General features: G+C 35.5%; 62 protein-coding genes (2 of these 62 only partly in view). 20 read left to right on the plus strand and 42 right to left on the minus strand.

The genetic code is table 11. The annotated features are described in order from the left end of the window. Positions 1–305, minus strand: the 5' portion of a protein-coding gene (locus K345_RS0101210; protein ID WP_028972622.1) for an STAS domain-containing protein. The gene continues 22 nt to the left of window position 1, outside the view; 305 of the gene's 327 nt are visible here — the first part of the coding sequence; its start codon is at positions 303–305; its stop codon lies beyond the left edge, outside the window. Then, positions 289–816 carry a chemotaxis protein CheW gene (locus K345_RS0101215; protein ID WP_028972623.1) on the minus strand — a complete coding sequence of 176 codons (528 nt, stop codon included), beginning with the start codon at positions 814–816 and terminating at the stop codon, positions 289–291. Before K345_RS0101215 ends, K345_RS0101210 begins: the two co-directional genes overlap by 17 nt. 146 nt (positions 817–962) lie before the next feature. On the opposite strand from K345_RS0101215, the gene K345_RS0101220 reads away from it, so the two are divergent. The 5 genes from K345_RS0101220 to proB all read left to right on the plus strand — a co-directional run bounded on the left by K345_RS0101220 (position 963) and on the right by proB (position 5,607). After that, positions 963–1,304: an FHA domain-containing protein gene (locus K345_RS0101220; RefSeq protein WP_037570729.1), complete on the plus strand. Its 342-nt coding sequence runs from the start codon at positions 963–965 to the stop codon at positions 1,302–1,304. A 53-nt stretch (positions 1,305–1,357) separates the two neighbouring features. After that, entirely contained in the window at positions 1,358–2,353 is a 996-nt protein-coding gene (locus K345_RS0101225) for an alpha/beta fold hydrolase (protein WP_083963568.1), read from the plus strand. 2 nt (positions 2,354–2,355) lie between these two features. Next, positions 2,356–3,162, plus strand: a complete 807-nt coding sequence (locus tag K345_RS0101230) for a Cof-type HAD-IIB family hydrolase (RefSeq protein ID WP_028972626.1) — start codon at positions 2,356–2,358, stop codon at positions 3,160–3,162. A 61-nt stretch (positions 3,163–3,223) separates the two neighbouring features. Then, entirely contained in the window at positions 3,224–4,501 is a 1,278-nt protein-coding gene (locus K345_RS0101235; protein WP_028972627.1) for a glutamate-5-semialdehyde dehydrogenase, read from the plus strand. Next, positions 4,498–5,607 carry a glutamate 5-kinase gene (gene proB, locus K345_RS0101240; protein ID WP_028972628.1) on the plus strand — a complete coding sequence of 370 codons (1,110 nt, stop codon included), beginning with the start codon at positions 4,498–4,500 and terminating at the stop codon, positions 5,605–5,607. Before K345_RS0101235 ends, proB begins: the two co-directional genes overlap by 4 nt. 30 nt (positions 5,608–5,637) lie before the next feature. Here the strand turns inward: proB and K345_RS0101245 are convergent, their stop codons facing one another. Both K345_RS0101245 and K345_RS0101250 read right to left on the minus strand, forming a co-directional pair. Further along, on the minus strand, positions 5,638–6,291 hold the full coding sequence (locus K345_RS0101245; RefSeq protein ID WP_028972629.1) for an NUDIX hydrolase: 654 nt from the start codon (positions 6,289–6,291) through the stop codon (positions 5,638–5,640). 92 nt (positions 6,292–6,383) lie between these two features. After that, positions 6,384–7,055 carry an HAD family hydrolase gene (locus tag K345_RS0101250; protein ID WP_028972630.1) on the minus strand — a complete coding sequence of 224 codons (672 nt, stop codon included), beginning with the start codon at positions 7,053–7,055 and terminating at the stop codon, positions 6,384–6,386. Positions 7,056–7,168: 113 nt separating this feature from the next. Here K345_RS0101250 and fbaA point away from each other — a divergent pair, with 113 nt between their 5' ends. Continuing rightward, positions 7,169–8,245: a class II fructose-bisphosphate aldolase gene (gene fbaA / locus K345_RS0101255; RefSeq protein WP_028972631.1), complete on the plus strand. Its 1,077-nt coding sequence runs from the start codon at positions 7,169–7,171 to the stop codon at positions 8,243–8,245. A gap of 103 nt (positions 8,246–8,348) precedes the next feature. Here the strand turns inward: fbaA and K345_RS0101260 are convergent, their stop codons facing one another. The 11 genes from K345_RS0101260 to K345_RS0101320 form a co-directional block, all read right to left on the minus strand. Next, positions 8,349–8,699 (minus strand): DUF4180 domain-containing protein, encoded by a 351-nt coding sequence (locus K345_RS0101260; RefSeq protein ID WP_028972632.1) that lies wholly within the window; start codon positions 8,697–8,699, stop codon positions 8,349–8,351. A gap of 2 nt (positions 8,700–8,701) precedes the next feature. Then, positions 8,702–9,172 carry a MarR family winged helix-turn-helix transcriptional regulator gene (locus K345_RS0101265; RefSeq protein WP_083963571.1) on the minus strand — a complete coding sequence of 157 codons (471 nt, stop codon included), beginning with the start codon at positions 9,170–9,172 and terminating at the stop codon, positions 8,702–8,704. A 40-nt stretch (positions 9,173–9,212) separates the two neighbouring features. After that, positions 9,213–9,974: a hypothetical protein gene (locus tag K345_RS0101270; RefSeq protein ID WP_028972634.1), complete on the minus strand. Its 762-nt coding sequence runs from the start codon at positions 9,972–9,974 to the stop codon at positions 9,213–9,215. Between the two features lie 825 nt (positions 9,975–10,799). Beyond that, positions 10,800–11,633: an NADase-type glycan-binding domain-containing protein gene (locus K345_RS0101280; protein ID WP_028972635.1), complete on the minus strand. Its 834-nt coding sequence runs from the start codon at positions 11,631–11,633 to the stop codon at positions 10,800–10,802. Positions 11,634–11,661: 28 nt separating this feature from the next. Further along, positions 11,662–11,880 (minus strand): hypothetical protein, encoded by a 219-nt coding sequence (locus tag K345_RS0101285; protein ID WP_028972636.1) that lies wholly within the window; start codon positions 11,878–11,880, stop codon positions 11,662–11,664. Between the two features lie 333 nt (positions 11,881–12,213). Then, positions 12,214–12,411: a hypothetical protein gene (locus K345_RS0101290; protein ID WP_028972637.1), complete on the minus strand. Its 198-nt coding sequence runs from the start codon at positions 12,409–12,411 to the stop codon at positions 12,214–12,216. A 128-nt stretch (positions 12,412–12,539) separates the two neighbouring features. Further along, entirely contained in the window at positions 12,540–13,382 is an 843-nt protein-coding gene (locus K345_RS22000; protein WP_053227960.1) for an NADase-type glycan-binding domain-containing protein, read from the minus strand. A 15-nt stretch (positions 13,383–13,397) separates the two neighbouring features. After that, positions 13,398–13,730, minus strand: coding sequence for a hypothetical protein (locus K345_RS0101300; protein WP_028972638.1), 333 nt, complete (start codon positions 13,728–13,730; stop codon positions 13,398–13,400). A gap of 155 nt (positions 13,731–13,885) precedes the next feature. Beyond that, positions 13,886–14,332: an RHS repeat domain-containing protein gene (locus K345_RS0101310; RefSeq protein WP_028972639.1), complete on the minus strand. Its 447-nt coding sequence runs from the start codon at positions 14,330–14,332 to the stop codon at positions 13,886–13,888. 299 nt (positions 14,333–14,631) lie between these two features. Beyond that, positions 14,632–15,468, minus strand: a complete 837-nt coding sequence (locus K345_RS0101315) for an NADase-type glycan-binding domain-containing protein (RefSeq protein ID WP_028972640.1) — start codon at positions 15,466–15,468, stop codon at positions 14,632–14,634. Continuing rightward, positions 15,469–15,834 carry a hypothetical protein gene (locus K345_RS0101320; protein WP_028972641.1) on the minus strand — a complete coding sequence of 122 codons (366 nt, stop codon included), beginning with the start codon at positions 15,832–15,834 and terminating at the stop codon, positions 15,469–15,471. It lies immediately after the preceding gene. Between the two features lie 935 nt (positions 15,835–16,769). On the opposite strand from K345_RS0101320, the gene K345_RS23015 reads away from it, so the two are divergent. Further along, on the plus strand, positions 16,770–16,910 hold the full coding sequence (locus K345_RS23015) for a hypothetical protein (RefSeq protein ID WP_156888260.1): 141 nt from the start codon (positions 16,770–16,772) through the stop codon (positions 16,908–16,910). A 31-nt stretch (positions 16,911–16,941) separates the two neighbouring features. Here K345_RS23015 and K345_RS0101330 read toward each other — a convergent pair whose 3' ends face one another. The 7 genes from K345_RS0101330 to K345_RS0101355 form a co-directional block, all read right to left on the minus strand. Beyond that, positions 16,942–17,586, minus strand: coding sequence for a hypothetical protein (locus K345_RS0101330; protein WP_028972642.1), 645 nt, complete (start codon positions 17,584–17,586; stop codon positions 16,942–16,944). Continuing rightward, positions 17,583–18,635 (minus strand): RHS repeat domain-containing protein, encoded by a 1,053-nt coding sequence (locus tag K345_RS0101335; protein ID WP_028972643.1) that lies wholly within the window; start codon positions 18,633–18,635, stop codon positions 17,583–17,585. The genes K345_RS0101330 and K345_RS0101335 overlap by 4 nt, the downstream gene beginning before the upstream one ends. 194 nt (positions 18,636–18,829) lie before the next feature. Beyond that, on the minus strand, positions 18,830–19,660 hold the full coding sequence (locus K345_RS22005) for an NADase-type glycan-binding domain-containing protein (RefSeq protein WP_053227961.1): 831 nt from the start codon (positions 19,658–19,660) through the stop codon (positions 18,830–18,832). Next, positions 19,661–20,206 (minus strand): hypothetical protein, encoded by a 546-nt coding sequence (locus tag K345_RS0101345; protein ID WP_028972644.1) that lies wholly within the window; start codon positions 20,204–20,206, stop codon positions 19,661–19,663. Between the two features lie 134 nt (positions 20,207–20,340). Further along, positions 20,341–20,643: an RHS repeat domain-containing protein gene (locus tag K345_RS23745; protein ID WP_083963581.1), complete on the minus strand. Its 303-nt coding sequence runs from the start codon at positions 20,641–20,643 to the stop codon at positions 20,341–20,343. A 72-nt stretch (positions 20,644–20,715) separates the two neighbouring features. Beyond that, complete coding sequence (locus tag K345_RS0101350; RefSeq protein ID WP_028972645.1) at positions 20,716–21,081, minus strand: hypothetical protein; 366 nt, start codon at positions 21,079–21,081, stop codon at positions 20,716–20,718. Between the two features lie 141 nt (positions 21,082–21,222). Continuing rightward, positions 21,223–22,935 carry a hypothetical protein gene (locus K345_RS0101355; protein WP_037570735.1) on the minus strand — a complete coding sequence of 571 codons (1,713 nt, stop codon included), beginning with the start codon at positions 22,933–22,935 and terminating at the stop codon, positions 21,223–21,225. A 57-nt stretch (positions 22,936–22,992) separates the two neighbouring features. On the opposite strand from K345_RS0101355, the gene radA reads away from it, so the two are divergent. Further along, positions 22,993–24,309 carry a DNA repair protein RadA gene (gene radA, locus K345_RS19210; RefSeq protein WP_037570738.1) on the plus strand — a complete coding sequence of 439 codons (1,317 nt, stop codon included), beginning with the start codon at positions 22,993–22,995 and terminating at the stop codon, positions 24,307–24,309. On the opposite strand, the gene K345_RS0101365 is transcribed toward radA, so the two are convergent. The 3 genes from K345_RS0101365 to K345_RS0101375 are packed head-to-tail and all read right to left on the minus strand — an operon-like array spanning position 24,295 to position 27,776. Continuing rightward, complete coding sequence (locus tag K345_RS0101365) at positions 24,295–25,473, minus strand: TraB/GumN family protein (RefSeq protein ID WP_028972647.1); 1,179 nt, start codon at positions 25,471–25,473, stop codon at positions 24,295–24,297. The genes radA and K345_RS0101365 overlap by 15 nt on opposite strands. A gap of 13 nt (positions 25,474–25,486) precedes the next feature. Further along, the gene (locus tag K345_RS0101370; RefSeq protein ID WP_028972648.1) at positions 25,487–26,455 is read right to left on the minus strand and encodes a DHH family phosphoesterase; all 969 of its coding nucleotides are present in this window, start codon (positions 26,453–26,455) and stop codon (positions 25,487–25,489) included. Further along, entirely contained in the window at positions 26,436–27,776 is a 1,341-nt protein-coding gene (locus tag K345_RS0101375) for a tetratricopeptide repeat protein (RefSeq protein WP_028972649.1), read from the minus strand. The genes K345_RS0101370 and K345_RS0101375 overlap by 20 nt, the downstream gene beginning before the upstream one ends. Positions 27,777–27,867: 91 nt before the next feature. On the opposite strand from K345_RS0101375, the gene K345_RS0101380 reads away from it, so the two are divergent. After that, the gene (locus K345_RS0101380) at positions 27,868–29,703 is read left to right on the plus strand and encodes a hypothetical protein (RefSeq protein ID WP_028972650.1); all 1,836 of its coding nucleotides are present in this window, start codon (positions 27,868–27,870) and stop codon (positions 29,701–29,703) included. On the opposite strand, the gene ppk1 is transcribed toward K345_RS0101380, so the two are convergent. From ppk1 to K345_RS0101410, 6 genes are all read right to left on the minus strand, one after another. Next, a complete protein-coding gene (ppk1, locus tag K345_RS0101385) occupies positions 29,678–31,768 on the minus strand; it encodes a polyphosphate kinase 1 (protein WP_028972651.1) in 2,091 nt (696 codons plus the stop codon). The two genes, K345_RS0101380 and ppk1, sit on opposite strands and share 26 nt — an antisense overlap. Before the next feature lie 9 nt (positions 31,769–31,777). Continuing rightward, positions 31,778–33,274: a Ppx/GppA phosphatase family protein gene (locus tag K345_RS0101390; RefSeq protein WP_028972652.1), complete on the minus strand. Its 1,497-nt coding sequence runs from the start codon at positions 33,272–33,274 to the stop codon at positions 31,778–31,780. Positions 33,275–33,383: 109 nt separating this feature from the next. Beyond that, positions 33,384–34,199, minus strand: coding sequence for a hypothetical protein (locus tag K345_RS0101395; protein ID WP_028972653.1), 816 nt, complete (start codon positions 34,197–34,199; stop codon positions 33,384–33,386). Continuing rightward, positions 34,180–34,956: a hypothetical protein gene (locus tag K345_RS0101400; protein WP_028972654.1), complete on the minus strand. Its 777-nt coding sequence runs from the start codon at positions 34,954–34,956 to the stop codon at positions 34,180–34,182. Before K345_RS0101400 ends, K345_RS0101395 begins: the two co-directional genes overlap by 20 nt. Then, a complete protein-coding gene (yidD, locus tag K345_RS23625; RefSeq protein WP_037570743.1) occupies positions 34,953–35,288 on the minus strand; it encodes a membrane protein insertion efficiency factor YidD in 336 nt (111 codons plus the stop codon). The genes K345_RS0101400 and yidD overlap by 4 nt, the downstream gene beginning before the upstream one ends. Continuing rightward, entirely contained in the window at positions 35,257–35,967 is a 711-nt protein-coding gene (locus tag K345_RS0101410) for a LolA family protein (RefSeq protein ID WP_028972655.1), read from the minus strand. Before K345_RS0101410 ends, yidD begins: the two co-directional genes overlap by 32 nt. Positions 35,968–36,074: 107 nt before the next feature. Between K345_RS0101410 and K345_RS0101415 the strand changes: the two genes are divergently transcribed. Together K345_RS0101415 and leuB are read left to right on the plus strand one after the other, a co-directional pair. Next, positions 36,075–38,840 carry a TolB family protein gene (locus tag K345_RS0101415; RefSeq protein ID WP_028972656.1) on the plus strand — a complete coding sequence of 922 codons (2,766 nt, stop codon included), beginning with the start codon at positions 36,075–36,077 and terminating at the stop codon, positions 38,838–38,840. Between the two features lie 62 nt (positions 38,841–38,902). Next, positions 38,903–39,967, plus strand: coding sequence for a 3-isopropylmalate dehydrogenase (gene leuB, locus K345_RS0101420; protein ID WP_028972657.1), 1,065 nt, complete (start codon positions 38,903–38,905; stop codon positions 39,965–39,967). A 1-nt stretch (position 39,968) separates the two neighbouring features. Here the strand turns inward: leuB and K345_RS0101425 are convergent, their stop codons facing one another. Next, positions 39,969–40,907, minus strand: coding sequence for a ketopantoate reductase family protein (locus tag K345_RS0101425; RefSeq protein WP_028972658.1), 939 nt, complete (start codon positions 40,905–40,907; stop codon positions 39,969–39,971). 97 nt (positions 40,908–41,004) lie between these two features. On the opposite strand from K345_RS0101425, the gene K345_RS0101430 reads away from it, so the two are divergent. Next, positions 41,005–41,418: a hypothetical protein gene (locus K345_RS0101430; RefSeq protein ID WP_028972659.1), complete on the plus strand. Its 414-nt coding sequence runs from the start codon at positions 41,005–41,007 to the stop codon at positions 41,416–41,418. Positions 41,419–41,457: 39 nt separating this feature from the next. On the opposite strand, the gene K345_RS0101435 is transcribed toward K345_RS0101430, so the two are convergent. From K345_RS0101435 to K345_RS19225, 6 genes are read right to left on the minus strand one after another with little or no spacing between them, the layout of a single operon-like run. Continuing rightward, the gene (locus K345_RS0101435) at positions 41,458–43,302 is read right to left on the minus strand and encodes a bifunctional homocysteine S-methyltransferase/methylenetetrahydrofolate reductase (RefSeq protein ID WP_028972660.1); all 1,845 of its coding nucleotides are present in this window, start codon (positions 43,300–43,302) and stop codon (positions 41,458–41,460) included. A 10-nt stretch (positions 43,303–43,312) separates the two neighbouring features. Next, on the minus strand, positions 43,313–43,846 hold the full coding sequence (hisE, locus tag K345_RS22010) for a phosphoribosyl-ATP diphosphatase (RefSeq protein ID WP_053227963.1): 534 nt from the start codon (positions 43,844–43,846) through the stop codon (positions 43,313–43,315). A gap of 23 nt (positions 43,847–43,869) precedes the next feature. Next, positions 43,870–44,874: a dihydroorotase gene (gene pyrC / locus K345_RS0101445; protein ID WP_037570744.1), complete on the minus strand. Its 1,005-nt coding sequence runs from the start codon at positions 44,872–44,874 to the stop codon at positions 43,870–43,872. Continuing rightward, positions 44,865–45,398, minus strand: a complete 534-nt coding sequence (locus K345_RS0101450; RefSeq protein ID WP_028972662.1) for a WG repeat-containing protein — start codon at positions 45,396–45,398, stop codon at positions 44,865–44,867. Before K345_RS0101450 ends, pyrC begins: the two co-directional genes overlap by 10 nt. After that, positions 45,395–45,661 (minus strand): DUF1883 domain-containing protein, encoded by a 267-nt coding sequence (locus K345_RS0101455; protein ID WP_028972663.1) that lies wholly within the window; start codon positions 45,659–45,661, stop codon positions 45,395–45,397. Before K345_RS0101455 ends, K345_RS0101450 begins: the two co-directional genes overlap by 4 nt. 42 nt (positions 45,662–45,703) lie before the next feature. Continuing rightward, positions 45,704–46,531, minus strand: coding sequence for an MBL fold metallo-hydrolase (locus tag K345_RS19225; RefSeq protein ID WP_053227964.1), 828 nt, complete (start codon positions 46,529–46,531; stop codon positions 45,704–45,706). 45 nt (positions 46,532–46,576) lie between these two features. Between K345_RS19225 and K345_RS0101465 the strand changes: the two genes are divergently transcribed. Both K345_RS0101465 and K345_RS0101470 read left to right on the plus strand, forming a co-directional pair. Then, on the plus strand, positions 46,577–47,323 hold the full coding sequence (locus K345_RS0101465; protein WP_037570745.1) for a tRNA 2-thiocytidine biosynthesis TtcA family protein: 747 nt from the start codon (positions 46,577–46,579) through the stop codon (positions 47,321–47,323). Beyond that, positions 47,316–47,627, plus strand: coding sequence for a hypothetical protein (locus tag K345_RS0101470; RefSeq protein ID WP_028972665.1), 312 nt, complete (start codon positions 47,316–47,318; stop codon positions 47,625–47,627). The genes K345_RS0101465 and K345_RS0101470 overlap by 8 nt, the downstream gene beginning before the upstream one ends. Before the next feature lie 5 nt (positions 47,628–47,632). On the opposite strand, the gene K345_RS0101475 is transcribed toward K345_RS0101470, so the two are convergent. The 3 genes from K345_RS0101475 to K345_RS0101485 are packed head-to-tail and all read right to left on the minus strand — an operon-like array spanning position 47,633 to position 49,918. Next, positions 47,633–48,364 carry an amino acid ABC transporter ATP-binding protein gene (locus K345_RS0101475; protein ID WP_028972666.1) on the minus strand — a complete coding sequence of 244 codons (732 nt, stop codon included), beginning with the start codon at positions 48,362–48,364 and terminating at the stop codon, positions 47,633–47,635. Beyond that, complete coding sequence (locus tag K345_RS0101480) at positions 48,357–49,181, minus strand: amino acid ABC transporter permease (RefSeq protein ID WP_037570746.1); 825 nt, start codon at positions 49,179–49,181, stop codon at positions 48,357–48,359. The genes K345_RS0101475 and K345_RS0101480 overlap by 8 nt, the downstream gene beginning before the upstream one ends. After that, positions 49,169–49,918, minus strand: a complete 750-nt coding sequence (locus tag K345_RS0101485; protein WP_156888262.1) for a basic amino acid ABC transporter substrate-binding protein — start codon at positions 49,916–49,918, stop codon at positions 49,169–49,171. Before K345_RS0101485 ends, K345_RS0101480 begins: the two co-directional genes overlap by 13 nt. 93 nt (positions 49,919–50,011) lie before the next feature. On the opposite strand from K345_RS0101485, the gene K345_RS19230 reads away from it, so the two are divergent. Continuing rightward, positions 50,012–50,947, plus strand: a complete 936-nt coding sequence (locus K345_RS19230) for a LysO family transporter (protein WP_053227965.1) — start codon at positions 50,012–50,014, stop codon at positions 50,945–50,947. Between the two features lie 149 nt (positions 50,948–51,096). Here the strand turns inward: K345_RS19230 and K345_RS22015 are convergent, their stop codons facing one another. After that, positions 51,097–51,789 (minus strand): metal-dependent transcriptional regulator, encoded by a 693-nt coding sequence (locus K345_RS22015; protein WP_053227966.1) that lies wholly within the window; start codon positions 51,787–51,789, stop codon positions 51,097–51,099. Between the two features lie 197 nt (positions 51,790–51,986). Here K345_RS22015 and K345_RS0101500 point away from each other — a divergent pair, with 197 nt between their 5' ends. The 5 genes in view from K345_RS0101500 to dgcA are tightly spaced (at most 56 nt apart) and all read left to right on the plus strand, a layout consistent with a single transcriptional unit that may run on beyond the window. Further along, entirely contained in the window at positions 51,987–52,331 is a 345-nt protein-coding gene (locus K345_RS0101500; RefSeq protein ID WP_028972669.1) for a TerB family tellurite resistance protein, read from the plus strand. Continuing rightward, on the plus strand, positions 52,316–53,014 hold the full coding sequence (locus tag K345_RS19240) for a PrsW family intramembrane metalloprotease (protein ID WP_053227967.1): 699 nt from the start codon (positions 52,316–52,318) through the stop codon (positions 53,012–53,014). Before K345_RS0101500 ends, K345_RS19240 begins: the two co-directional genes overlap by 16 nt. Positions 53,015–53,050: 36 nt before the next feature. Continuing rightward, a complete protein-coding gene (locus K345_RS19245; RefSeq protein ID WP_037570748.1) occupies positions 53,051–56,014 on the plus strand; it encodes a phosphoribosylformylglycinamidine synthase subunit PurL in 2,964 nt (987 codons plus the stop codon). A gap of 10 nt (positions 56,015–56,024) precedes the next feature. Further along, positions 56,025–56,783: a phosphoribosylformylglycinamidine synthase subunit PurQ gene (locus tag K345_RS0101515; RefSeq protein WP_028972670.1), complete on the plus strand. Its 759-nt coding sequence runs from the start codon at positions 56,025–56,027 to the stop codon at positions 56,781–56,783. Between the two features lie 56 nt (positions 56,784–56,839). Further along, positions 56,840–57,671, plus strand: the 5' portion of a protein-coding gene (gene dgcA / locus K345_RS0101520; RefSeq protein WP_053227968.1) for a diguanylate cyclase DgcA. Its footprint extends 197 nt past the window's final position; 832 of the gene's 1,029 nt are visible here — the first part of the coding sequence; it begins with the start codon at positions 56,840–56,842; its stop codon lies beyond the right edge, outside the window.

Genomic DNA, 57,671 nt, shown 5'->3' on the forward strand with positions numbered 1-57,671 from the left:
AGAGGAAACCTTTCCATTTCCCCTGGCAAATCAACACCTAAACCTAATACAGTAATAGCGTCCCTAATGTCTTCTGAAAGAGTTCCACTAATAAGGACTTTATTATCATGTTCTTCCAATGTCTTATTTAATGATATCAACAGCTGAAAAAAAGTGGTATCAAACCTATTTACAGAGGTTAAATCAATAACAAAATCTTCTTCCTTAATATCTAAAGCGGTTATTTCTTCATAAAGATCTACTATGTTTTCTACAGTAAAATCGCCTTCAAAGGTATAAGTGTTCTCTTCATTCTTGGTTATCATCACCCTCTTCCTCTTCCTTTTCTTCAACTTGATCTGTAACACCCATCGCGGCTATATCTTCAGAAGTCATGATTCGGTCTATGTTTAGAATGACAATAAATTCCTCTCCCTGCCGACCCATACCATAAATAAATTGTGTATCTAATTTTGTTCCGATTTTAGGTGCCGGCTCAATGGAAGAAGAAGGGATTTCGATTACTTCTTGAACAGAATCTGTAATGGCCCCAACAGTTAAAAGTTCATCATCATATTCAATCTCTAGTATGATAATACTGGAATCAACAGTTTTATCGACTTCCTCTAAACCAAATTTCAACCTAAGATCAATGATAGGTACGACACTTCCTCTTAAGTTAATCACACCCTTCATGAAATCAGGCATACGCGGAACTCGAGTAAACTCAGAAAACTCCAACACTTCCCGAACTTTTATAACATCAATAGCGTAGCTTTCCACATCGAGGGTGAATGTCAAATAGTGGCTAGTTTTTGTTGATAGGCCGTTCTCCATTATATCAAGACTCCCTATTTGATTCTGAATACACTAAAGTCTAGTTCTAAAGATTTTTATTTGCCAGAAATAAGTAAACTTTTTGATGAAACTGTTTGGGAGGACATAGAAATAAACGATATAATGAGATCGAGAGGTTACATGTAATGAAAGATGAAACTATTATTTCAAATAGTAATATTGGTAAGCACTTAAATAAAGTTATTAGGAAAGAACAAAGAACTATCCAATTTAAAGGAAGAAAATTCCCCTTAATTGGAATCATTACTTTAGGAAGAGACAGCACCAATACCTTTGTTATAGAAGACAAACTAGCCTCAAGGAATCACGCCTTAATACAGAAAATAAAAGAAGTTTTTTATCTTAAGGATCTCAACAGTACAAATGGAACCTTTCTTAATAATCAAAGCATACCTGAAAATAAATACGTCAAATTAAATAAAGGGGATGTCATAGGGATAGGCAAAACAGAATTAACTATATTTTAGATAATGACTCTAGCCTTCTTTACTCATACTTCTATAATTGGCACAATAGACCAATGAAAAAAAGAATATACATATTGTTGTTTATCTATTTAGGATGTGTATTTCATCTCTATGCCTTTGATAACAATGATAAGATGGCAATACTAGAGAATATGCCCTCCTATCTACAGACGGGAAATTCTGCCATAAGTAAAGAATTAAGAACGTATCTGGATAATTTTTATTTACCCTACGAAAAGACAACCTATCGATATGGATTTATATCAACTGATTATGGTCACCTATTTGTTCAATCTTTCCAACCTAAAAAGCCGAAAGCAGTCGTTGCTGTTAGTCATGGATACTTAGAACATTCTGCCTGGACTTTTCAGCTAACAAACTTTCTCATTAATGAAAATTATATTGTTGTTTTGTATGACCATTATGGACATGGCTTTTCTGATGGGACACCTGGTCACATCGATGAATTCACCCAATATGGTTATGGGTTTTCAAAAGTTATCGACACTGTTTATCCTCTTTGGAAAGACTTACCCTTTGTTGCCATAGGACATAGTTTGGGCGGTGCTACCATTATACAATACACATTATCCCAGAAACATAGCCCATTGAAGGGAATTGTCTTGGCTGCTCCTCTTGTAAGAAGCTACCTTTGGGGACCCAGTGCTGCTGCCGTTAATATATTTGATTCGGTAGTTAATCGAATTCCCAGACGCTTTTCCTATAGAAAAGAGTTAATAGATAAAGGGAAGAATGACCCCCTGCAAACCAAAACAATGCCCTTAACATGGATGGAAGCTTTAGTAGAATGGGATAGTTGGAATGATACCTATCCGACAACAGATATACCTACCTTGTTACTTCAGGGAGCGAAGGACACTGTTGTAGATAGTGAATACAATTATTCCTGGATAAAAAAGCACTACACAGACCTTAAATACCAAAGATACGAAGATGCTGATCATTTACTATTTTTAGAAAGTGATGAATTACAAGAGCAGATTTTTATTGACATTAAACATTTTCTAAACGATTTACTTGAGGAATGATCATGAATGACTTTAATAATATTTTTATAATTACAGACCTGGATGGTACATTATTGAATGACCAGCATAAGATTAGTCAGGAAAACCTGGAGGCCATAGATTTTTTTGTGAAGAATGGCGGGGATTTCACTATCGCAACAGGTAGAACCAGATACTCTGCTAAACCCTATATAAAACAACTTCCTATTACTCAACCAGTTATCCTGGGTAATGGTTGTCGAGTGTATGATCCCACAAAAGATACAGATTTATTTCAGGTGGATTTACCTGTGGATATTCTTCCCATGGTAAAAGATATTGCCAATAAATATCCCAAGATGGGCATACAGACTTACAAAGATGAGATGGCAGTAATATTAAATTCAAGTGATTATACAACAGATCAATTTGATATCGAAAACATACCATTAAAGCATAGTAGAATAGACTCTCTTCCCCTACCCTGGATGAAGATCATCTTTGCCAGTACCAATGATAAACTAACAGAACTCAGGGATTATATCCTGCGTAAGTATACCAATTATAATCCAATTTTCAGTCATCAGTATTATCTTGAAATTCTTCCGGTAGAAGCCACAAAGGGGAAAGCCCTTGAATTTCTCATAAACAATTCTCCTAACCTGGATGGGAAAAAAGTATACACTATTGGAGATCAACCGAATGATATTTCCCTTCTCGAAGTAGGACAAATTAAGGCTGCTGTGGCTAATGCCCATCCTGATTTAAAGCTAAAAGCCCACATAGAAGTGAATCATCACAATGATCACGCCCTTGCTGATCTCATTAATCGAATAAGCTTAGGACTCTAGGATTATTTATCCAAAACTGTTATCTTTTGATCAATATTACTATCAATAGATAGGGGGAATTATGACTGTAATAGAACTTGCGGTTAGAACAAAAGCAGCATCCAATGAATTGACAGCGATAGACTCTGTTAAAAAAAATGAAGTATTGAATAATATAAACACATTACTTACAGAAAGAAAAAGTTCTATTATGGAAGCTAACGAATGCGACCTTAAGACAGCAACTGCTGATCATCTCGCCGCACCCCTTATTAAAAGACTCAAATTCGATCAAAGCAAGATTGAACAAGTACAAGAGGGCATTCTTAGCCTTATTAAACTACCAGACCCTTCCAATAAAACCCTTGAGAAAAAGGAATTGGATAAAGACCTTATTCTTGAGAGGGTCAGTTGTCCTATAGGCGTTATTGGCATGATATTCGAATCACGGCCTGATGCTTTAGTACAGATATCAACACTTTGTCTAAAAAGCGGCAATGGGGTTATCCTAAAAGGCGGCTCAGAAGCGATAAATACCAATAAAATCCTAACAGAAATTATAAAAGAAGCCTCAAAGAAAGCAGGTATTACTTCAGACTGGATCAATCTCATAGAGACCAGAGATGATGTCAAACAAATGCTTGCTTTGGATAAACAAATAGATTTAATTATCCCAAGAGGATCCAATGAATTTGTTCAATATATAATGAACAACTCCAATATTCCCGTATTGGGCCATGCAGATGGTATTACACATGCCTATATAGATGTGGAAGCTAATGAAGATATGGTGATTAGTCTTATTGTAGACTCGAAGACACAATACGTCGCTGTTTGTAATGCTTTAGAAACTTTGCTCATACATAAATCTATTGCGCCCCGAGTATTACCCAAGTTGAAGAAGGCACTAGAGGCCAGGAATGTTGAGATTCGCGGATGTGAACAAACCAGGAATATTATTGATTGCCAGCAAGCAACAGAAGAGGACTGGAAAACAGAGTATTTAGACTTAATCCTGTCAATAAAGCTCGTAGAAGATATGGACGAAGCTATATCTCATATCCATAAGTACACCTCTGGTCATACAGAACTAATTATTACAGACAATGTAGAAAAAGCAGAGTTTTTCTTAAATGCCGTTGATTCTGCAGATGTCTTCTGGAATTGCTCTACAAGATTCAGTGATGGATTTAGATATGGATTAGGTGCAGAAGTGGGAATTAGCACCAATAAAATTCATGCAAGAGGTCCAGTAGGAATGGAAGGTCTTCTTATTTACAAATGGAAACTGAGAGGTCACGGACACATTGTAGAAGATTACACATCAGGAAAAAGGACCTTTACACATAAATCCCTATGATTACAAACTTGGATGATATTAAAACTGTCGTTATTAAGATTGGCACAAATACGCTCAACAAAAATGGAAAGATCGATGATTCCTACCTAAAGCAGATAGCTGCACAGATATCCATTTTAAAAGAAAAAAGAATTACCCCTTTGATAGTAACCTCAGGGGCTATTGGCTTTGGAGCCTTAGAGCTAGGCATTACAAATAAAGTAACTCGTATTGATTTACGTCAAGCCTGTGCAGCAATCGGGCAACCCATATTGATGAATCATTATAAGGAAGCCTTTAAATCTTATAATATCTCAATTGGGCAAATCCTAATCACGAAGGAAGTCCTTAATCAAAGAAAGTCTTACTTAAACTTAAAAACAGCAGTAGAGGCTTTATTAAAACTGGATGTTGTCCCTATCTTCAATGAAAATGATAATATTTCTACACAAGAAATCGGAAAGGTTTTTGGGGATAATGATCGCTTAAGTGCTCATATTGCCAGTAAAATGGATGCGGATCTGTTGATCATATTGTCAGATATTGATGCCCTGTATGACAAAAACCCCAAAGTATATGACGATGCTACCCCTATCCACTTCGTGACAGAAGTCACAGCTGATATTATGAAAATGGCAAAAGGTAAAGGAAGCACGTTTTCAACTGGTGGTATGTTAACCAAGCTAAAGGCTGTCAAAATCGCAGATAAAGCCGGTTGCCAAGTCATTCTTGCCAATGGGAGAGAAGAGAACATCCTTCCCCGAATCATCAATGGGGAAGAAATCGGTACCCATTTCTTAGCCAAAGAAAGAATCTCAAATAAAAAAAGATGGATCATTAATTCGACACCCAAAGGTAAGCTAACCATTGATGAAGGTGCCATCGAAGCTCTTCGACGTCATAAGAGCCTACTACCATCTGGTGTTATTAATGTAGAAGGAATCTTTGATCATGGAGATGTGATATCAGTAAACGACTGTTTTAAGATCATAACCAATCTTACTTCTGAAGAAATAAAGATTGTTATGGGGATGCATTCCTCAGAAATTAAAAAAGCACTCCCTGCTAAAAGAAGAGATGATATAGCTCGTCCTGAAGACATTGTTGATTTATTAAGTACACCTTGATTCTTTAACGAATCAAGGTGCTATCCATATTTAAGACACGGGCCAGTTTTTTAATACTTCTCTAATGATTCTTGCTGTTATTCCCCATATAGGACCATAATCAGTTTTATACAAATAGATAGGCTGACGTTCTAATTCCCAGTGGCTCCAATAACGATCTGGAACATCCAATTCCTTTGCCGGAAATATTTCATTCCCTTCTTGATCTTTTGCATGGGCTGTTACACGTATTTTATATTCCTCTGGTTCATGGGATATTAGTTCACCTACAGGTATAGTGAAGACAGATTCCACCTCGCTAGGACTTGGATTTATGTCAGACACCCGGGGCACCAACAATCTTCCAATATAGATATCAACCATATATCCCGCTGGAGTAATAAGGCTATCAAATCTACCATCAATCACAATCTTGGAACTGTCCAGATTCAATTCCTCCATTGTTTCCCTTAATGCTGTATCTGCGGTGTTTTCAAACTCACCTTGCTCAACCATACCACCAGGAAAGCTAATTTCTCCGCCTTGTCTAATACTGAACGCTCTTTTTTCAAATAATATTTTTGCCATCCCATCTTCAAACAGAAAAGGAACAAGTACACAAGAGTGTTTTAATTCTTGATGTCCAACAATCCCTGGTCTTCCAGTAAGACGAGAAAGCAGACCTTTATATTGTTCGTTACTCATGGGGAAAGTGTAAACGATTTATAAAAAAAAGAGTAAAACTTTTTTTTACCTTTTCTTTAAAAAAAACGTGCTATAATTAGATGTTTATTTATTTATTCACTAAATACCCCCTTCATCCTCACTAATACTTCATTCAAATCACCAAAAGAGCATCCTATGTAAGTTTTCATATCCTCAGAAGCAGGCAGAACATCAGGAACAAAGATAGTATTGAACCCAGCACTATGAGCCGCTTTTATACCTACACGGGAATCTTCTATGGCATAACTGAACTTTGGATCTATATCAAGAAGTTCAGCAGCTTTTAAATAGATGTCTGGAAAAGGCTTTTTCTTCTCTACTTGATCACCACAGATCCAGGAATTAATCCATTTATTGAGATTCAGATTCTCAATAATTTTATTGGCCAACATACTTTCTGTTGTCGTTGCAATCGCCATGGGGATGCCTTGAGTCCCTGCCCAAGAAATAAGCTCCATTGCACCAGTCTTTAATCTCACCTCTGTTTGCATCAAACTTTGATATCTGGAAACAGCTTCTGACCATAAGTTGTCAACTTCATCAGACTTTAGCGACAGAGCAACACATAAGATATTTTTACAAGATAAGCTGTCTTTACCTATCATTTGGACAAAATCCTTTTCCTGATAAAGATATCCTTTTTCTTTACAAAGATTTATCCATATTCCAAGGGCTAGCCTTTCGCTATCAATTAATGTTCCATCCAGATCAAATACTATTCCACTGTTCTGTTTATGAGCCAATTTGCTATCCTCTAATTTTATTTGGTAAAACATACCTAGGCCTTTACTTATAGGGGTTAAAATTATTATATTCTATAGGTGCAAAAATCTACAATTAGGAAAGGAATTCAAGGATGGGAGTATTAGATCACATTAAACCAGGTGTCGTTTATGGCGATGACCTGAAGACTTTATTTGAAATCTGTAAAAAAGAAGGATTTGCATTACCTGCAGTTAACTGTGTAGGTTCTGACTCAGTAAATGCTGTATTAGAAGCTGCTTCAAAAGTTAACTCACCTGTAATGATTCAATTTTCAAACGGTGGTTCTGCATTCTATGCTGGTAAAGGCATTAAAGCTGAAGGCCAGGAAGCTCAGATCATAGGAGCTATTTCTGGAGCTCAGCATGTTCATTTAGTAGCTGAAAAATATGGTGTACCAGTTGTTCTTCATACTGACCACTGTGCTAAGAAGCTTCTTCCATGGATCGACGGATTACTAGATGCTGGTGAAGAGTTTTACAAGAAAAATGGAAAACCATTATTTAGTTCACATATGATTGACCTTTCTGAAGAAACACTTGAGGACAATCTTGCTATATCTACTAAATATCTTGAAAGAATGTCAAAATTAGAAATGTTCTTGGAAATCGAGTTAGGTATTACTGGAGGAGAAGAAGACGGAGTTGATAACTCTGATAGAGATCCTGCCGAACTTTACTCAAAACCAGAAGAAATTGACTATGCGTATTCTGAATTAAACAAAATCAGCCCTAACTTCACTGTTGCAGCTGCTTTTGGAAATGTTCATGGTGTATATAAACCAGGAAACGTTAAACTTACTCCAAAAATCTTAGATGCTGGTCAGCAATATATCAAAGAAAAATACAACTTATCTGATGTTCACCCTGTAACATATGTATTCCATGGTGGATCTGGTTCTACAACAGAAGAAATCAGAGAAGCAATTGGTTATGGTGTTGTGAAAATGAACATTGATACAGATACTCAGTGGGCAACATGGGAAGGTGTTCTTAAATACTACAAGAAGAATGAAGGATACTTACAGACTCAATTAGGTAACCCTGAAGGTCCTGATTCTCCAAATAAGAAATATTATGATCCAAGAAAATGGTTAAGAGAAGGACAAGCTTCTATGACTGCAAGAGTTGAAAAAGCTTTCAATGACCTTAACTGTATTGGTCGAAACTAATAAACCTTACTCGAGAGTAAGAAGGGGAGCTATTACAAAAGGCTTTGTAATAGCTCTTTTTTTTGCGATTTTAAGGGAATTAGAACTACCAAATTCTTACAAATCATTTCAAATAATGGATCCCTTCAGCTATATCCTTTGTGAATATCACGTTTCCACCTAGATTACTTTCATAGATAAAATCGTTAAAAGATGGACTTTGATATTTCGCAAAGTCTCCTAGTATTATAAGTCTTTTTCTATAATTAGAGACTTTCTGCAAAAACTCTCCGGCCAGTTTAGTTTTTAGATCGAAGAAGTCAGGAGAAAAGCACGCATCATTCAATACAATTGTATTTGTTGGACAACTCATCAAAACACTTAAAAAATCACTAGTAGTAATTATTTTATCTTCTTCAGAAAGATAGGCCCGAGACAGATCGCCTTTTGCTGTATTGATCACTTCAATATTCATCATCATTCTCCTGTATAATTACTAATAAAATCCGTTAACTCATCTAGTAAATTAATAAATTCCACACCCTTCTGTTCCTCTAGAGACTGGTACAACACAGAATTGTATTCGTCAATAAAAGGTTTTGTTACTTCGTACCTATCTAGTGAATAATCTGTAAGATAGACATTCCAGACTCTTTTATCCTGTGTATCTCTCCTTCTTTCAATTAACCCTTTTTTTTGTAGTCCATCTAATAAACGTGTGACACTAGTTTGATCTCTACACATTTTCCCCGATAGATCAGTTTGATTTATACCGGAATGATCTATCAATAAATGTATAGTAGCCCATTGCTCAGGTGTTATATTCCATCCTGCCTGTTTGAGTTTTGATTGTAATAAAACTCGTAAGGTTGTATTGATTCTATGTACTTTTAATCCAATTAATTCAGAGAGCGTCTTCCATTCTTCCATATCACCTCTATAATACATGCATATACATATATTGCATATACAAGTATTAAAAGATATCCTATTTATTATGAATTATTAGTTTCCTTTTATTTTCTATGGGAAAAGCAACCTGTCTACGCTCACCATTGTTAATAAGAACACCTGTAAGCCAATAATAATATTCACCATCTGGTATTCCATTAAAAGTTTTTTTATACAGATACACACTAGATTCTCTTTCAATATCAGAATATGAATCCAATTCTTTTGCACTTTGCATTAGTTTGTAGTTTAGATGATTTATTTCACGTGGTATTAAAAATAAATAATACTCTTTATCTTTATCACCATCTCTTTTGTAAAGCCCCAAAAAATAATAATCAATGTTTTTCTTTTTTGACCATTTGATCTCAATATTTTCAACATTATTGTACTCTTTTACTTCATTTATTCCCTGTTCAGGGATTATCGATGAAATTACATGTAATACAAGTTCAGTACCAATAATATCTTCAATAGAGTGTATTTTATCCTCTATAAGATCTGTAGTAATATTTTCATTCTCGTTTGGTATTGTAACCCTTCGCGTATAAATTTGAAGAAATTTAGTTTTATCAATAATAGATATTTTAAAATAAGATAGTAAATATATATCCACTGGCTCTTGAATTAATATATTCATATCACTGTCATACAAGATATAACTAAATTCATAGTTAAATCTAGAAAGAGATGTATCCTTGAAGTCAAACTTACCTACTATTTCTTTTTCACTACTTTTACAACTGATTATCATAATAAGAATAATTATTAAAAAAAACAGTCGGCAGATTTTAGCCATACATCCTCCTATTGTCATATATAACGGTTTTAATGAGAAACCCTACATCGTTTCTTATATCAATTAAATACTCTTCCATATCGATGTTGTTCTCTTCAAAATAGATTCTCCAATCACCAATTGTAATTAATGTTATTGACATACAAAAGTCACATAAGTAACAGCATAAGCAATTTCCTTAGTCCCCATAATAAATTCTCCACAAAAACAAAGACTAAGTTCCTATCTTCGTAATTATCACAGAAGGCATAGGAATAAGTTTCACATAACAACTGTCACTCCATTAAATTTTTGGCCGACCTCCACCTCCGGGGATTCATACCTGTTAATGCTTCCTTTTAAGCCAGCTCTGAACTCGTCTACTCCTAATCCTTATGGAGCATGATTAAGCCCTGAATTACAGAGAGGTCATACAGGATAAATGAGGAGTTCCCTATTCTTAACGGGGAATTTAGCTAGGCATAGGTGGGATCTTAGGAATTCCCACTTGAGATTGATGTCACCCACACTTGTCAGGTGGTGTCACCCACACTTGTGGGTGTGGGAGGGTGACAGGCTGATTTGGTGACAGTGACAGGCTGATTTGGTGACAGTGACAGGCTAGAATGGTGATACTGTCAATTGACGTTGAGGGATAGGGGCAGTACTGCAAATTGGGAAAGATCAAGACATAGGGAATACATTGGAGGTGTTTCGAGGGTGTAAATAAATTTGTGTAAAGTTCAATATTTTTGATATAATGAGCTTTATTAACAGCCTCTGGAGCGATGCTTTTCAGAGTTATAATTTCATTATTATTTTCAGATATTGTCAAAAAAATTCATTTTAATTATACCCCACACCCACAATTCCAAGTATGTTTATACAAGTATCATCATACTTTATTCCATGATAAACATCTAAAATTTCAATCTTTAATTGGTTACTACCAATTCCTTTTGGTATAATTATTTTCTGGAATTGAGGAGTATCAGATAAATCTATAACTTCACTATAATTAGTATCAATATCTGTAATCTTTATTTTTTTTACTCTACTATTGTCTTTATATAAACGAGGTTTATCAAAGGAAACGAATCCATTAGACAAATAAATATATATTTGTAGATTTGTAAAGGCAATATTATTTATTGTTATAACTTCTCCAACTCCATAGCCATTAACTCCTTCAACCCAAGGTTTATTAAGATCTAAATCATATAGATTATTTGCCCCATAATTAATTTTCTTACCATTTATATTCTCACTGAGAGAAGAACTAACATCATATAGATTCTCATCTCGATAAAATCCCTCTGTACCGATCGCATCTCGAACATCTAATGCACCAAAGAAAAATGGTTCATTGGAGTCTTTATTATATAGAACAAGAAAATCCGAGGATCTTAAAAATAGCCATCTTTCATTTTCAAAACTTATAAATGAAATTCCTTCAATATCAACAATATGGTAGGTAATATTGTTCATTTCTTCAACTTTTATTGGGTTCTCATCATAATTCGTATATTTGTATGAAAATTGACCATTACTAAATGAGATTTCTTTAACAAGAGGTCCTTTGGACCACATAAAGGTCTTATTATTAAACAGTTCTTGTGAGTAAGCTTGATTTAGAATACATATAAATCCTATTAGTATTAATGGAAATTGCTTTTTCATATTTACTCCTTTTAAAAATGTAGAGCTCTCATATCCCTAATGTGTATGTTGATTTTATAAGGTTTTCTTGTTGAACTATAGTGTTGCAGATTTGTTCTTCCATACGTATATGCATTTGGATGATGGGCCCTTGTTTGTCCCCTTCCACTCCATAATGTAACACACCATCATAGCCCTTATCTAAATATTCACCTAACTCTCTTTTGATCTGGCTTTCCAGATATATCTTAGTGAAATAATTTTTCATCTTTTCCACTGCTATTGTTGGTGTTGCGTTTAAAGCAGCCTCATAAACGGCACTTAATTTCTCTAAGCTTTTTTGAGCTTCGGTTTGAGAATCTTTACCGCTATCTTCATCAGAACTAGAAGTACTATGTCCTCCAAAGATATCTTTTACCTTTTGCCATCCTTCTCCACTTCTATCTCCAACTAACTTTTTACCACTACCACTATCATCTGCTTCATCAGTAATGGCACCAGTAGTTCCTAAGTGGTCTGTGGAATAATAGTCATCTTTTTAGTTCAAATAACCGTGATGCGAGCGGAAAGAGAAATCAAGTCCCTTCACAGATAGGATATCTTATATGGGTAGGGGCGCTCCTGGTTTGGTAGAATCAGGATGATTTGCCTGGGAGCAATGCTTTTGGGAAAATAGGTCTGAACAAGTGAAAAGATCTAAAACATTTGTCAGCATTCTGGTCATTGCTGAAATGTCTTTTTCACTTTTTAAGTTTTGTGCCAGCTTGTTGGGCAGTTCGTTGAGTTCTTCTTCATTCAAAATAAAAGCTCCTTATCTTTTATATCAAAGATTTAGAGCTTTACACAGATTTATTTACAACCTCGAATAAAATACAGTCACGCTTTGCACAGAAAATAGTATAAGCTCTATTTTGAAGTTCATATCTACTAATGAGTTCTTCCATCATAACTAATAAAAGCACCGATATAATTAATACAGGTATCATTATAAATGGTTCCAGGATAAACCTCTAATATTGTCATAGTCATACCTTTAAGGCCTATAACATTATTAATATCTATCTTAAATAAATCTGGTGTGTCTGGAATTGTAACATCAATATAATTATCACTTGCATTATCACTGATTCTGATTTTCTTCACTCTATTATTTTTTTTATATAAATCTGGTCGACTATAAGAAACATAACCATTTGAAAAATACAAGTAATAGGTACTGCTCTCTTCCTTTATTAGATCAATATTTATTTCAACACCTATGCCATCTCCTGTTTCTCCCTCAACCCATGGATTAGGTAAAGATGAAATAGATAAATTTTCTGCCCCATATACTTTGATACCGTTTTTTGTTCTTTCTTTTAAACTTGACTGCGTGGAAAAAAAATCAATAAATCCAAATAAGTCAGGCAGCGTATCACCAAATCGCTTATATCCTTTATATATATAATCATTATCAGAGTCATATAAAAGTATAATATACTTATTACCAATGACAATCATCTTTTTATCATATTCTGTTCCATACTCTAGAAAGCGAATACCACTTGTATCATCAATTCTATATTGATATTCATTTACTGTACTAGTATTCATATCAAAATCATTTTCTTCAAATCTTATTTTTCTATCACTAAACGATATTAATGTAGTTATAGGAATATCTCTATCCGAATATGTTTTACCTTGGAAAAAGTTATCACCCCCCCAAGATGAGATTGAAGAGTTATACAAGCAAATAGCACAAAATATGTATTTACCTATTTTTGTCATTTTATTGCCATCCTTTTATATGCTCTGTTGTAATTGAGTAAATAATTTTATCTCTACATGAATTTGCTCTCTAGAATTACCATAACCATAAGAATATCCTAAATTTTTCATTTCATTAGTAAAATTATTAAAATCTCCTATATGCGGTATTATACATCCTTTAGAATATGGTTTACCTATCGTACTATAAGGTTCATCTGAAATCCATTTTTTGGCATCAGGATGCAAATAGAAATCATCTCTCAGTTCTAAATAATCTTTATACCATCCATTTCCTGGTACATTGTGAGCAGATAATTTTGCATCAAAACCTTGGGGGTTTAAAGTACCATAATAACCTCTGGTCACTGTTATATTATTATAGTAGTATTCTCCTTAACCCAATCACTATCGTACTTACTTGTATATCTTTTTAAATTCTCTTTTAGGGCATTCTTCTTAAAAGCTACTTTAATCCTATTAAGAATTCCTTCTTTTTTTTGAAGATCCTTCAAATCTTTCGCTTATTTTTCTAATCGATCTCTAGCACGCTGTTCTGCTTCACTTACATCTTTATCTTTATTTTTATCTTCAGTATCTACACTCTTTTTCTTAGATTCATTGCCACTACGTTTAAAAAACAACCCACTAGGATTAACAAAAACAAGCGGATTATTCGCCGTATACAAATACCAATTAGACCCATCCCTGGCAGGATCTTCCGTAATAAACCGACCAGCCTGAGCATCATACCAACGGGCATTGAAGTAATAGAATCCTAATTCCTGGTCATAATCCTTACCGGTATACTTAAAATCAAAGTCATCACGCCCTGTTGGATTATCAATAACAACCTTGTCCCCAAAGGGTGTGTACTCGGCACTCCAGAGCTTCTCACCAGCCTCATCAGTAATGGCTACAGTAGATCCTAAGTGATCTGTGGAATAATAAAAAGAACACGGCCAGGACAAAAAAAGCCCAGAATGACAGGGAGGTCATACTGGGTTGGATTAACAATAACGATTCATTTTTTAGTTCAAATTGCCTTGGAGCGATGCTTTTGGGAAAATAGGTCTGAACAAGTGAAAAGATCAAAAACATCTTCCACCATTCTACTTAAACTCGTCATTATGAATGATGTTAGAAAGTATCTTAATTTGGCAAACCATTTTCTTTGGTTATCATATTTCTGTCGTTAGAAGAAGGGAATCTTATGATTTAATCTAAGATCGATATAAAATATAATATATGTAAGTGAAAGCTACCTGTTCTATCGTAAATTACTCTTAGAATAAATGAAGATACCGAGAGAATTTAGACAAGTGTCCTTGTATTCAGTTCCCTTCCATACATCCATAATTTTAAGAATTATTCCATCAGTAGTAAATAGATTATCCACATAGATTCTGTAAGGGTCGGGACTATCGGGTATGAAATAATCATTATATCTTTTAGTCCACCTATCCATAACACGTAATACCTTTACTCTACTATTTTTCTTATACAAATCTGGATGATCATATGATACAAAACCATTCGATATTAATAAAGCATATCTTGAGGAAGAATCTCTTTGGATATCTATCTTTATTTCACTACCGATACCATAATCTTTTTCCCCTTCTACCCAGGGAGATGGCAGATCTAATTTTGCAAGATTGTTAATTGGATAAGAAATAGTTTTCCCATTAATTGTCTCAGTTAATTCACTCGTAGCCTCATATCTATCACTATAATAATAAGGTATAGTTGGTTCTGCTTCAATCATACCTATTCCATAGAAAAAGTAGTCTCCTTCAGAATCATAAATTGTAATTTCTTGTATATTTCCTAAAATTAACCATTTCTTACTATAATCTTCTCCGAGTAATAGAAATGTTATGCCACTACTGTCATCTATTTTATAAGGGTATATTTCTTCTTTCTTTTCTTGAGTTTCACCATTTAATATTTGAATAATGATATTATCCTTAGTAAAGCTAATCTTTTTATCAATGAAGACATCATAGTGTTCAAGGTAACTATTACCCACAAAATAAGGATTACTCCAAATAGCTAGATTGCAAAAAAAACTCAATCCTAAAAAAATAAAAATATTCTTTTTCATTTATTTCCATCCTTTTATATGCCTAAGATTATTATTATTGAAACTATTCCTAGTATAATAACTTGGCTGTTGTAATTGAGTAGATAATTTTATCTCTACTCTGATACTATCACGACTACCATCCTTAATATCTCCATATTTAAATCCCAAGTTATTCATTTGTTGTGTGAAATTGTTGAAATCACCAATACGTGGAATTATACAGCCAGCAGAATAAGGTTTTCCAATTGAACTATAAGGTGCATCTGAAATCCAATTCTTAGCATCAGGATGCAGATAATAATCATCTTTCAAAATTAGGAAATCTTTATACCAACCATTTATTCCTTCATCATCATTGTGATCAGTTAATTGAGCATCAAACACCTGTTGCTATAGTATCCTCTAGTCACAGTTATATCAGTATTCTCCAAAACCCAATCACTATCGTACTTAATTGCATATCTTTTTAAATTCTCTCTTAGTGATTGCTACTTAACAGCTTCCTTAATCCTATTTGGAATTCCTTCTTCTCTTTGAATTTCCTCAAACTCTTCGGCGTTACACACCGAACAGATGGGGGTCCCCTGGCAACTCCCCTGGGTCTACGGTTCCATTACAGATCGTCCTGATCTTCCATCGACCAAACATGCAATTATCATCGGCCGGACATCCCTGTCCTCTGTTCGTTACAAGTCATTTCATGACTTTCCACATGATAATTGTATGTTTGGCCGACCTCCGGCCCGGGAGATTCAGATCTGTTAAGGCTTCCTTTTAACTCGTCCCAGAACTCGGCTACTTTCAATCCTCAAGGCTCTAGGGAAAAGGACAAAACCCTCTTGGCAGAAGAAGGTACTAAGCCATAGCATTTTGAAAGGGCTTTTCAAACTTTTTGAATGGGCCTTTCGAGATTTTTTAAAGGGCCTTTCAATTTTCTTTATTAATAGGCAATCGTCAGATTAGTGACTTCCTATCCATAGGCTCTAGGGCCTGCCCCTCAAAAGTTGACCAAATGTATCGTTTGGTCAACAGCACGGCCAGGACAAATAAAGCCCAGAATGACAGGGAGGTCATACTGGGTTTGATTAACAATAATAGTCATCTTTTAGTTCAATTCGCCGTGATGCGAGCGCAGAGGTAAATCAAGTCCCTTCACAGATAAGATATCTTATCTGGGGAGGGGCGCTCCTGGTTCGGTAGAATCAGGATGATTTGTCTTGGAGCGATGCTTTTTGAGGATCTAATACATAGTTCTACTTTATTTTGTAAGTGTTCCTTCCCACAATCTGGTCGCAATCAACCTCACTGGAGAGATGAATATGATTATAAAAATTAGTAAGTACCAGATTCATAGACTATTATTGAAAAATGTTCTTAACCACATCGAATTAAATGTTCGAAAGAACACCCTTACAGTGGATTTTTATTCCAAAGAAATCATAGAAGAAGCCTCAGATTAACCATGGAGCTTTGCACAGGAGATATTACGTCTCAGTCTATTATAACTTTACTTTTTAAATGATTAGGCAAGTGACTTATTAACTCTTGGAGGTCCGGTTCATAAATATTAAACTTTTCAAATATATTCTTATTCTTTAAACCTAATACCCCCAATGGAATATAATTGTCATTCGTAGCGTAATATCCCCATTTCGCACTATTGGAGAATACAAAATATTCTCTTTCCGAAAAATTAATAACAAAAGAAGATATATAATTTCCACTATTAAGTTCTTCCCATGATATATCAGCAGGAAATCTTAAGGTTATTGGTGGGATAGATAAATTATTATAACTTCCGCTCACATTTTCTATAATTACAAACTGATGATCTTTTAATCTCTCCATACCGCTTTGTAATATTAAAAAATCTTCTTTTGTAAAAAGACAACCACCAGCATTGCAATAAATATCATATTCATCTTTATATCCTATTTCAGGGAATTTTCTATTAATATCTGTAAATATATTACATTGTATTTTTTTCCATGTTGCTTCATATTCATCTGCTGTCAACCAATATTTTTTCAAATATTCTTCAGCTTTTTTAACATCTCCCCACTTTTCATCATAATTAAAGTATATTGAGTAATACTCTGATATATACTCCTTTAGTATTTCTTTATACTCTATCAATTGTTTACCCTTATTTTAAAAAGCTTCCCACCATTATTAATATGTATAGTCGCTTCTCCTGTTTTTGCGGATGTATGAAGCCCCATTCTTAAATCATCAGTTTTAAAAAATATTTCATGCCCACTTTCTTGCAAAGTTTGTCCATAGCTTTCAGCTAAATCACTGATTATCTTATTTGCGTCTCCAGTTACATTAGCTTGTTTAGTACCATTTTTCAACTTTTTCCAATCTACTCCCATATCAAGCAAATCATCTAAACTTTTTATTGAGGTACTAACAGCTTCATCGATTTTACTTCCTACTGTCTTCTTTAATAATGCTTTACTTGCCTTTGAACCTAGGTCATATAATGATTTAACAGCATCAATTATAGTAAGTTCGTCCAAATTTGGAGTTAGAGAACCATCTGCTAAATTATCATCTGATAACCAATCTAAATTATCTTTAACATCATCAGGAACTTCATTCTGACCAGGATTTTGGTTATCTGATGGTAATCCAACTTCATCTCCACCTTCTTCCTCATCAATCTGTTGTTCCGAAGAACTTCCCCCTGATGTGTCTCCATTATCTCTACCATTTGGACCACCAGTTGATCCACCACTAGGATTATTATTCTGAATTGCTTTAACTACAGAACTAACAACATCCTTAACTTTTTCCCAAGTGCTTTTTTCCTCAGTAGTTCCTGTTCCACCATCATCTGCTTTTTTTCTAGTTAAACCAGTGGGATCAATATATCTTAGCGGATTATTCGCCGTATACAAATACCAATTAGACCCATCCCTAGCCGGATCTTCCGTAATAAACCGACCAGCCTGAGCATCATACCAACGAGCATTGAAGTAATAGAACCCTAAATCATCATCATAATCCTTACCGGTATACTTAAAGTCAAAGTCATCCCTTCCTGATGGATTATCGATAACAACCTTGTCACCAAAAGGTGTGTACTCGGCACTCCAAAGCTTCTCACCTGCCTCATCAGTAATAGCTACAGAAGATCCTAAGTGGTCTATGGAATAATAAAAATAACACGGGCGGGACAAAAAGCCCAGAATGACAGGGAGGTCATACTGGGTTTGATTAACAAAACAAGTAATCTTTTAGTTCAAATCGCCGTGATGCGAGCGCAGTGATAAATCAAGTCCCTTCACAGATAAGATATCTTCTCTGGGGAGGGGCGCTCCTGGTTTGGTAGAATCAGGATGATTTGCCTTGGAGCGATGCTATTGAGGAGCATTTATCCTTTATATCGATCAATTTCAATTTTTCCAATACCTATAAAATTGATGCAAGTATCATTATATTGAGTCCCAGGATAAACATCTAATATTTCTATTATTACACCATCACTACGTATGATATCATATAATGGGATTATACAAAAATCAGAGGTATCTTTAATATTGATATCTCTGTAATTTCCACTTTCAATGTCCTGAAGTCTAATTTTCTTTATTCTATTGTTCTTTCTAAATAGGTCAGATCTAGAATAGGAGACATAACCATTTGATAGAACGATATATTTCTCAGAATAATCTTCAGTTTTTTTTACATCTATATATATTTTCTCTCCAATACCATTTCCTGGAACTCCCTCGACCCATGGTGACGGCAAAGAATTGATACCCAAATTAGTACTACTGTACTCAATTTTACCTTTTTTTGTTTCTTCACTTAAGTATGATGTTGATCTAAAATATTTTTCCCCAAATGATAAACTATCACTCAAGTAATTCTTTTCAATATTATTACCTAAAAAGAATGGTTTTGAATCACTGTCATACATAATAATGTAGGAGTCTGAAAATAAACAAAGCCATTTTTTAGAGTTCTTTCCAATTAATATATATGTTAAACCACTAGATCTATCAATTCTATATGGCTCTGTCCATTTATCTATTTCACCATCATTGTCGATTTTGTACTCTAACTCTCCATTATTGAATGAAATTGACTTCTGCAAAATAGGTTTAAAAGTATTGTCGACAAATGTTAAACCATCAAAATCTTCAGAATATAAGAAATTTATTATTAAAATAGAGAAAATTAATAATACTCTATTTTTCATTTACTGCCATCCTTCTGTGTGTTTTAACACATTTCGATCTACATTTTGATACTTATTTGGATTCCTTTTATAGTTAACATATGTCTCTGACAAGTTGTTAGATAATTTCAATATTAAACTTATAGTATCTCTATTATTTCCTGATTTATATTCAAAACCCAAATCCTTTAAAACATTGGTAATATCATTAAAATCCCCTAATTTTGGTACTAAGCAACCTTTTGATCTAGGTACTAACCCCTGACGCCACGGTAAACCATTCAAATTGTTAAAAGCATTAGGATGAAGGTAAAAATCTGGACCCTTTACTACTAAGGAATCCTTGTAGGTTCCACTTGGATTAATTGCAGTGAAAGCAGCGTCATAAGTTCCAAGTTTTAATGTCCCATCAATTTTTGTCAAATCTTTATGGTCTGCCCAAGTTTGTATTCTGGTGTCATAAAGTGATGCACCCATAAAGTCAATACTCAGTTTGCCATCCCAATAGACTTTCCCAGGCGTTCCATAGTAACCTCTTTCAATAATTATACTAGTTTTTTCTTTCACCCATTCTGAATCATATTTAGAAGTATATCTCTTTCATTCATCCCTTAAAACATTCGCTTTTAACCCAGCCATTACTTTTTTTAGGATACCTTCTTCTTTTTGTATTTCTTTCAATTCAGCGGATTATTCGCCGTTTACAAATACCAGTTAGCCCCATCCCTTGCAGGATCCTCTGTAATAAAGCGACCAGCCTGAGCATCATACCAACGGGCATTGAAGTAGTAGAATCCTAACTGGGCATCATAATCCTTCCCAGTATACTTAAAGTCAAATTCATCACGTCCTGAAGGATTATCGATAACAACCTTATCACCAAAGGGTGTGTACTCGGCGCTCCAAAGCTTCTGGCCTGCTTCATCAGTGATCGCAACAATAGATCCTAAGTGGTCTGTGGAATTATATAAAACTGCACGGCAAGGACTAAAAAAAACCAGAATGACAGAGTGTCATACTGGGTTTGATTAACTACCCCACTGTACTGTGAGTGTAAAGATGGATGGGACAGAGGCTTATCTAATATTTGGCCCATCAATTCTGTAATAAACCGTATCCGCCCCTGTAGGAATAAAAGGTTTGTCATCACTTTTAGATATCTGCTCTACCCAAAAACTATTTTCGGTTAACATATGCAACCTATATTCAACATCGAACTGACCTCTATCAAAATAAAAACTTAAGTCATAAGAGTTATTTGAAGCCTTAGAAATCTTTCTAATTTCAAAAGGACCTCCCATCATTGGCAAAAAAATTGTTCGAAGTGTTTGGTATCCATCTATTACCAAAGTAAAATTAATCACTTTTTTTGCTGAACCCCGACCATATTTTATATCAACAGTTTTTGCAGGATCTGGGCTCCGATACCAAGTACCAGTCAAAATATTAGCTAAATCTTTTTTCTCATAATTACAATTTCACATATACTGCATGTTACTTAATAGGTAATCTACATTCACTAAATAACAATTAGGATATAGATTTTTTACAAGTCCTTCTACTATCAGAAAAGGCTTAAACCTTTATTTATTTATGTCATCGAAAGCACGGGAATAATCATCAATATACTCAGACATTTCTAAAGAAGATTGTCTTAGCATATCATAGGTTGAAGTATCAATGATCTCAGAAACATTCCGCAATCGAATAAGGTCAATATTCATTTGATTGAGATTATTCACTGCCGATTTAACTCTTAATTCAACTAATTCCCTATGATCACTTAATTGTTCAAGGGACAAGATTTGACGGTCAATCTCAGTAATAGATTTTTCATATTCTTTTTGTAATTGTTTGTTAGTACTATCCTGCAATTTCTTTTCTAGAATAACCTTATCTTTCATTAAGGAACTATTGTCAATTTGGCGTAATATAACATCAATATCACTATAGGCATTAAGTAGTTTTGTGATTTGATCTATATACTTCGTTACGAGGGGTTTAACCTCCCTATCAAGGACCTTATCTTTGTGAGATTTTTTAAGATGTTTTAGTATCTTCTTTTGTAAATCAATAGCTTCAGAACGTAAGTCTTTTATATTTTGGTTGCTAGAAATTCTGGAACCAGTGTGATTTTCCTTTCTTTTTCTCTTATCTATAAAGTCACCCATTCGCCCTAGAAAAGATATACCTAACACGGCAGCAGGGATAATACTCCAGGGAGTACTAGTTGTGATAATATTTATCATCATTAGGAAGGCAGATAAGGAAAGGACATTTATACCATGGCTTAACAGACTCTTTTTTGATTTTGTATATAAGTAATAATGGTAAAAATCCTGGTTTGACATTTGTTTTATAGAGCTTAATTCTTTGAGTTCTTTTTTCCGACTTCTCCCATCAACCCATTTTCGGAGGAGATCAATAGAAAAGACACTAACAGGAATTAAAGACCAAGGAAAGCCACTACTGAATTGAACATTCAAGAAAACTAGCAAAGCACTAATGCCCACATAAGGACCTAGACGATGAGTCAAACCATGTCTTTTTACAAATTTATTTTCCTGACTTTTCTTATACTCAACAAATAATTCATGTCCCTCAGGATAAGAAAACTCAGAACCTTTTTGTTTCTTACGAATCTCTGATCTGACATAACGAATTCCTCCAAAAGATTGGGACACAAAATCCATTAAGGGATTAATCTTTGTTTGAGATAAACTACTGAGAATATCATTTAAACTCTGTCCGTTACTTACATAATGACCAAATTTATCAGTAGCATCTTTGATAGTATCTTTTACGAAAGCAGAGACCTCTTCCTCTGGTGATTTGTCTTTTCTATGCCTACGGAGGGCTTCTTCTTGGGATTCGCGCGTCATTTTTTTACTTGGGGTCAAAGAAAAACGATAGTAACCTTCGGGCAGCTTAATGGCTCTTTTTTTAATAGTTTCATCATCAACTTGTTCAAACAATTCACTATCAATATATATACAATCCACATGGGTTTTATGACTTTCTTCTATATCAGTATCATTATTAGTAGTTAGGAATAAGGGCAATCCTGTGTTTTTCAACATTTTCAAGGAATGGAAGAAGGTTTGTATTTGAAAATAATCTATAGAACATAGATATGTTTTTAAATCCCTACTTTTTTCCTTAACTTCTCCACCAAAATGAATTATCAGTTCTGTTATTCGGGATATAGTCTCATTAACATTGTGACTATCTTCAAAACTTTTGTTGTATAATTTTACATATATCTTATACATTAGGGGTGGCTCTTTTTGTGTCATATTAACAATATGAGACTCACATCCTATTTTGTCAATTAACTAAGGAGTTCTTATCCTATGGCAACTAAGAAAAAAATACATTATCTATGTCAAGAATGTGGACATACAGAACCAAAGTGGCTTGGCAAATGCCCTAACTGTGGATCTTGGAATAGTTTCACCGAATTTAAAGAAGATATTGTTAGTACAAAATATCAGCCACCAAAGGTTACTGAACAAGTTTCCCTATCAGAATTAAAACAAGAGTCTGTAGAACGTATATCCACTGGACTTAGTGAGTTCGACCAAGTCATAGGAGGAGGACTAATGAGAGGCTCCTGTTTGATGATCGGGGGAGAACCAGGAATTGGGAAATCTACATTAATGCTTCAGCTAGCCGGAAAGAAGAACTCAACAACCCTTTACATAAGCGGTGAGGAATCTGCTCTTCAAATCAAGAACAGAGCATCCCGTATAAATATTTCTCAAGAAAGCATTGATCTACTTTGTACAAACCACTTAGAAGATGTTCTCTCTCTTATCAACAAAAAGACCTATGACTTTGTTATGATCGATTCGATTCAAACCTTATATTCATCAGAAGTAGGTCCAAATCCGGGAACAGTACAGCAATTAAAGTATTGTGCCTTTGAATTGATACAACGATGTAAGGCAAAGGGCATTACTTTATTCTTGATTGCCCACATTACAAAAGGGGGAGCCATAGCCGGCCCCAAAACACTGGAACATATGGTAGACACTGTTTTGTATTTTGAGACCTCCGGTTCAGAATTACGAATATTGCGATCCACTAAGAATCGTTTTGGCTCTGTTGATGAACTAGGTATATTTTCTATGGAACAATCAGGACTAAAAGAAATAGGTAATCCGGAATCGCTCTTCCTTCCCCAAAGGGAGGATATAATGCCTACTGGAGTTTCCATATCGGCCGTATATGAAGGAAGTCGGGTGTTCTTAGTGGAAATACAAGCGTTAACAGTGAGTGCCAAAGGTGGTTTAGGGCGAGTTTATTCGGATAAGATTGAGCAGGCCAGAATAAACAGAATTGCTGCTGTATTAGAAAAACAACTCGGGATAAACCTCAACGATCAAGACATCTATGTGAACGTTGCTGGTGGTATCAAATTAGGAGAAACAGGTATCGATTTAGCCTTAGCCATAGCCATTTATTCAGCAAAGACAAATATCACTCCACCTGTTAATTCTGTATTTGCTGGTGAAATCAGTTTATCAGGAGAAGTTCGGCCAGTATCCCACATGGATAGAAGGAAGAAAGCGGCCGAAAATCTTGGATTCAATAACTTTGTGGGACCTGATCAGAATACAAAATCCCTTACACTAGTTGATGTCTTTAAAAAATTATTTACCAAGTAATGTAGGCAGTACAACCAAAGAGGTAAACGTACCAATGGCACTGCCAATACTACTTGCTAAAAAGACGATAAGGATATGTGTTACTCTGTTCTTAAAAAAACCTTTCACAGTCGTTATATCATCTTGAAGAGATTCAAAATCCTCAACTTTTGGTTTCTTAATAAATGCCTCTGTTAATCCAGCAAACATACCTGCCCCAACAAAGACATTCAAACTAGTGAACGGAGCCAATACAAAGCTAACCAGTATACTTAAAGGATGCCCTAAAACGGCCAAAGTAAGAAGAGCACTAAAGCCACCATTGAAGATAACCCATCGTTTAATCATCTCTATTCCGACTTCTTTTCCACTAAAGAAAAATCCAGCCCCAATGACACCTACAACAATAAGGGGAATGAACCAGGGAAGAATTTTGGATAGGACACTTTTCTTAGGTAAATGAGAAATCTCTTCCAAATCAGAGCTACGTTTCTTTTCGTGTAAATCATTGAGCCATGTAATGATTCCCGGAGCATGACCAGCACCAATGACTGCAACAACTTTATTACCCTTTGAATTAAATATCTTTGTCGCTAAGTATTGATCCCTTTCATCGATCAGAACCTTTTTTACAGAGGGTAAATAACCGGATAATTCTTCCATCATGTTTCCAAGAGCTGAAGACTCTTTTAACTTCTCGATCTCTTCTTTATCAATTTCTTCATTAGTAAAAATACTTGAGATCAATGCAGCAAGCATCTTGTTTTTATTCCAAAAATTACTCAAGGCCCAAGCCCTGCGTAAGGTCACCTGAATCTCTCGATCCGATAATTCAAAAGGAATATTAAGCTCTTCACAGATCTCAATAGCCTTCACCATTTCCTCACCAGGTTTCGTTCCCAGATCAGCGCCAATCTTTTTCTGAAAGCTGCTCATAGCTAAGTTAGCGAGTAAGAGAAACCCTTTTTTTTGTTTTAATACCTGACTTATATCAAGTTTAGTCCAGGAGCTTCCTCCTTTGATTCCTTGATAGCGACCAGCATCTAATTCAATACAAACTAAATCAGGCCTTTCTTCTTCTATTGTTCGACGAACTTCATCCACACTTTCCTTTGAAACATGGGCTGTACCAATTAAAGTAATTTCACGATCACCTAATTTAATTTTATGAATATTATCCTTCACTTTTACTCCTAACTTACAAACCGATAATAGAAACAAAACGTTCATACAATTCTTCACGTCCTGGAAAGTTTTCTATAGGGATAACACCACCCCCCATATGAGTGTGACCACCACCAAAACCAATACCTTCCAGAGCCTGTTTAGTGATGTCCCCTGCTGATTTTCTATTATCTTCACTGCGTACTGATATTTTTATCTCTTTTTCTGCTTTAGAAGCAATGACTATAAAATGAATCTCACGATATCTTAAAAAATCATCCGCTATTAAAGCCAATAAATCTGGTGCACATTCCATATTAATATAAGAAAAGCAAAATTCATCTTTTATTTCTGCATTCCACAAAGCCTGTTTTATTGCTGGGACTTCTGCTACAGAAAGGCTGTTCTTGAGGATAAAACTTCCCTTATCCCATTGCCCAAATTTATATAGATAATTAAAACCATCCAAATCAAGCTGGCTCACCCGTCTCGTCAAATAAGCAGTGTCCATCATAATCCCCATCAACAAACTAGTAGCAATATCTCTTTCAGGCTGAATTTGTGTTTGATAGTAGTAATCATATATTAAGCTTGAACAACTGCCGACATCATCTCTAACATCCCAATAGGGAATATTTAATTCTGTAGGGATGGGGTGATGATCGACAACCCCTATGATTTCCCCGGGTAATTTAGCAATATTGGCATTAGAGAAATTACCATCTACTTGGACAATCTGATCCTCAGTACCAAGTTCTAAAGATTCCCAATGATATACGGGGATCTTTAAAACCCTGATGGCAACTTTTAAACTATGACTTAAAAGATCTTCGCCATAACAAACAATATTATTGATACCATAGTGATCAAATAAAAAACTAAGCCCATAAGCAGAGGCAATAGCATCATGATCTGGATAATTGTGAGTCTGGATAATCACCCGTCTCTCTGGATCCAGAGCCGCAATTAAATCACTAAATCTGTTATTTTGATTTATTGACATAATATCGGGCCATTGTTAATTCAGGGAATCCAGACAGACCGCTTTCAGAGATCTCTTCATAATATCTCATGGCAGACTCCTTTAATCCTTGATCTTCATAAGCCATTGCGATGAAGAACTTCATTCGCATTTGAACACTTTCTTTCTTTATCTTCTGAAGGGTAGCTTCCAACATATAATCACTTCCTGGCTGAAGATAAAATCGACCTACTTCATAGAATGGATTATCTTTTGGAACTTTGCGAAGTTCTTTCTCCAGGTACTTAAAAGCTTTTTGCTTATTCCCCTCTTTTTTATAAGTCATAGCAATAAACAAAATCATACTATATTCTGTAGGATAACGTTCATAGACCCAATTAAACTTTTCTCGTGCTTCCCTATACTGCCCCTTACTGAAGAGGAGATAACAATAGGTATCATAAAGATAATGATAATCGGGCTTTAACTCCAAGGCTCTCTTCATATCCACATAGGCATTGTCCCAATCAGCCTCTTCTTCATAGATAGAGCCGCGATATACTCGTGCAAAAAAATTATCATCTTGTAAGTCTATAACCTTATTAAAGCTTTCAAGAGCCTCTTCATTCTTATATAAACTTTTATATTGCAGTTTACCTAATTCCATAAAGAACCAGGGATTGTCTGGATCAAGCTCAGTGGCTTTAACAAGATCTTTTTCTGCATCACCAAATTTACCTAGTTCAACATTAATCAAACCACGATCTTCATATAAATAAGGACTAGTGTTATCAATAGCTAAAGCTCTGTTAACATATTCAAAAGCCGCTTTATAGTCTTCATCCTGTTTTGCCAGATTAGATAATCCAATGAGGGACACATAGTCTGGCCGTATAGCAATGGCCTTAGTGAAGAATTCCTTTGCCATATCATATTCGTTATTATTGTAGTAGTAGACACCTAAGCCGGAGTAGGCTCTATCGTCTTGATCATCTATCTCAAGGATATTCTCCAAATAGGCTTTATAAGAAGGCCAATCCTCAGCTTGTTCTGCCAGTAATGCTAAATTGTATAAGGCATCTGTATTGTTTTTATCTTTTTTATTGGCTTCTTGTGCGGCAGATTTTGCCAAATCATAATCGCCAGCCGCCAATAGCAAGCTAGAGTAGACAGAAGCTTCTTCTCCTGATAAATCCTCTAATTCTTTATTTTGAAAAACAGCTATTGCCTCTTGAGGGTCCTTTTTTTCAGAATAATTATCGAGTGCTTTATTAATAGTAGCGCTATCTGATACTCCTGTTGTTTGACACGATAATAGTGCAAAAACCATTATCACAGGGATGAGCTTTTTGAAAAAGTTCATTTTAACTCCTTATTAAACAGGTACCTAATATAAACTGAGAATCTAAATTGAACAAGGTTGAACTTTTACGGGACCACAAGTAAAATGGCCCATGGTCAACACTAATTATAAGCGACGATTAATACTAACTCCTCTTGTTTTTATGATAGGATTTATCATCATACTTGTTGTTCAATTTTCAAATGAAAGCCAGTTCTCATCAGAGCATCTTGGGTTAATTTTGTCAGGAACCAGTGCTGGAGAGCAAGCTGGTAAAAAACAAATACAAGATATAACTATCCAGAAGAGCAACATTGACTTTATTTTCAGTCGAGATATACCTCTTATTTTAAACACCACTGACGGTGTTACTCATAGAATTCGGCCAGAATCCTACGAACTTAAAGAGGATGGCTTAGATATTTTATTTGAAGACCAGGTTACCTTAAGATTCAGAGTAAGTGAGGAAAATAATCTCAATATTCAGCCAATCCTCCCAGAAGACCCTGCCAGGATTGAATCGATGATTATTAATTTCTCCCTAGTCCAAGGTTCCGAAGCTCATCCGAGAGAGAATCTTCCTATTATGACCATTCAAGGTCAAAAAGAAAATATATATCTGGCCCTCAACTCTGACAGTCGTATAGATATGGACAAAAGGGAGCTTCTCTTAGCTCCTGAAGATAAAGGCTTTGTTCCTGTTGTCGTGGAAACACTCCCTGCCTCAGTAAATATTAAGAATTATTTAGCTCAACGGAACGAAGATAATGAATTGGTCAATTATGACAATACAGTAGACAATTTTATCAATAGGGCTTTCAGACAATGGCAGTCAGCAAGATTTAACTTAGGACAGGGTACCTGGACATCATCAAAAGGCACAAACTTCTATACAAATATTGCAGTCGCTACGATGGCGGAAAGCTTAGTGACCAACCAATCACAAACGGTTCACCCTATTGTGCAAAATGCGGCTAGCTTATGGCCTCAGAAGCAAACATGGGAAGGTAGTACATTTTTTGGTGATATTGTTAACAAAGAGACAGATCAACGTGAGTTTATGCTCAACAAATTAGCACAGGACAGGAGTTTATTGAGGGATCACAATCTTCGTTTTCTCTATGAAGAAGGAGGTTGGGAAGCTGTAGGCCTCTATGGAGATGAAAATGATTTTGCTCAAATCATGTCGAATATTTCCCATATACAATTAACTCCAAATACCGTTGAAATCCTCCAGCTAGCCCGTAATTTTCTATTGATATCTCAATGGAGATCTGGTTCAACAAAGAGAATTAGAAGTGTTGCTATTCTCCTTGAGGAACAGTTACTCAAGAGTTTGTATAATCAGAACGACAATGTATTTCTAACAAACCAGTTTGGAGAGCTTGATCTCTATGCTTCCCTTTTGGGTGGATGGGTATTCCAGCAAATGGGATCTGTATTGCAAGATGACTCCTATACAAACCTGGGAAAACAACTGGTGCTATCTTCCTTAAAATATGAAAGAGGAACAGGAAACCTCCCTCTCTACCTTGATGAAAATAATGGGGAGATTACCTGGAATGGACAGGATATCCTGGAACCAGAAAGGATATATCCGCTGTTAAGGACAACCGCTTATTATCCTCATTATATCAACCTAAAAGAATATCTTGGATACGACAGTTGGATATGGACCTCATCCGATATGAACATCAGTAAGAATAGTCAGAATCAATTAGTCATTATATCAAAATATCCAGTAAGACAGACACATTATTTTGTTATCTACGGATTGCGGCCCTTTACAGGTATAGTTCTTCACAACATACCCTGGCCAGGTGATTATAGATTCCAAAGGTACTCTGAGGGTTACTACTACAATCCCAACAATACGACATTATACTTTAAGTTAAGACAGAGACGTACAGAAGATTCTATTGTTATCTCTCTGGGAGCTTCCTCCTAACCTTAAGATTCTTCTTAGAGGCTTCTGAGATTAAGCGTCGTTTTTGTCTGGCTTCTTTATTAAAATAATCCTGGGCCCGAAAGGGCTCAGATTCTGTATCTGTTATTTTGACATAAGAACCATCAGGTAATTCACGGTGAGCATTCGTATTGTCTTTGAAAAAGATATCCAGCATCTTTCTAATTTTGATTTTTAATTTGGAATCAAGCACAGGAAACATAATCTCCACTCTTTTTTCCAGATTCCTGGGCATCCAATCCGCACTTGATAGATACAGATCCTCATGTCCTCCATATTGAAAATAAAAGATACGGCTGTGCTCAAGATATCTATCAACAATACTTACAACTTCTATATTTTCACTCAAACCGGGAACACCTGGTTTTAACATACAGATACCTCTAATATTTAATTTTATCTGTACCCCCATCTGACTTGCTTTATACAAAGCATCAATAACTTGAGGATGGGCTAAGGAATTCATTTTTACAAGAATTACACCGGGATTCTCATGGGTTGTGTTATCAATCACAACTTTTATTAAATCAAGGATTCGTTCCCTGATACCATCAGGACTCATCCATATGTGTTCAAATTGAGGAATAGAGGAATATCCTGTAATAACATTAAAAAACAAGGCTATTTCATAAGTGAGAGAATCACTACAAGTAATCAAAGAAAGATCTGTATATAGTTTAGCAGTTTTATCGTTATAGTTACCTGTACCCATATGAACATAACGCCGTATCCCTTCATTTTCCCTTCGAATGATCATCATCGCTTTAGAATGAACTTTAAGTTGAGCCACACCATAGATGACAATGACACCAGCTCTTTCCAATTCACGAGCCCATAGAATATTTCTGGCTTCATCAAATCTTGCTTTCAACTCGACAAGAACAATGACTTGAATCCCATTCATGGCCGCTTCTTTTAGTGCTTTAATAATAGGACTATCACCACTAGTTCGATAAAGAGTCATTTTTATACTTAATACCATGGGATCAACAGAAGCTTCTCTCACCATACGAATCACAGGACTAAAAGAATCATATGGATGATGTAAAACGATATCACCAGCCTGGATTTGACTCCAAATATCTTCTTCCTGTGATAACTCATTAACTGATTTCCATTCTGGATACTTTAACGCATCGAAACTGGGAACGAATGCTAAAGCCATAAAGTCTTTAAGATTCAGAGGGCCATCAAAACGGTAAACAGAGTCTTCCGTTAGATCAAATAAGTTCATCAATTGTTTTTCAATATCCATAGAACTATTAGTAATTTCCATTCGAACAGGAGTACTGTGAAGTCTATCAATAAGAATTTCCTCCATTGCCTCAACGAAATCGTCTCCTTTCTCTTCATCAACCTCCAAATCAGCATCACGAGTTAAGCGGAAATATGTTGATTCTATGATTTGGTGCCCTGGGAAGAACACATCTGATTGGCTAGCAATTACTTCTTCTATTAAAGTAAAACAACTTTCTCCATGAATGTCTGGCAACCAAATTATCCTTTGTTGAGCAGAGGGAATTTGCAATATGGCTAATTTTAACTCTTCTTTGCCTTCTTCCTTTAATAGATAAGCAATGTTTAATCCTAAATTCTGAATAACTGGTAGATTCTTTTTGTAATCAAGTCTAATAGGACTTAAAACGGAAAAGAGTTCTTTTCTAAATAATTCCTTTATAAAAGCACTTTGTTTTCCATCCAAACCATCATTAGGAATATAATGTAGTCCATGATTAATTAATGAGTGAATGATGCTATTTAGTTCTTTATACTGAGAACGGTGTATATCCCGAACCATATCTTCAACGAGCTTGAGTTGTGTAGAAGGTTTTGTGCCACTAGGACAGGAAATCCTATCACCACCTTCATTTATCTGACGCTTAAGAGACGCTACTCGTACCATGAAAAACTCATCAAAATTCGAACTCACAATCGATAGGAATTTTAACCGTTCCAGAAGAGGAATGTCTTCTCTACAACCTTCATATAAGACTCTCTTATTGAACTCTACCCAGGATATCTCTCTAGGAATATATTCATTACTCATTTATTACCTCTACCTCAACAAAACTTTAAGACCAAACACATCTTCGAACATAGCAGCTTTAGCTGATAGACTAAAACGTTCAACAGATATATCTCCTTGATGATCACAATGAATGATTAAACGATCATGAGAACGATCAACCTTTATGGAACGAATTCTTTGGGCATGCCCACGATCCAAGGCATCAGCAACCCTTAGGATACTTGCTAATTTTAACACGATTAGACGATGTTCTCTATTGAGAGATGTATAAGCAGTATGGTTGCTTTGGGGAGGATTCTTTCTATGATATCTTACTAAGTTGGCAACAACTTTTAACTCTATTTCATTCAAACCAAATATTTCTGAATTAAGAACCAGGTACATTCCATGTTTATGATGACCTGAGCTTTTTACAAATGTACCAATATCATGTAGTATAGAACCGACTTCCAGTAATAGTCTGGATCTTTCTTTTAGACCATGTTCTTCTGTTAATTGATCAAATAAGGACAATCCCAGTTTTGTGACATGCCTGGCATGGGCCATGTCATAATTATATTTCTTCCCCAAACTAATAGCACTTGCCACTATTTGACGTGAATATCTTTCTCGTAAAGTATTATCAGCTAATCCCTTTACATCAACAAAAACACCCTCATCCACACTGACATCAGGTATAATGATTTCGTTAGCCGTCGTTGCTAATACGAATAACTTGAGGATACCGATAGCAGCTTTATAGCCTTCCTCTCTTAAAGAAGATCCCTCAAATATATGATTTGATGTTTTATGAAATTTATCATTAGAACAGATCTGATATCGTTCATCCTCATTCTTAGGAAGATTTTCTGATATCATTTTTGCATAGGAACCAATCGCAACAATGGTCCTAATTGAGGATAAACGCATCTCTGAATCCAGACGTTCCAACTGGGGCCTCATATTTTGTGTCAGAAAATTTTCCAGATTCTCTCCCAAGTGGCCTGAATCATTCAATATTTGTTGTTCCACTCGAACAGCCCCGAGGGACAGGGAATGGACAGCAGCCATCTTACCCCTGCGAAGTAATATCACCTCCGTGGAACCACCTCCAACTCCGATGATAATCGCATTTGTACGACTGAGTTTGGTTTGTACACCCTCAAGTGCATATTGTACAGCCATATAACTGAGGCGAATTTCTTCTATACCATCAACGACTTTAATTCTAAATCCAGTTCTCACTTCCACACGATCAAGAAAAGCATCTCGATTCTTTGCTTCCCTTAAAGCACTGGTAGCGATTACCTTCACATCTTCAGGCCTAACATTCCAACCTTTCAACTGCTCTTTAAAGTGTTTTAATATCTCAATGGCCATATTCATCGTTCTTAGTTGAACAAAACCTCCAGTAAAAACATCTTTTCCCAGGGGAATCATCTTCTCAGAACTATCAATGACCCGATAACCTCTATCTGTAAAAAACTCAGCTATTACTAAGCGAAACTGACTTGAACCGATATGAATAACAGCGTCTAACTTCATATAAAAACCCTTGTACTATTTGTGACTCTACTACTCTATTATATCAATGTTTGTTTAAATAAAAATACTGTTAAATTTAGACTAGAGATAAGAAGGTCTTTTCAACCATTTATTCGAGGATAAAGGAATGTAAAACAGCCTGTTCCTGATAAGACAATTTATGTATCAAGGTTAATTGATCGACTAGATAAGAACTATTGGACCATGAATTGTGATTCGCAGTTATGGCGTATTGTTCTGCTTGATATAGATTTCCAGAATAGAACCGGCCTAACATATTGATATCAAAAAGAAAAGCTTCAAAATATCTTCCAGAAATAAGGGATGATGCGAAAAGAGCAGCAAAGGAACTATTGAGTAATAACGCAAGACTTCCCTGCCCCCAATAACCAGAATAATAGTGGCCTAATCCTGGTACATAAGCAAGTTTCCTAGCTAGTTTTGGACTTTTATAATGATCAATAAAAGAGTCCTCATTTGATTGATCACTGGTTTCATCAAGCAGATTGATAAGCTGCTCTGTTTGACCATTTATATAATAGGATTTGATTAATAAAAGATTTGACCATTGTATTACTGCTGGGTTATCAGAGAAAAATCTTAGCTGTCCTAGTATTAATTGGGCTTCTTGTTCTCTTCCGTTCTTACTCATAAACACTGACAATAGCAAGTTTAATCTATCACTCTCGTCAACACTCTTTATACCGGGAAGAATATAATTGATGTAATTAATTCCATGTTCATAATCCTTCAAATTCCAGTATTTAAGAATAATACCTAAGGATAGTGTAAAGGAACTATCTTCCCTAAAAAAATCAATGCGAAGCTGTTCTCGTAATTGCTCCTTTTCAAGGGAACTGTTAAAAGAATCGGAATAGATTTGTATTGTGAGTAATAACAGGATACTAAGGAAGAATGCTTTCATTAACCCTTTTCCAATAATCATCACTCAAGGAATCATAATATTGGTCATTGTATCTAATGGCTTCCGTATAACCACCATAGATTCCACCAAGATAAAATAAACTTGTTGTGCTGAATGATAATACAAAAGCAGGATTATCCAAGCCATAATTCTTGTACAATTCCCAACTCACGAGACTGAAAGTACCTGTAACTGCAACTTCCAAAAACATACTTGTCCAATTATGACTATATCCATAACCTAAACCAGGAAAGAGGGTACTTAGAAATCCCCCCAATAAAGGACTCTTCTTTTTAAAACCTCTTCCTTCTGCGGCAAGATCTACGATAAAACTGAAGGAAGTATTGTCTAATACACTGGACTGATCAATGACAGCATCAAAATTATAAGACAGAAAATCGATAGAACCTGACATCTCAGGAGAGATCTGATCCTGTGAAACTAATAATTCATTATTTCCTCTTAAAGAAGACAAAATGGATCTATCCAAGTCACCAGCTAATAAATAATTCTTAGCAGCTAGATCAAACCGTTGTAGTTTATAGGCTAATATAGCCATTTTGTCATAATAGAGTTTTCGATCTTCCTCAGATTCAGCTATATAAACTAACTTTTCATATTCTCCATAAGCCAGTACTTTTTCATCTATGATTTCAAGATATTGGGCAAAGTCTTCCAACTTATCAATAGAATAGAAATCCTGTGAATATAGAACACTGGAGGAGAGCAGACAAAAAGCTATAAAAAAAAGCCTCACTTTGTTCTCCCTGGTAGAGGTAAAGGATCTAAATAATGTCCTTCTGAATCAACTTTATAGGGAGATACTTGATACTTATGACATCTCAATAACCGCTCGGCCCCCATCAAGCTTCCTTTGACAGGGCCATAAAGCTGTATGGCCTGTCGAGTATACTCCGAACAAGTTGGGGAAAAAACACAGGAAGGTCTATCCTGAGAAGATATATAGCTTTGATACAAATGCATCACTCCTTTGAAAGGAAGGATGGCCACATCCTTTGGACTGAAGGAACTCCCAGAAATCCCAAGAGAAAGGAAACTACTTAGTAGTAAAATCTTTAATATTTGCATCTTTAGGAATCTCAAACTCTAGAATATCATCAGGTAAGGGTTCATTAAAAATAGGAGATAAATACTCGATTTCAAATTCAGAAGTACCTTTGGAGGAAACAAATTTAGATAGAATTACCTTGGGAAAATCTGCAACCTGCTCATCAAAGTCAGAGTATTTTGTTTCATTTGTCACTCTACCATTTTTAGCGATCTCTCTGTAGGCAACGATTTGCCTATTTGCGTACTCTAATTCGACATGATCCAACACTTTTTTTAAATTATCAGGAGGCAACCAAAAAGTTATCAGATGATCATCCTTCTTTTCTTGATTGTCCAAGACAAAACCAATGCTACTTAGACCCATATCCTTAACTTGACGTTGTGTAAATTGATCGATAACGGGACTAGTTTTAATTCCTCCCGGAAAGATATAAACAATATTCTCAGTAGGATAATAAAATTTAATATTATCCGAATTATATTGAATCACCTGACTGACAGGACTATTTATTTTTATAAGCAAAAAACCAGGATGAGAATAGAAAATCTCCCCCTTAACTATCTGATCCTCTTTTCCTTCTTCCTTCTGTGTTTGAATAAACTTTACCTGGGCTTGTTGCACATCCTGAGCAAAGAGATTCATACCAACAATAATATACAAGGATAAAAATAATATCTTAAGATAATTACTTATCATAATGGTCTAACTCTGAAAAACATCATTTATCATGTTTATTTATCTCCATTTGTTGGTATTATTAAACAAATGTTATATCAATGTAAATATAATTAAAGGATACAAGCTTGAATAAAATCAGATATATCATTCTTTTGTTGGTTACAATAAGTATAATTCCTTCTTTTGCACAAACTCAACTATTCCCTCCTCATAAGAATTGGCAGGAGATAGAAACTGGTCAAATTAGAGTTATTTATCCCCAAGAAATGGAAGAAGAGGCTTTATTACTAGCTGAGAAATTTCTTTATTTGCAAGAATATTTAGGTGTTTCCCTTAATTCAGAGATTCCCAAATGGCCTGTCATTCTCAATAACGACAGTTTAATCAGCAATGCTTTTGTTACTGTAGCACCCCATAGATCAGAATGGTATTCTGTCCCCTTTTTAGAATCAGATCTGACTATCCCCTGGTATGATTTATTAGCCATTCATGAAGGAAGACATATCTATCAGTTTGCCAAAGTTGATAATGGATTAATCAAGCTGGCCCACCTTCTCTTTGGTCAATACGGCCAAGGGGCTATGTCAGGATTGAATTTCCCAGCTTGGTTCTATGAAGGGGATGCCGTCTTAACAGAGACACTACTAAGCCAGTCAGGTAGAGGAAGAAGTCCCTCTTTTGAAATGGCACAACGAGCTATCCTGTTAGAAGGTAAAGACTATAATTATGATCAAGCTTATCTTGGCTCATTCAATGAATACATTCCTAATCATTATGTTCTTGGATATATTCTAAGTAATCAAATAAGGAGAGATTATGGACTACTCTCCTATGAAGAAACAATAAAAGCCACTACATGGATGCCCTTACTAAGTTATAGTATGGATATGGGAAGCTTATTTTCAATAAGTACAACTCCCTCCTCAATCTACTATAGAAGTATGTTACATTTATTTGACATATACACTGGTAATACTGCTCTTACGATCCATCCAATGAAGGAACAGGTATCGCCCCAATCTAATATATGGACTAAATATACCGGACTTAGTGTTAATGATAATAAAATATACTCTCTTCAATCAGAGTTAGGTAGGACTTCCTCTCTCGCAGCTATTAACACAGAAGAAGAGCCCCCCCTATTAGAACATTTATCCAGTGATGTTAGTTTTGATATGACTAATGGACAACTGGTAAGAACAGAAATTTCTTATAATCCTAAATGGAGTCGAGAAAGCTATTCCAATATCATCTTGTCAAATATTAAAAAAGGCCAATCAACGACAATAACAACAGAAGGAAGATATTTCTTACCTCACTTTATAGGTCCAGACAACAATATTATCAGCCTCTACTTCACAAGGAATAATACGTATGAATATCGAATCTTGGATCAAGAAGGCCACTTAGAGGAAAAGCTTCGCCTTGATCCTTCTTGGACTATGTACTCACCAACACCAAGTAATACAGGTCGTAAATTAGTTTTTGTGAGACAAAAAGAGGGAATACGCCAACTCGTTTTATTCGACAGAGATACAGATGAACTCCAAGTACTATTAGAATCAGAAACAGAAGGTTTTCGCCACTTATATTGGGACGAAGAAAACTCAAATATTTATTATTCGTCCCCCTATTCTGGAATTGATAATATTTATGTTCTCAACACAGAAACTCATGAGGAATTTAGAGTCACAGATTTGAAATATGGTGGATTCAATCCTCTTATACATAAAGGTAAGCTCTATTTTATAGAGTATAAGAACAGTGATGAAGGATATGTAATAAGTGCAATACCTACAAAGGATTTAGAACTTCAGCCCAAATATCAAATTACTGTAAAAAGAACTGATTTATTTTCTGATTTACAAAACCAGGAGCCAAAAGTTGATGTTACAAGCATTAACACTGTTAAACATGATTTTAAGCCCACAAAATACAACTCCTTCAAGGATACGATCATACCCCATTCCTGGACTTTAACTAGTAGTGTTGTCCATAGTTCTGATATAGGATTCTTCCTTTATGGTGATGATTTATTTCAAAACTATAGTTGGTCTACTGGTCCTTTATATGACCAAGAGGAAGAAGAATGGGGTTACTATTTCAACTTAAAAGTAAATCGTTTATATCCCCACCTTTATTTTCAAACCTTTTGGGGAGAAAGAAATTATCAGGATCTAGCCTGGAATCAGTTAATTCTGTGGGGAGGTCTGGACTTTCCTTTAGAACTATCAAAGGGTGAAAATACTACTTATCTGGATTGGAACAATTCTTTAGCCTATGTTAATGAGGAAGAAGATATTGATGAAGCTTATTTTTTGTTATCTACAGCCTTCCAATTCCAACATTACTATGGGTATGGAAATAGAAGATTAACACCTCAAAAAGGGTTCATACTTAATACAGCATACAAAACAACATCAGAAGGAAGTCTTGGTGCTGATAGATATTTAGCTAGTATCTGGGGATCTATCTTTCTACCTGGAATATTTACTGATGCGTCCACTGAAATAACTGGAGGAATAGAAAAAACAGTATATGACCAAATACCATTGGATGAGGTCATTCCTTTGCCCTATGGATACACTGATATGAAGATTCCAGATGTCCGAATTCAATCAACATTACGATGGAATGTTCCACTTTTTTATCCCAATTGGAATTTCTTGGGAATCAGCTACCTTAAGCGAATAAGTACCACTTTTTACGCCCAACTACATTCTACTGATAACTATGATGAAGTTTATCCAACCCTAGGCAACGAGATGCATATGTGGATTATTCCGGGTAGAGTCAAAACGGCTTTGTTAGATTTAGTTATTCGTACAGGATATGCACCACAAAAAGAAAGTCCAATCTTCCTAGGTTTTTTCTTAAATGGGAGCTTCTAAGGTTGACTTAAAATTTAAGCACAAATAAAGTACCTTAACCAAGAATAAAAAGGGAGCCAGTGATGCTAAAAAAAATTGCTGTTTTACCTGGTGATGGAATAGGACCAGAAGTAATGGCTGAAGCCATTAAAGTACTAGATGCTATTGAAAAAAAATACGACATAACAACAGAAAGAACTTGGGCAGACGTAGGTGGTGTTGCTATTGATAACAAAGGCAAAGCTCTCCCCCAAGAAACAATAGATATATGTAAATCCTCAGATGCCATCTTATTTGGATCAGTAGGAGGTCCAAAGTGGGAAAATCTTCCTCCGGAAGAACAACCAGAAAGAGGAGCACTTCTTCCTTTAAGAAAGATTTTTGGTCTTTATGCCAACTTGAGACCTGCTATTATCTTTCCCCAATTAAAAGATGCGTCCAGCCTCAAACCAGAAGCAATTGGTGATAATTTTGATGTTCTAGTTGTTCGCGAATTGACAGGAGGTATCTATTTTGGTCAACCTAAAGGTCGTGAAGGAGAAAAAGCCTTTGACACCTTAGTATATACAAAAGCTGAGATAGAACGAATTACCCATGTAGCCTTTCAAACAGCTCAAAAAAGAGGTAAGAAACTTGTTTCTATCGATAAAGCAAACGTATTAACATCCATGGTGTTATGGCGTGAAGTTGTCACAGAAATAGCAAAGCAATATCCTGATGTGCAAACAACTCACATGTATGTGGATAATGCAGCAATGCAACTAGTTAAGGACCCAAAACAGTTTGATGTCATCCTTTGTGGTAATATGTTTGGTGATATTTTGTCAGATCAGGCTTCTATGATAACAGGTAGTTTAGGTATGCTTCCAAGTGCTAGCTTGGCAGAGGGTAGTTTTGGATTATTTGAACCATCTGGAGGATCCGCTCCTGATATTGCAGGACAAGGAATAGCCAATCCCATTGCTCAAATCTTATCTTTGGCTATGATGTTAAAATACTCCTTTGGTTTAGATGAAGCTTATGATGACATTTATAATGCTATCAGTACAACTTTAGATGAAGGCTATCGGACAGGAGACATCTATACTTCAGGAATGACTAAAGTTAACACTTCTGAGATAGGAACTATAATCGCCAGTAAAATATAGACTATGGTCTAATATCTTCTACGAGTTGATTGAGAAGGGGAAGTGATTCCCCTTCATTAGTTATAAGATCTCTTAATTCAATCACAAGACTGAAAACTTCCTCTCGTCCAACATGAATATGACTTGTTAAACCGATTTCCGTAAAGGGTCCTTCCAAACGTTTGCGAATTCGATTTATAACCAACCGTCTAGGAAGGAAGCTGATACCATTTAATGGTCGAGGTAGTATTTGAAAATGATGCTTGCGCATCTGAGCAAATATCTCCCTCATAGTATTCACTGCTATTAAAATATCGTCATCAGAAATGGCTTTAAAATCACCACCGTGTCGATACAAGGCAGCAGCCAGTTGGCTAACAATAACAACATGGGTTAAATGCCAATCCAAAATGTTATTATAGGTGGTCATTTTCAACCCTCTATTTTTCCAAACAGACCTTAACACAGCTATATGTTTATGGGAATCTTCAAAGGGTGTTCCAATAATGAAACTATCAAAGGGTTTGATATTAGCAGACTTTCGATCAACAATTATAAGTTCATCATTTTCCCATCGTCCACCTATAGAAGTAAAACCAGTTAGAATACGATCTTCACCTAAGACTTCTGCTTCTTCATCATATTCCTTTAGTGTATTGCCAATAAAGCAGTAAACCTCGATTCCTTTTAGTGACACTAATGTAGATAAAACCGATTCTCGTTGAGTTGATCTTACACAGACTATGACAATATCGAAATATTCCTTAACAGGAGACTCAATGATGGGTACTTTATAGGTAGAAACTTCACCTGTGATTCCATTCTTAATGGTTATCCCTTTATCAGCTAACCTTTTAGCCTTTTCTCCTCTTGCCAGAAGCTTAATGTCATGCCCCACTTCTAACATTCTTGCCGCAGTATAACATCCAATGACACCAGCACCGACAACGAGAAATTTCATTACTATCTCCTTTAGAAAATAAGTAAATTTTCAATATATTCAGTATAGATAATTAATATAGGTTATACTAGGATAATTATTATTGAAGGAGTAACAAATGAAGTCAACTAGTCGTTTTGGATCTCTTATGATTTTACAAATCGCCCTGGGTGTATTTATCTTCATTCTGGGATTAAATGGAATTATTCATTATAACTCAACTTTCAGTGAAGCATCCCGTGCTGTAAGCCAATTGTTTGGAGGCGGTAACAATCAGACCTTAAACTTGATTGTAGCTGTTGTTGAGTTAATAGCTGGGGTTATACTTGTTGGAGGAGTATTTCTTCCTATCGACTCCAAGGCTCTCTTTTTTGCGGGATTTATCGTCTTTATTCTATGGGCCCTTCGAATTGTCATGTTTTCATTCCTTGACGGGTTCCTGAAACCGGATCTTTTACCATGGCTACAAAGTCTAGCCCTTGATGTGGTTGTTCTTGTTGGTCTCTGGAGTGTAAGTACAAGCTACAAATAGACTAATAAGCTCTCTTCTATATGAAGAGAGCCCATTTCTTCATTTAGAAACCTTTAATACATCTAATGCTGTTTTTATACGGCCAAAGGGGGGACTGATTTGAACACCATTTATGAAGGGTTTCATTTCCTTGATGATTTCACGGGATATCTTGATACCATCTTCCCTTGCCTGTTCCTTATCATCATGAGTCTTCATTCTATCTAGGATATATTGAGGGATTGTAACTCCCGGTACTTCATTATGTAAGAATAAAGCATTGCGATAGGAAGCTAATGGCCATACTCCCAATATAACAGGTACCTTTGTTTCTTTGATTTTATCGAGAAAAGAAATCATTTTCTCAACATCATAAATGGGTTGGGTAATAAAGTAATCACAACCGGCTTCTGCCTTTTTGTATACCCTTTCTATCTCAGTATCGAGTGTCGCTGAAGTGGGATTGATCCCTGCTCCTTTAACAAAGTTGGTATTCTGAGGCAACCCCTGTCCCCCTAGATCAACCCCCTGATTCAGACGCTCCACAAGACTGGTTAAGCCAATAGAGTCAATATCAAAGACACCAGTGACATCAGGATAACGTCCAACTTTGGGAGGATCACCTGTGATGAGCAACATGTTTCTCAGACCTAGGGCTTCACATCCTAAAAGCTCTGATTGAAGTCCAATAAGATTCTTATCTCTTGTACACATATGAAAAATAGGTTCTATATGTGTATTCTGCTGTAGATGTAAACTTGCCACTAAGGCTGATATTCTACTAGAAGCTCTGGGCCCATCTGGTACATTAATAAAGTCAACACCTGCCGTATATAACTCATTAGCTTTATTTATATAAGTGCTTAAATCTGTTCCCATGGGAGGAGTCAATTCTACAGTTTCAATCCATTTCCCTTCATTAAGATAATGTCCCAATCGACTTCTCTCATTAAGTGGTTGAGGTGTTTTGGTTTGAACATCTTCAGCTGTAATCTTGAGCTCAATGTGCCGTCGTCCAACGTCCATGGATAAGGCGGCTACTCCCATTTTTTGAATGTGTTCCGGCCCTGTGCCACAACATCCACCAATAATGGTAGCACCAGCATCAACAAAACGATTAGCATACTCAGCAAAATAATCAGGAGTTGCCATATAAATATAGCGGTCTTCTATTTTCTTGGGATAACCAGCATTAGGCATAACTGATATAGGCTTCGTCACATAACTTCTTATGGATAGAAGAACTTCTAAACTATCTCCTGGACCTACAGAGCAATTAAATCCAATTACATCAACATATTTTGATAATTCTAGTTGTTTAGCAAAATCAATAGCTTGCTTTCTATATTCATCATAGTGATCTAAATTGGGAGTACCCACACTAAATTGGGCTTGTACGGGAATATGAGGGGCTACGTTCTTACTAATCTTAGCCGCTAGCAATAATTCATCAATATTTTTAAAAGTTTCCAGAAGTATTAAATCTACCCCACCATCAACCAAGGCTTCCATTTGTTCACGAAAACAAAAGCTTGCTTCTTCAATAGACAAGGGACCAAGAGGAGCAAGAATTTCACCTGTTGGTCCAACAGCTCCAGCAACATAGACTTCTGAACCTGCAACTTCCCTGGCAACTTTTGCTGCCCCTAAATTGATATCTTTAACTTTATCATTTAGATTGAAACCTTTTAATTTGATTCTGTTAGCACCAAAGGTGTTCGTTTCTATGGCTTGAGCCCCTGATTGAACATACTCAGAATGTATTTCCTTAATGAGGGAGGGATTGCTTAAACTCACTTCATCAAAGGAGCGGTTAACAAAGACACCCTTATCATAAAGTCTTGTTCCCATGGCCCCATCAAAAAGTAAAACACCTTCTTGTAATCTTTCTAAATATGGTTTCACTTAATTAATCCTACTTCGCTCGATTGGCTAATTCTAGATATACAGATTCCAAGCTTACATTGGTTGCAGTCAAAAGGACAAAAAGATGATATATCAGATCAGCGGATTCATAGGTAATTTCTTTTGCATTGTTGGCCAAAATGACCTCTACAGCTTCTTCACCAAGCTTCTTTTTAATCTTCTCAACACCCTTTTCAAATAAATGGGTTGTATAGGAACCTTCTGGTCTAGCTTCATTTCTATGCTGAATAACCTGCCATAATCGATCTAATACATCAGGAGTATCAAAAGTTACTTCATCCTGATGGGAAACATTAGTGTTGTTTTCAATCAATATAGCTGTGTAAAATTCATCCTTCTCAACAAGATCCTTAAAAGGTGGTTCTCCTTCTAATGGTAAAAGTCGTCCTGTAGTATCATGAAGAACCCACAGAACATCGTTTTCTAATGACTTTCGAAAACCTTTTTCGTTCATTGTTAATACCTTAACAACCTCTTTATTTACATTCATCAAAACAAGAGGTTTTGTATCCTGTGCATTCATTATAGTACTCCTTATGCCACCAATTATTGGGCTCTATTCCAACTGATACTTTCTCCTGCTCTCATAGGTACAACACCATGTATTTCCTGGGGGCAGGTCCATGTCTTTTTTTCAAATGTTATTTTTTCTTGATTAAGTTCTAGGTTATAAAAGTTAGCACCATAAGTACTCAAGAAGTTCTCAAGACAATCTAATTTATTAGCAGATTCAAATTCTTCAATTACAGTTGGTATTGCTGTGAGAGCAGAATATATTCCTGCAGCTCCTTTTAACTCTTTGTCTCTTTTCTGGTGAGGAGCTGAGTCGGAACCATAAAAGAATTTGGGATTACCACTAAAGGCAGCAGCTCTAATAGCCTGTCTGTCTTCTGCACTTTTTATGATTGGTTTACAAAATAGATGGGAGTTTAAACTACCACCAATTACATCATCCAAAGTATAATGAAGATGATGAGCCGTGATCGTACCTGCAAAATTACTTGGTAAACTTAAAACTTTATCAATCCCTGCTTTAGTGGAAACATGTTCCAATATTACTTTAAGTTTGGGGAAATTCATCAGAAGCTCATCCAATCTTGACAGATACCGTTCTTCCCGAAGAAGGACAGGATCATCAGGTTCTTCCCCATGCATAGAAAGAATAAGTCCTTCAGATTCCATGGCCTCAAATACAGAGAAACATGATTTCCAATCAGTGTTCCCCCCTTTTGAGTTAGTAGTTGCTCCTTGTGGATAGTACTTACCCATAAAAGCTCCAGATTTTTTCAATGCTTTTATATCATCAAATGTTAAGGATGCATCTATCTTAAAAACAGGAACAACAACTAATCCTGGAGAAGCCTCTTCTATTACCTTCTTATAATCAAGCATTTGGTTTGCTGTTATTACAGGAGGAACTGTATTAGGCATAGGAACAACCCTTTTACACCATTTGCCTACATCCTGTGCATAATCCTGTAACAATTCTCCCTGCCTAAGGTGAATATGCAAATCATCAGGTTTACGAATAGTAATACGATCTATGGCCATATGATATCCCCTTTTTTATTAATTAATAAGCTTTTGTTATCCTTGGTGACAAGAGCAGCTCCCTTATTGAAAGGTAGAGCCTCATCATACTGAAAAGGAATGACCGTTCGTCCTAATACATTAATATATCCGGTGTGGCCATTTGTATTTCTTACTAATGCCAAACCTTCAGAAAAAGGAGCACCATAAGTATACAATAAGGGAATCACCAGCTGACCAGTCCTATCAATATATCCATACTTACCTTCTTTTATGACAATGGCCCGAGAATCTTTCAAGCTTCCAATAAAGTCATACTCATCACTTATAACACCTACTCCCAGTTGCCATAAAAGCCAGACATTTTTCTGATAAACTCTAAATACTTTGCCATCGAATGGCTGAATATCATCAAATTCTCTGGCATCTACTTCACGTCCGCGGGAATCTATAATGCGAGCTGTATCATCTACTTTAACGGGGTAGTACTGGACAGTACAACTGAGTAAAGTAAGTGTCAGTAAGAATAGTATTATGTTTTTCATTTCTTTCTTACTTTAACGGAAGCTTTTACTTGAGAAAAGGGTAAACCTTTCAAATCTAAGACAATATGAAAGCCACCTTTATATGGAACTTCAAACTCAACAATTTTTTTATTTGAAAATCCCCCTTGTCCTTTATAGGCACGACCAACTTTATACTTGCTAAAATTCATGGGATCCAATAAATGAACATTACAGTCTGCGTTCTTTTCTACAACTACAATATCTCCAGGAACAACATTGACTTTATAATTCAAGAAATCCATATTCATCCTCCACCAAATATTATACCTAGTCCGTTATGTCTTTTAAAACAAACTTGGTTCATAGTATTCTAACCTATAATATTGAACATTAGGTGCTTTCATGCTTAGAGATTTACGAAACATAGTCGGTGGCTGGATATTATGAGGCATCATATCAAAATGCGCAGGAATAGCAATCTTTGGATTAATGAGAGCAGTAATCTCTGCGGCCTCCCAGTGGGTTAAATTGTGATATCCCCCATTAATACAGATACTCATCCAATCAATATCAAAACTATTTACATGCTCCAATAGTTCTGTTTTTGCAGTATCACCTGAATTGTAGTACTTCTTACCGCAAGCAAAATGAAGAACAAATCCCATGTGATTTAAATCGGTGAAATCTGTAGGTTCTGCAAATGTTCCAGTTATCTTTATTCCTTTCCATTCCCATTGCTCTAAAGGATGAACAAGTTTAACATCCTTTATTCCTGCTTTTTTCAAGATAGGGACTGCTTGAAAAGGTGCTGCAAAATAAGCACTATCCTTTATGGTCAATCTTTCAAGAGTGTAAGGATCGGCATGATCTGGGTGACTATGAGTTATAAGGACGATATCAACTTTCAAGTCTTCTGGTTCGATGAAAATGGGCAGGATACGACTTTTTACAGTTGGAACTCCAGTTCTCTTGCTACCACAATAGTCAGTAAGATAAGGGTCTATTGCAATAATAGTGCCCTCTTCATTCTTGAGTATCCAAGAATTTTGACCAAGGGTCCACATGGCTACTTTATTTATAGGAACAGAAAAACGTTCAATGTGTTCCATAAATTCTTTACTTGTATACTTTATATTAACTTCTTTTGGAAAAATGACTTCCTCTGGGATCATAAATACTCCTTTTCTATCCTTAACGGATCTATTACTATTCTGATCATGTCAGAGTCTAAAAAGCAAGAACAAAAGCTGGATAAGAAGATCAGTAAGGCTATCTTCAAATATAATATGATTGAAGATGGTGATAAAATACTATTAGCCTTGTCTGGAGGAAAGGATTCCTTAACCCTTCTTCATTTTCTCTATAAAAAACAAAAGAACTTTAAATTTCCATTTACAGTAGAAGCACTTCATGTTCGATCAGAATTTATCAATCAATCAAAATTAAATATGATGTTAGATTTACTTGCTGACTGGGACATTCCTGTCAAGATTCTAGATATAAACGTTAAAAACAGATTGAAAAAAAATCAAAAAATGAATTGTTACTGGTGCTCCCTTCAAAGACGGACAGAGTTACTTAATTACGCTCAAAAAAATGGCTTTACAAAGATAGCCCTTGGACATCATATGGATGACATCGTAGAAACTTTTTTTATGAATATGATTCAAAAAGGACAACTATCAACAATGCTACCTCTATTAAAACTGGACGATTATAAACTAAGTTTTATTCGCCCTCTCTGCTTAATAAAAGAACAGGAAATAATAGATTATGTGGAATCACAAAACATTCAAAAAGTAACATGTACCTGTCAAATGGATACAACATCAAAAAGGCATGAAGCCTCAGAGTTAATCAAATCCCTAAAAAACATCTATGGTACAAAAGCTCTAGACCAAGTCTATAAGTCCCTTCATAATCCACAAGTCAATTATCTAATCAAAGAGAGTCATCATGAATGAACTATCAGCTAATGATTTACAATATATCTTATCATGGAGAAAAAGACCTTTTGAGGAAGATCCAATAGAGCCCATTGTACTAAGTGGACCGATACAAACTTATTGGGGCTTATACGGTTCGCCTTTATCAAAATACAGGAAAATCAGGATTGGAAAAACAAATGTAACAATTGAAAAAGAATGGTTAAGTCATATTAAAAATGGCTCGGTGCATACCTTAAAAATATATACAGATGTAAGAGGTGGAGGAGAATCAAGAAAGCCCTCCAAAACTCATCTATTGGTTTTGGAGGTTATTTGTTAGAAAGTCTACAGAATGTGCTTCAGAAATTTTCTCGTCCGTTCTTCTTTAGGATTATCAAATAATTCATTTGGACTAGCAACCTCTATCACTTCACCATTATCCATAAAAACGACCCTATCTGCAGCGGCTCTGGCAAAACCCATTTCATGGGAAACGACCATCATGGTCATCCCTTCTTTGGCTAAAGCAAGCATAACATCCAAAACTTCTTTTACCATCTCTGGATCAAGAGCACTGGTAGGTTCATCAAATAACATAACTTTAGGTTCCATAGCCAAAGCTCTTGCAATAGCGACACGTTGTTTTTGCCCTCCAGATAATTGCTCTGGCCAGGCGTTAGCTTTATCTGCTAATCCAACACGTGTTAACAATTCCATCGATTTTTGAAAGGCAGTCTTCTTATTCAAACCTTTTACCTCTATAGGCCCTATACTTACATTATCTACTACTTTCAAATGGGGAAAGAGATTGAAGTTTTGAAAAACCATTCCCACTTCTTCCCGTATCTTACGAATATCGGCTTTCGGTTTACTAATTTCTTCACCATCGATCCAAATTTTACCAGAATCAATTATTTCAAGTTGATTAACACTTCTTAGGAGAGTACTTTTACCCGAACCAGAAGGTCCGATAACAAGAACAACTTCTCCTTTTGCTATATCTAAGGAAGCTTGGCGTAAAGCCTGAACCATTCCAAAGGTTTTAGTGGCCTCTAAAATCTTAATCATTTCACCCATTTGTTTTCATCCTTTCCTCAATTATAGCAACTAGTCTTGATAATATGAGGGTGATAATTAAGTATATCAAAGCAACCACTGCCATAGTTTCCAAGGAAAGAAATGTTCTGGCAATATACTCCCGGCCTCGTCTTAAAACGTCTCGTAAAGCAATGACAGAAACTAATGAGGAGTCTTTCAACATTGCAATGAACTCGTTGCCAATCGCCGGAAGAACAATTTTAATGGTTTGGGGGAAAATGATTTTCCTCATCGCTTTTGAATGACTCATACCCAGAGCTAAAGCAGCTTCCATCTGTCCCGTATCAACAGCTTGAATACCAGCACGGAAGATTTCCCCCATATAAGCACCATAACAGATAGATAGAGCAATAATAGCAGCTAAGACCCCTTCAATGCGAAGGAATCTTCCCAAAGCAAAATAAATAAATATTAATTGTACTAAGAGAGGAATTCCTCGAATCAATTCTACATAAACACCTGCTATTAAATTAAAGATCTTTATTCTCGTAACTTGTCCTAAGCCAGCGAAAACACCAATAAAAACAGATCCTATGATAGCAAAAATAGTAACTTCGAAAGTAACAGGTAATCCTTTAATCACAACCTGTATTATCTCCAAGTATAGATGCCCTACCTCACCATTAGGCTTTTTTACTTGAGCTATAAGTGCTATTGCCAACAAAAGAAGGGCCAACCCAAAGGTGACCCTCCATGAATCCAATATGCGTCTGTTGCTTTTATTAGGTATCAAAGCTCCATCATGAACTTCAATTACCGTTTTAACATCAGTTTTTTGTGGATCTATCTCAGCCATTTATTGATTAACTCATCTCTTTTTCCAGAAGCGATTACTTCCTCTAAAGCAGCATTTAATTTCTCAATTAACTCAGCATTACCTTTCTTTACAGCAATTCCGAAATATTCATCAGTAAAAGGTTCACCAACAACTTTAAGTTTACCATTATAATTCTCATTTCCAGAAACGTAATCGGCAGCCACAACGGAGTCAACAACAACACCATCAACGTTACCATTAATCAAATCTTCGAAAGCGAAGGGAATTTGGTCATAAGACTTTTTCTCAATATTTTCATAGTCAGATACGGTAAAATCGGCTGTTGTTCCAATCTGAACACCTATTTTCTTACCATTAAAATCATCCAGGGAAGTTAATCCTTCACTTTCAGTCTTGACAACAAGAACCTGTCCTGCATTGATATAAGGAGCGGTAAAGTCCATTTGAAGTTTTCTTTCATCAGTAATAGTTACAGAAGAGATAACAGCATCATAAGCACCATTGGCTAATCCGGCAAAAATACCATCCCAAGCTGTATTTTGAACTTTGTATTCAAAGCCACCGACTTTTGCAAGTTCAGCAAGCATATCAATATCAAAACCAACCATATCACCATTTTCATCGACATATTCCATTGGTGCATATGCCACATCAGAAGCAAATACAATAACATTATCTTCTTGACTACCTCCAGCATATGTTTGCCCTACAAACAAAGCCAGTAGTACAGTAAAAAAAACGATTCCTTTTTTCACAATTGATCTCCTACTTAAAATCTATCTTTTCATGATATCCTATATGTGCATAATTATGTCAAGCGTCGCATATATATTCTTTAAAGGAAGATCATGAACTACATATTTTCTATTGGTATTCTTATTTGTCTCATTTCTGTAGGATTTATACTAGGAAACATGGTAAAAGGCAGGTTTAAAAACCAAATTCAAAACTTCATAAATATTATTTTATACATGCTGTTATTGTCTATGGGTATTAGACTTGGAACCAACCCCGATGTCTTGAAAAAGTTGGGTAGCATAGGTATCGTTAGTTTAGCCTTTGCCTGTATGACAATTATAGGCACTATAATCGTTAATATTGTATTTTCCATAAAAAAGAATAAATGTATTAATTGTTATGAGGAGACAAGTAGTTCTCATCAAACTATACAAATCAACTTCAAAGAGCCTCTAACACTTATTACCATTGTTCTTGTAGGAATATTCACCGGTTATTATTTTCAAGTTTTTTTAGAAGAACTTCCCATAGATACGATCTCAACCTATATTCTGAATTTTCTTTTATTTGGTGTTGGATTCCAAATGGGATCAGAAGGTAGTGATATTAAAAGTGCCCTAAAAAATAAAGAAGCAATCTTTCTACCTATCAAGACAGTAATAGGATCTTTAGTCGGAGGGCTTTTACTAACCCCTTTTTTTGGACTTTCCCTGGGAGATTCATTGGCTATTAGTGCAGGTTTTGGGTGGTATAGTTTAAGTGGTGTCATGCTTTCAGATTTGGGCACACCTTATCTAGGCTCGATTGCCCTGCTTAGTAATATCATGCGTGAGACAATTGCCATTATTTTAATACCATTCCTGAGTCGAACATTATATCCTAATCTGTCCATTGCCATTGCAGGAGCTACAAGCATGGATGTTACTCTCCCGTTGATAAGTCATTATGGAGGGAGGGATAAAGCTCCCTTAGCGATTATGCATGGCTCCTTACTTTCTTTAGCAGTCCCCATATTGGTACCAAGCTTTTATATTATCTTTAACTAGTTATGAGGTAATAAAATAAAGTTTTATTTGACTACTCTTGAGAATTTGCTTATGGTGATAATAGAGGTTCTAGTAGTAATATTTATCATCTTGGAAATGACTTTATATACAATCTCCCTCCTTTTTCCGGCTGTATGTCAGCCGGTTTTTTATATACCTATTGTTTCAATGTCTATATAAGAAGCAAAGAGATTATTTATTACCCCCCTCGCATCATCACTAACGCGTACAAGGTTTAGATTCTCTTCATTCTTCTCTTTTACAAGGAATATTTCATTAGGACGAATACCAAATTCATGGCAAGCATGTAACAATCCCGGGATTTCTTCACCTTCTTCAGTAATACGTTGAACACGTACAACTTGACCTAACTCAGCATGATGTAAGCGTGTAGATTTAACTATAGTTTTTTCAGCTTCTGAACCGGGCATGGGGTTACCATGTGGACAACGATCGGGCCTTCCTAATTTTTCGTATAAATGATTTGTAAATTCAGTAGATATTTTGTCTTGTAGGTTCTTAGCTTCAACATCACTTTTTTCCCAAGGATATGCCAGCATGTCAACCAGCAAATGTTCTATGAGATAGTGCCTTCTCAAAACACTTGAGGCATAGTTTTCACCTTTTTCTGTCAACTTAATCAAACCATATAAGTCCTGATCTACCAAATCCAAGCTTTTTAATCTCTTTACAGCCTGTGATACAGCAGGACGACTAACTTCCATCCTTTCTGCTAATTTAGCATTAGTTACTTTTTCATAATCCCTTCGAATTAAATATATCGTTGACAAATATTCACTCGCTGCTGGAAATTTAGCTGCTAATTCTAATAATTTTTCCACTTTAGTATCCTTTGACGATCTTTCCTACATAATAACCTTAATAGAGAACAAATACAGATCAAATTGTTTAAAATGACCAATAACTTAACATATGAGAGCTATTTCGTTAACACTTTCCTTCCTTTATTAAGCTTTTGTTTTTACTTAATAAAGGATTACTGTTAATATAGCCCCTATAATATAAAAAGGAGTCCTTAATGGCAGATGTGCAGACATTAAATGACAAAGAAAAGCAATTTTTGGCTGGTAGTATAAAGAGTATGGTTCTAGCCGATGGTCAAATAGACGATGAAGAAATCCAGGAGATTACTAAAATAACAAATGAGCTGAATTTCTCAGATTTTGATCAAAGTCTAGAACAGTTTGAGATTATAGTTAAAGATCAAGAAACCTTCTGGGATTTGTCTAAAACTATTACTGATACAAGTAAACAAGATATTATATTGGATATATTATATGATTTAAGCTTACAGGAAGGATATAGCCATTTATCCCAAAACAAATTGATTAATAAAATTAAACAAATATGGGGACGAGACTGATAGCTTTTGTTTTAGCTCTTATCCCAGGTATTCTCATAATCATCCACTTTTATAAGAAGGATTCTACTCAACCTGAACCAAAAAGACTTGTACTTAAGGTCTTTTTGGGAGGTGTGTTATGCACTCTACCTGCATTGATACTAGAACTATTTTTTGGTTTTGTGGCCAATTCTATGAGCCTAAAACCACTGATCCAAGTTCTTTTTAATTCTTATATCATAGCAGGATTCAGTGAAGAAATTATGAAATTTTTGGTGGTTTGGATATTTATTTATAAAAGCGATGATTTTGATCAAGTCATTGATGGAATCGTTTATACAGTGGCTGCCAGTATGGGATTTGCCTGTTTAGAAAATATCCTATATGTCAATACGGGGGGAATAGGTGTAGCACTTATTCGAGGATTAACTTCTGTGCCTCTTCATGCCTCTGCTTCAGGAATAATGGGGTTTTATCTTGGAAGAGCAAAACTTACAGGTAACTTGTATGAAAGAAATCGACTGATACAATTCGGATTACTTTGTGCCATCCTTATTCATGGGACTTATGATTTCGTACTTTTCGTACAACCAATCACTCCTTTGCCTACTAGTTATCTATCTATTTTCATTGTTATTGTATCTATGATGATATTAAATGGATTAATAAAAAAAACAAAGCAATACGATATTGCAAGCTATTAGACACAACCAACCTTATTTGGTATCCTTCTCTTACCCATGAGAGTCGAAATAATCTATAAAAAACCAGGCCAAGACGGTAGGGCTAAGCGGACCCTAAATAGTCTTAAAAAGACGGTTTCATCAACAATTGAAGATCTGATAATTGCTGATGGATTTCTTATTGATAATGTTCCCAGTTTAGATGAGAACACTGCTGAATTAATTTTTTCAGATCCTGTCGCGCAAGACGTTTTTATTAATAATGATGTGGGAGATAAGCTACCTCCATGGAATTATGTAATCGAAGTTACCTATAAAGCAGGAGTAGCAGATCCTACTGTAATCACTTGTAAAGAAGCAATGGAAACGGCTCTAAGTAAAAAACTTGAAAATAATGCCATAATTAAAACAACAAGAGCTTTTTACTTTAAGGGAAAAATTGAAAAAGCTGATTTGAAAAAACTAATTTCAAAACTTCACAATCCACTTATTCAACAAGCATTCACCTTAACAAATAAGGAATGGAAAGAAGGAAAACGGCTACCCTTAAGTTATCAAACAGCTGTACCTGAAAGCTCTGTTGAAGTGAGATCAATTTCTATTACTGATATTGCCGAAGACTCAAAATTAGCTGAATTATCAAAAACACGTTTGTTGGCACTCGAAAAAGATGAAATGAGAGCTATTCAAAGACATTACCAATTAGATTCAACTAAGGAATTAAGGAAATCAAAAGGTTTAACCATTGAACCTACTGATGTAGAATTAGAAATGATTGCACAAACATGGTCTGAACATTGCAAACATAAAATATTCGCAGCAGATATCGAATATAAAGATCAAGATTCAATAACAAACATTAGTTCCTTATATTCCACTTACATCAAAGATACAACCAAAACAATATCAAAAGAGAGAACATATCTAAGATCTGTTTTCCATGACAATGCAGGAGTAGTTCAATTTGATGAAGACACACTACTCTGTTTTAAGGCGGAAACACATAATAGTCCAAGTGCCTTAGATCCTTATGGTGGAGCTATAACTGGAATTGTCGGGGTTAATCGAGACATATTAGGAACAGGAAAGGGCGCTAAACCCATCTTTAATACTAATGTACTATGTTTTGGTGACCCAAATATAGAGGAAAAGGAGATACCTACTGGTCTACTTCATCCAAAACAAGTCATGGAAGGAGTCCATCACGGAATAATTGATGGGGGGAACCAATCTGGCATTCCTACTGTAGGAGGAGCCTTTGCTTTTGATGATTCTTATATAGGGAAACCACTAGTATTTGCCGGTACAGGAGGAATATTACCTGCAAAAATTAATGGAGAAGAGTCCTGGATCAAACATATTGATAAAGGAGACCTCGTTGTAATGTTAGGAGGTCGAATTGGAAAAGATGGTATTCATGGCGCTACTTTTAGTTCTCAAGCTCTAGATGAAGAGTCTCCAACTTCTGCTGTACAAATTGGAGATCCAATCACCCAAAAAAAGATGACCGATTTTTTACTGGAAGCTAGAGACCTTAATCTGTATAAAGGCATTACTGATAATGGAGCTGGTGGCCTCTCATCAAGCCTTGGAGAAATGGCAGAATCTTCTGGTGGTGTATTAATAGAACTTGATAAAGCACCATTAAAGTATAATGGATTAGCTCCCTGGGAAATCTTGGTTTCAGAATCACAGGAAAGAATGAGCCTGAGTGTAGATCCAGAACAGCTTAGTTCTTTCCTTCAATTAGCTCAAAGACGAGATGTTGAAGCTACAGTGATTGGTGAATTTACAGACTCTGGTTATGTTGAATTAAAATATAATAATTCTCTCGTTGGCCTACTAGATATGGACTTCCTTCATAATGGTTTACCAACTATGAAACTAAAAGCCAAATGGATAGAACCAAAACGAGAGAATCAAAAGCTAGATGATAATCATGGTAAAAAGTGGTTACTAAGACTTTTAGAAGATCCTACAATTGCCAGTAAAGAAAACCTTGTCAGACAGTATGACCATGAAGTCCAAGGGAACTCAGTCATTAAACCTTTTACCGGCATTAAAGCAGATGGACCTAGTGATGGTGCAGTAATACGCCCAAAAGCAACAAGTCTCAAAGGGGTCACAGTAACTCATGGGATATGTCAAAGAATATCTGATGGGGATACTTATCATATGGCAATGAATGCTGTTGATGAAGCCTATAGAGCCCATATAGCATTAGGAGGCAATCCTGATGAAGTATCAGCTCTAGATAATTTTTGCTGGCCTGACCCAATAGAATCTGAGAAGACCCCAGACGGTCAATATAAACTAGCTCAACTTGTTAGAGCTTGTCAGGGACTACAAAAAGTCTGTCTTGATTACAAGATTCCCTTAATTTCAGGCAAAGATAGTATGAAAAACGATGCCATACTGGATAATAAGAAAGTATCAATCAGGCCTACATTATTAATTTCACTAATGGGAACTATAAATGATGTAAGAAAATCAGTATCGACAGATTTTCAAAAAGCTGGGGACCTAATATACATACTGGGAGCAACTTCTTCTGATACAGGAGGTAGTAGCCTTGAAAAGATTTTAGACTGTGAACTGGGAAAGGTTCCCGAAGTACACACACAAAAAGCTTTATCCCTATATACTACTCTCCATAAAATTATGGAAGATAACCTTATACACTCCTGCCATGATCTATCAGATGGAGGATTAGGAGTAGCTCTTGTTGAATCATGTATTGGTGGTAAAATAGGGGCTCAAATAGATATATCCAAAATCCCTGTGGTTTCAACAAATATGGAAAAAACTCGAATTCTATTCACAGAAACTCCAAGTAGATTTCTTGTCTCTATCGCGCCTTCGGACAAAGAAAAGTTCGAAGAGCTTTTAAAAGACAATACACATGCCTTAATTGGAGAAGTATTAAACACAACAGATATCGTTTTTAATACAAATGAAGATGAAAAATGGTTTTCAGCTTCTATGGAGGAATCAGAAAAAGCTTGGAAAAGTTTGCATTAAGGAGATAGAGATGACCGTTCATGCATGTATAATAACAGGATATGGAATAAATTCAGATCTTGAGTTAGCGGAAGCTTTTGAAATGTCTGGAGCTAAGGCTGATCGTATTCACATAAATGATTTGATAAAAGATTCAAGTAAAATTCATGAATATCATATTATTGGTTTTCCTGGTGGTTTTTCTTTTGGTGATCATATTGGATCTGGAAAAGTTTTTGCCCATCTCTTTAAAAAGAACCTAAAAGAAGATTTAGACAAGTTTATCAAAGCAGGAAAATTGATTATTGGTATTTGCAATGGATTTCAAGTCCTTGTAAAAATGGGTGTATTACCAAATACGGAAAGTGATTGGATACCACAAACAAGTTTGATCCATAATGACTCGGGAGAGTTTATTGATAAATGGGTGAGAGTTAAGTTTAACCAGAATAGTCCCTGTATTTGGACACGAGGATTAACAGAAATGGATTTACCCATCAGACATGGGGAAGGTAAATTTATTTATTCTGATATGTACATTAGAAAATTGATAAATGAATCAAATCTTGTAGCTTTGCAGTATATTAATGAGAATCCTAATGGATCAGAGGATGATATTGCCGGAATTACTGATATTACAGGGCAGATCTTGGGTTTAATGCCCCATCCTGAAGCCTATAGATTTGAAACTAATCATCCACTGTGGAGACGAGGTATGGTTAATTCAGACCTGGGCATAAAGATCATTAAAAAGGGTGTGGATTTTATCGCCAAAGCTAATATAATTTAATGTTGTATTCAATGTAGGAAGCCTATGGCTTCCTGCTTTTAAAAATAAAGGACAATATGGATAGGGTCAAATATGAAGACCTTGAAAAACAAGTTTATGATCTCAAGCAGTTATTAGAAATCAGTAAAAGCCTTAATTCAACATTGGATTACAGTCTTCTTATAGATTCAATTCTGTATACTTGTATGGGACAACTTAAAGTAATCAAGGCAGGAATTTTAACTCGAAAATCAATTGATAATGCAGATCTCGTGCTCTATAGAAATCATATTGGATTTGATATTGAGTTAAGTAAAGATTATATAATTCCTGATAATCATCCCATTTTAGATATTCTGAATAAGGATGATCAATGTTTTCCACCATCTATATTAAAGCCCTTTATTCAAGAAAATTCTCCTATTAATAATATTTATGATCTCAATCCATCTATTATGGTTCCTTTAAAGGCAAAGGGCATCATACATGGTCTGCTTATCTTAGGAGAACGTATTGGAAATACTCCATTTAATTCTTATGAAAAGGATTTCCTTCTTAATCTATCTATTTTTGCGGCTATAGCAGTTCATAATGCATTTCTCTTTGAAATGACTACTACCGATATGATGACAAAATTAAAGTTGAAGCATTTTTTCTTATCTTCTCTTAAAGAAAAGATAGATTTAGCTATAGATACCGGAGGTCATCTGTCATTAATGATGATAGATATTGATCACTTTAAAAACTTCAATGACACCTATGGCCATACTTATGGTGATTGCATTTTAGTAGAGATAGCCCAAATTATTCTCAATAATGTTCGCCAAGGAGATATAGCGGCACGATACGGTGGTGAAGAATTTGCTGTCATATTACCTGAAGCATCCCTATCAACAGCACAAGCTGTAG

The organism is Spirochaeta cellobiosiphila DSM 17781, from assembly GCF_000426705.1.
Taxonomy (GTDB): Bacteria; Spirochaetota; Spirochaetia; order DSM-17781; family DSM-17781; genus Spirochaeta_E; species Spirochaeta_E cellobiosiphila.

Bases quoted from the DNA above. Each gene is read 5' to 3' on its own strand.
- K345_RS0101285 (WP_028972636.1), bottom strand. From the start codon at position 11,880: ATGAAAAATTATTTCACTAAGATATATCTGGAAAGCCAGATCAAAAGA.
- K345_RS0101370 (WP_028972648.1), bottom strand. From the start codon at position 26,455: ATGTCAATAAATCAAAATAACAGATTTAGTGATTTAATTGCGGCTCTG.
- radA (WP_037570738.1), top strand. From the start codon at position 22,993: ATGGCAACTAAGAAAAAAATACATTATCTATGTCAAGAATGTGGACAT.
- K345_RS0101235 (WP_028972627.1), top strand. From the start codon at position 3,224: ATGACTGTAATAGAACTTGCGGTTAGAACAAAAGCAGCATCCAATGAA.
- hisE (WP_053227963.1), bottom strand. From the start codon at position 43,846: ATGAATGCACAGGATACAAAACCTCTTGTTTTGATGAATGTAAATAAA.
- K345_RS0101410 (WP_028972655.1), bottom strand. From the start codon at position 35,967: ATGATAAGTAATTATCTTAAGATATTATTTTTATCCTTGTATATTATT.
- K345_RS22005 (WP_053227961.1), bottom strand. From the start codon at position 19,660: ATGAAAAATAGAGTATTATTAATTTTCTCTATTTTAATAATAAATTTC.
- K345_RS0101245 (WP_028972629.1), bottom strand. From the start codon at position 6,291: ATGAGTAACGAACAATATAAAGGTCTGCTTTCTCGTCTTACTGGAAGA.
- K345_RS0101425 (WP_028972658.1), bottom strand. From the start codon at position 40,907: ATGAAATTTCTCGTTGTCGGTGCTGGTGTCATTGGATGTTATACTGCG.
- K345_RS0101430 (WP_028972659.1), top strand. From the start codon at position 41,005: ATGAAGTCAACTAGTCGTTTTGGATCTCTTATGATTTTACAAATCGCC.
- K345_RS19230 (WP_053227965.1), top strand. From the start codon at position 50,012: ATGAACTACATATTTTCTATTGGTATTCTTATTTGTCTCATTTCTGTA.
- K345_RS0101380 (WP_028972650.1), top strand. From the start codon at position 27,868: ATGGTCAACACTAATTATAAGCGACGATTAATACTAACTCCTCTTGTT.
- K345_RS0101315 (WP_028972640.1), bottom strand. From the start codon at position 15,468: ATGAAAAAGAATATTTTTATTTTTTTAGGATTGAGTTTTTTTTGCAAT.
- K345_RS0101225 (WP_083963568.1), top strand. From the start codon at position 1,358: ATGAAAAAAAGAATATACATATTGTTGTTTATCTATTTAGGATGTGTA.
- K345_RS19245 (WP_037570748.1), top strand. From the start codon at position 53,051: ATGAGAGTCGAAATAATCTATAAAAAACCAGGCCAAGACGGTAGGGCT.
- K345_RS0101470 (WP_028972665.1), top strand. From the start codon at position 47,316: ATGAATGAACTATCAGCTAATGATTTACAATATATCTTATCATGGAGA.
- K345_RS0101280 (WP_028972635.1), bottom strand. From the start codon at position 11,633: ATGAAAAAGCAATTTCCATTAATACTAATAGGATTTATATGTATTCTA.
- K345_RS0101215 (WP_028972623.1), bottom strand. From the start codon at position 816: ATGGAGAACGGCCTATCAACAAAAACTAGCCACTATTTGACATTCACC.
- K345_RS0101230 (WP_028972626.1), top strand. From the start codon at position 2,356: ATGAATGACTTTAATAATATTTTTATAATTACAGACCTGGATGGTACA.
- K345_RS0101270 (WP_028972634.1), bottom strand. From the start codon at position 9,974: ATGGCTAAAATCTGCCGACTGTTTTTTTTAATAATTATTCTTATTATG.
- pyrC (WP_037570744.1), bottom strand. From the start codon at position 44,874: ATGGCCATAGATCGTATTACTATTCGTAAACCTGATGATTTGCATATT.
- leuB (WP_028972657.1), top strand. From the start codon at position 38,903: ATGCTAAAAAAAATTGCTGTTTTACCTGGTGATGGAATAGGACCAGAA.
- K345_RS23015 (WP_156888260.1), top strand. From the start codon at position 16,770: ATGATTATAAAAATTAGTAAGTACCAGATTCATAGACTATTATTGAAA.
- K345_RS0101390 (WP_028972652.1), bottom strand. From the start codon at position 33,274: ATGAAGTTAGACGCTGTTATTCATATCGGTTCAAGTCAGTTTCGCTTA.
- K345_RS0101395 (WP_028972653.1), bottom strand. From the start codon at position 34,199: ATGAAAGCATTCTTCCTTAGTATCCTGTTATTACTCACAATACAAATC.
- K345_RS19240 (WP_053227967.1), top strand. From the start codon at position 52,316: ATGGGGACGAGACTGATAGCTTTTGTTTTAGCTCTTATCCCAGGTATT.
- K345_RS0101260 (WP_028972632.1), bottom strand. From the start codon at position 8,699: ATGAATATTGAAGTGATCAATACAGCAAAAGGCGATCTGTCTCGGGCC.
- K345_RS0101500 (WP_028972669.1), top strand. From the start codon at position 51,987: ATGGCAGATGTGCAGACATTAAATGACAAAGAAAAGCAATTTTTGGCT.
- yidD (WP_037570743.1), bottom strand. From the start codon at position 35,288: ATGCAAATATTAAAGATTTTACTACTAAGTAGTTTCCTTTCTCTTGGG.
- K345_RS0101450 (WP_028972662.1), bottom strand. From the start codon at position 45,398: ATGAAAAACATAATACTATTCTTACTGACACTTACTTTACTCAGTTGT.
- ppk1 (WP_028972651.1), bottom strand. From the start codon at position 31,768: ATGAGTAATGAATATATTCCTAGAGAGATATCCTGGGTAGAGTTCAAT.
- K345_RS0101515 (WP_028972670.1), top strand. From the start codon at position 56,025: ATGACCGTTCATGCATGTATAATAACAGGATATGGAATAAATTCAGAT.
- K345_RS0101220 (WP_037570729.1), top strand. From the start codon at position 963: ATGAAAGATGAAACTATTATTTCAAATAGTAATATTGGTAAGCACTTA.
- K345_RS0101355 (WP_037570735.1), bottom strand. From the start codon at position 22,935: ATGACACAAAAAGAGCCACCCCTAATGTATAAGATATATGTAAAATTA.
- K345_RS0101465 (WP_037570745.1), top strand. From the start codon at position 46,577: ATGTCAGAGTCTAAAAAGCAAGAACAAAAGCTGGATAAGAAGATCAGT.
- K345_RS0101265 (WP_083963571.1), bottom strand. From the start codon at position 9,172: ATGTATTATAGAGGTGATATGGAAGAATGGAAGACGCTCTCTGAATTA.
- K345_RS0101475 (WP_028972666.1), bottom strand. From the start codon at position 48,364: ATGGGTGAAATGATTAAGATTTTAGAGGCCACTAAAACCTTTGGAATG.
- K345_RS0101375 (WP_028972649.1), bottom strand. From the start codon at position 27,776: ATGAACTTTTTCAAAAAGCTCATCCCTGTGATAATGGTTTTTGCACTA.
- K345_RS22000 (WP_053227960.1), bottom strand. From the start codon at position 13,382: ATGACAAAAATAGGTAAATACATATTTTGTGCTATTTGCTTGTATAAC.
- K345_RS0101480 (WP_037570746.1), bottom strand. From the start codon at position 49,181: ATGGCTGAGATAGATCCACAAAAAACTGATGTTAAAACGGTAATTGAA.
- proB (WP_028972628.1), top strand. From the start codon at position 4,498: ATGATTACAAACTTGGATGATATTAAAACTGTCGTTATTAAGATTGGC.
- fbaA (WP_028972631.1), top strand. From the start codon at position 7,169: ATGGGAGTATTAGATCACATTAAACCAGGTGTCGTTTATGGCGATGAC.
- K345_RS0101455 (WP_028972663.1), bottom strand. From the start codon at position 45,661: ATGGATTTCTTGAATTATAAAGTCAATGTTGTTCCTGGAGATATTGTA.
- K345_RS19225 (WP_053227964.1), bottom strand. From the start codon at position 46,531: ATGATCCCAGAGGAAGTCATTTTTCCAAAAGAAGTTAATATAAAGTAT.